Consider the following 57,671-nt stretch of genomic DNA (forward strand, 5'->3'; position numbering starts at 1 on the left):
CAACGATACCCGTGTCCAGTGCCGCGGGGCGCAGCGACGCGATGACGCCCCGAACGACCTGCATGGTTTCGTCCACGAGTGTCGTCAGTGCGTCCGACTGTTCAACCAGTTCAAGGTTGTCCTTGCCAAGCCGCATGCGCAGCACGGATGCCTTCAGGCGAAGCGCAGTGAGATGTTGACCGAGTTCGTCATGCATTTCCCGAGCGATGTGTTTGCGTTCCTCCTCGCGGGCCGTCTCACGACGGGAAGTCAGTTCCCTGAGCATTTCATAGGACTCGCGCAGGCGAAGCTCCGCTTCCTTGCGCTCGGTCAGATCGACCACGAAGGCGACCCCTTCCTCGCCACTGACGTCGAACGCGGCCCGACCCACCAGAACAGGCACCCGGGTGCCGTCCTTCCTGACGTACTCTTTCTCAGCGGGCTGTGCGCGTCCGCTTTGCGCGATCTGTGCCAGCGCACGTTCGGCGTCTTCGCGCCATTCGGGTGGCGTCAGATCACGCCACCGTACGCGACCAGAAACAAGATCCTCGCGCTCGTAGCCTACCATTCGCAGAAATGCATCATTGGCCTCGAGAATATCGCCATCCGCATTCCACACGATGATGCCGATGATGTTCGCATCAACGAGACGCCGGATCCTGGCTTCACGCTTGGCCAGGTCGCGGTAGAGGCGGGTATTCTCCAGTGAAGTCGCAGCCTGTGAAGCGAGCAGCCGGAGCACCGCGATCCGGGACGGCGCGAATGCGCGGGTAGTCAGGTTGTTTTCGAGGTAGAGCGCACCAATGAGCTTGGCCTGGTTCATCAATGGCAGGCAAAGCATCGAGCGGATACGGTGCCGGTGGATGTAAGGATCCACGGCAAATGCGGGTGCCGCCAAAGCATCGTCGAGGATGACACTCTCGCCCGTGCGCAGTACATGGTAGAGCACCGACTCAGGCAGTAATGTCGCACTCACCGGCACGTCGCCCAACTTCACCTCGAGCGTTTCACCGCTCGTAGTGGCCTCTGCTGCGATTCTCAGTTCAACGCCTTCGGGAAGAATCAGCAAGCCGCGCTCGGCGCCCGCCTGCGCGATTGCCGTGCGCATGACCATGTCGATCAGCCTGTCCAGCACGATCTCGCCCGAGATCGACTGCGACACCTTGATCACGGTCGCCAGGTCGAGGTGTTCAACAGGCGCCCCGATCGTACTCGTTGGCGTGGGAGCGCGCTGTTCTTCCCTTAGATACGGATGCGTTTCCTGGAGTTGCCGCACCTTGCCGTCGGCGCCCCAACGTCGGTAGCCTTGTCGCGCGTCGTGCAGGTACACACGTGCAATCTTTTCAAAACCACGTGCCGTGTAAAAACGGTACGCAAGTTCGTTTGCGAGCGCCTCGTTTTGTACGAAGCCGCTTGTGCGTGCCGAATGAACAGCTTCGTCATAGAGGCGCATTGCTTCGATGTCGCGGCCCTTGAGGCGCGCTATCTCGGCGGCAACCAGTGCGGCGCAGTTCCCGAAATTCTCGGGGGAGGCCTGGCTTCGTAGTTGCAGGTACCGGTGGTGGGCTTCCACCGCTTCGAGAGACTTCTCCCGCTTGCGGTTGGAGACTGGACCGTCGCAGGCGGCTAACGACAGGGCGCTGTAGAAGTGATATTCCGTTTCCTCCAGATAAGACGCGGACGTCCACAGCAAGCCTTGTGCTCTCAACGCGGCGTCTACGGCGCCCGCGTAATCGCCGCAAAAGAAGCGCGCCTGCAGTTTGCGAATCCAGTACCAGCAATGGGCAATGACGAGGTCCGGATTCTCGAGGAAATGACGCTCGATCTGCTTCTCATCGAACTGCTCTTCGTCGAATGAGCCGAATGTGGGCGTCAGACCGCGCAGCGTTCGCACCAGGGCGAGCTGGGTCGCGCTGACGTCGACGGCGAACCCGAAACATGTCTTTTGCGCGAACATGAGGCTGGCCTCCGCCTCGCGTTGCACATCGGCAAGCGGATCGCCACCGATTAGCAGATTCGTCGTCATATGCGTATGGCAGTAGGCTTCGCAGACCAGGTCGCCAGTATCCGTGGCCGCATCGCGCGCGCGGCGCATCAGTTCCCGGCCTTCCCGCAGATGTCTGGCCATCGGCAAGATAACGTTGCCGAAATGCATATAGGCTCTTGCCCGGAACCGGATCAACCCGCGACGTTCGACAAGGTCGAAACCCAGTTTCCCGAACTGGAATGCGACGTCGTAGTGGCCGAAACGTGCGCCGGCCATCATGCCGAGGCGGATATAGGCCGACGCGGAACCATCGCAATTGCCGCGCTCCAGGCTGAGATTGACGGCTCTCGAGACCACCAGGGACCACAGATTGCCATCGGTAAACAACGCCGCCGGCATGACCTTGGTCAGGACGTCCATGGTTGCCAGCGATTGCGAATCGGTCATCAGCGGCAGGTCGATGAGCGAGTCGATGGTGCGGTTTCCAAGCTGGGCCCAGATTCGCCCGTATTCTTCCTGCGCTTTGTATTCGGCAGGATGGGGCGACCAGTCGAGGCCCACATGCCGGAGATAGTCGAGTGTGACCGCGACCGCGCGACTCGCCTGATCGAGCGTCATGTAGAGATCGACGCGCAGCGATGTGACATTCGCGCGTTCAGGCATGTTCGCGGCGTGACGCGAAAGCAGGTTCAATCGTTCTTCAGATGCCGATACCCTGCCGGTCAGGAATTCGCATTCGGCACGGTTCAGCTCCAAGGGGAAGAGCAGGTCCTGCCTGCGGGCCCAGCCTTCGTGCCCGACGAGCTCTGCGCCGATCGAAAGGTAGCTGAGCGCCGACTCATAGGCGGTCGCCGCTTTCGCGCGCAGGCCAGCGAGGAGATTGAAACCTGCCAGTTGTTCCCGTTCCTCCTGGGAACTCATCAGAGCTGAGCCACGGTTAAGCTGATTGACGATCTCGAAGATCGCCTCGTCCAGTTGCCCCGCCGGCGTCTGCGCTGCAAGCGTTCGCCCGATACGCAGATGAGCCTTGACTCGCGAGGATTCCGGAATCAGGGAATATGCAGCTTCCTGTACCCGGTCATGTGCGAATCGGTACGTGCCGCTCAAGTCCTGAACGAGTTCTCGACGGATTGCCGGCCGCATGACTGCGCGAACCTGCTGCTCCGGTAACTCCAGCACCTTCGAGAGCATCTCGATCCCCGCCGTATTGCCGAGGCAGGCGAACAGTTGCAGCGCACGCTGCGTCTCAGCGGGCAGGCGAGTGAGCTTTGCGATCATCAGGTCCGCCACATTGTCGGTGTAACCCTTGCCGTGAATGCGGTGAAGGTCCCACGTCCAGCGAACCGTCCTGTGATCGAAGGTGAGCAGGTTCTCGTCTGCGAGCGTGTGTAGAAACTGGATGACGAAGAAGGGGTTGCCACCCGTCTTCTCATGCACGAGTTGCGCGAGTGGATAGACAAATTCGGGCTCAACGTGAAGGGCATCTGCAGCCAGTTGCTTCACGTTTTCGCAGTCGAGCGGCCCAAGCGCGATTTCGTTGATCGCTACGCCCGCTCGCCTGATTGCCTGAAGCTTGCGCATGAGCGGATGGCATGGATCTACCTCGTTGCTGCGATAGGCGCCGACGAGCAACAGATGTTGCGGGTTCGGGTGGGTGAGGAGATCCTCGAGCAGGTCAAGCGTTGCGGCATCGAGCCATTGCAGATCATCGAGAAACAGCGCAAGCGGATGGTCGCTTTGGGCAAAGACACCCATGAAGCGCCGGAAGACCAGCTGGAATCGGCGCTGCGCCTGGTTCGGCTCGAGTTCCGGGACGGGCGGCTGATCGCCGATGATGAGTATGAGTTCGGGGATCAGGTCAGTCAGGAGGCGCGCGTTCGGCGCCAGCGCCTCCCTCAGAGCGTCGCGCCAGATCGCCAGTTCTGTTTCACGCTTGCCGAGAAGCGACCGGACCAGGCACTGAAACGCTTGCACCAGCGTTGAGTAGGGTATGTCGCGCTTATACTGGTCGAACTTGCCCGAAGCGAAAAGACCCCTGGGCGCAACAAGCACCTTGTGCAATTCGTTGACGACGGCGGACTTGCCAATACCGGAATACCCGGAAACCAGCACTAGCTCCGCCGTGGCGTTGCTGGCGACACGGCTGAATGCCGCGACCAGGGTTCCGACCTCGCGCTCCCGCCCATAGAGCGTCTCGGGAATCAGCAGTCGATCGGGCGTGTCGTGTCTGCCTGGCGGGAAGTCATCGATGCGGTGCTGGCGCCGCCATTCGGCAAGACAGTGACGCAGATCCCACTCGACGCCGGCTGCCGTCTGGTAGCGCTCCTCGGGTGTCTTGGCAAGCAGCATCATCACGAGTTCCGAGAGTGCTCGCGGAACCGTCTGTACCCGCGCGTTGGGCGGTACCGCCTTTCGGGCGACGTGACAGTGCACCCACTCCATGGGATCGGCGGCGGTGAACGGCAGCACGCCGGTCAGCATCTGATAGAGCACGACGCCGAATCCGTAGAGGTCACTGCGTGAATCGATCGACCGATTCATCCGTCCGGTCTGCTCGGGCGACATGTAGGCGAGGGTACCGGCGATGGTTTCGGGCGGCTCGGGCAGCTGACGCTCGCGCGGCAGCTGCGAGGCGATGCCGAAGCCGGTGAGCCGCACCTGGCCATCCATGCAGTTCACGAGGATATGCGCCGGCTTGAGATCCTTGTGGACCAGGCCGCACTGGTGGAGCTTTCCCAATGCTGCCGCGATGGCCACGGCGATGGCCAGGACGCTTCCCGTTTCCATCGGGGTGCCGATCTGCCGCTCGAGCAACTCGCCGCCAGGATCGTCGAACACGAGGACTGCGCGCCCGTCAGCGCGCACCAGTTCCGTTGGCACCACTGCCCAGGCACGGTCGAGTTGGTCCTTCAGCGCGAATTCGTGGGCGAGGCGATCGAGGGTGGCGGACGCAGGATATTCCTCAGCGCATTTCGCCATTAGAACAGTTTGACTGCCGCCCGGTGGCCGTGCGCGACAGAACATGCGCTCGCCGTCCTCCCACAACGTCTGGAGGCTACTATCCGAGCCGGAACCGTGCACAGCATTCATCTGCCTTGCTCCGCCCATCTGGCGGCTGTTTGTATTCTGCGGGAAGCGCTCCCCGCTTTTGCGTGTTGCAACTTTTCCCGGGGCGTTGCCGGTAACGGGCGGCATCTGCGCAGTCGATGCTGTAGCGGGCACCTGTCACGATACACCTTGCACGCTGCGATGAGACAGAGGCGTCTTTGAAGTTGGCGAGGTGAACCGGTGCGCCGTTCACAAGTTGACAGATCGCCGGCCAGGGGACGTGGATCTGCGTAGCGCTCGCGAATCGGCACTAACGTCCGTCCCGCCGGACATCTCTAATGAGCCAGAACCGGACATTTCAAAAAAGCCACTACAAAAAAATTTCGCTAATTTGTCTTATGTTAAATATGAAAAACGCAGCATCGGCACCACATATGGCCCATCCGATCTGCGGGACGCCAGCCTTCCCGCCGCCGCATACGTCACTTCGCCCGCACCACCGAATCGCGCATCGTGACGCTCACGGGAAAGGTGCGCTCGATCGGCCACTGCGTGCCGTAGCACTGGTTGATGAGCCAGCGCACGGCGTTACGGGTGAGCTCGGCGGTAGGAATGTGCACCGACGTCAGCGCGGGCGCCATGTAGGCCGCTGAATAATCGTCGTCGTAGCCGATCACAGAGACGTCCTCGGGCACGCGCAACCCGGCTTGTTGCAGGCGCGCAAGTGCGCTCATGGCCATCGTGTCGTTCGCGCAAAAGAGCCCGGTGAAGCGGTGCTTGCGCGCGAGGAGCGTACCGGCCGCCAGATAGCCGCCTTCCGGCGAAAAGTCCGAGACGATATGCGGCACCGTCTTGCGTTCGATGCCGTGGCGCGCGAGCTCCGCGAAAAAGCCGTGCAGGCGCGCCGCATTGTCCGATGACGTGGACGGCCCGCCGATTACCGCAAGCGCGCGATGACCATGCTCGATGAGCGTTCGGGCGGCCAGCTCGCCGCCGTGAAAATGGTCGGCGCAAAAGGATGCTTCGGGTAACTGATCGAACGAGCGGTTCAGGAAAGCCATCCGCGGGTGCATGGCGTGCAGCATCTGCAAATCGTCGTCATAGAGATCATGGCTGATGACCACCACGCCGTCGCAATCGCGGCCGATCAGAAAGCGCACCGCCTCGATGGCCTGCTCGCGCGGCGAAGCCTCCCCGCAACCCGTCGCGACCACCACGTGACGCCGCACGGCGCGCAACTGCGTATCGGTTTCCTTCAGGATCGTGCCGTAGTACGAGCCGAAAAAGGTGGGCACGAAAATGCCAATGATGCCGAGCTGTTTCGTGGCCATTGCCCGGCCGATCGACGATGGCCGGAAATTGAGTTGCTCAATTGCGGCCTGCACACGCGCGGCCGCATCCGCCGATACCGGACCGTTGCCCGATATCGCGCGCGAAGCTGTCGAAAGGCCCACGCCGGCTAGCGCTGCTACGTCTTTCAGGGTCGCCACGTTCCTGGTCTCTCTTTTGGTGCTGGTTGTGTCCATCAAATGCGTGCGCCCGTCTCTTCGTCAAACAGCGAAACATGCGCGCCGTCGAAGGAAAACGGCACGCCGGCTTCCCTCGCAAGCGGCGTTTTGCCCTGATCGATCGACGCGATCTGCGCGCCATGGTATTCGACCCACACCACACGATGATTGCCCATGGGTTCCACCAGCGTCAAGCGCCCTTCCCACGCCGCTTCGTCCGGGCGTACCGCGCCCACGTGCACGTCCTCCGGGCGCACACCCAGCACGCAGGCACGTGTCGGATCGGGCGTGCCCTTGAACGCGTACGCCGAGACATCGACGTCGACACCCTGCCCGCGAAAACGCAGGCGGCCTTCGGCGGCTTCGAGCCTTCCCTGCAGCAGGTTCATCGGCGGCGCGCCAAGAAAGGTCGCGACAAAGAGGTTCTCGGGGCGCGCGTACACTTCTGCCGGCGTGCCGAATTGCTGGATCGCCCCGCCCTTCATCACCGCCATGCGCGTGGCGAGCGTCATCGCTTCGACCTGGTCGTGCGTCACATAGATCATTGTCGCGCCCAACTGCTGGTGCAATTGCTTCAGCTCGCGGCGCAACTCGGTGCGCAGCTTGGCGTCGAGATTCGAAAGCGGTTCGTCGAACAGGAACACATCTGCCTCGCGCACGAGCGCACGCCCGATCGCGACGCGCTGGCGCTGCCCACCGGATAGCTGCGCCGGTTTGCGCGAGAGCAGCGGCCCGAGCTGCAGCATTTCGGCGGCGCGCTTCACGCGGCGGTCGATCTCCGCTTTCGGCGTGCCATTGATACGGAGTGCGAACGAGAGATTGCGCTCCACGTTCATCGTCGGATACAGCGCATACGACTGGAATACGAGCGCCACGCCGCGGTCTTTCGGGTCGGCCCATGTCATGTCCTCGCCGCCGATCTCGATGCTGCCGTCGGTCACGTCGACGAGGCCCGCTATGCTGTGAAGCAACGTCGATTTTCCGCATCCCGAAGGCCCGAGCAGCACGACGAATTCGCCCGCGCGCACATCGAGATCGAGTTCATCGATGACAGTGTTCGCGCCGAGTTCGATCCGCAGGTTGCGTACGCAAACATTCGTGAGATTGCCCATGCCCTGCTCCTAGCCCTTCACCGCGCCCGACGCGATGCCGCGCACGAACCAGCGTCCCGAGATGAAATAGATCGCGAGCGGCACGGCCGACGTGAGAATCGTCGCGGCCATGTTGACGTTGTAGATGCGCTCGCCCGTCGTGGTGTTGATGATGTTGTTGAGCTGCACCGTCATCGGCAGATTTTTCGTGCCCGCGAACACGAGGCCGAGGATGTAGTCGTTCCAGATGCCGGTGACCTGCATGATGATGGCCACGACGATGATGGGCACCGACATCGGCAGCATGAGCTGCGTGAAGATGCGCCAGAAGCCGCCGCCGTCGATGCGCGCCGCCTTGAAGAGCTCCTGCGGCAATGACGCGTAGTAGTTGCGAAACAGCAGCGTCATGACCGGCATGCCGAAGATCGTATGGATCACGACGATGCCGGCGAGCGAACTGAAGAGATGCACGAAAGCCAGTACGCGCACGAGCGGGTACACCATGACCTGCACGGGAATGAACGCGCCTGCGAGCAGGATGCCGAACAGCACCCCCGCGCCCCGCGGCCGCCAGAACGACAGCGCATAGCCGTTCACCGCACCCACGGCGATAGAAAAGAACGTGCTTGGCACGACGATGCGCACCGAATTCCAGAAGCCTACGCGAATGCCGCCGCAATCGAGGCCCGTGCACGCGGAGGACCACGCATCGCGCCACGGGGCAAGTGTGAAGTGCACCGGCAGCGCGAGCAGATGGCCGAGACGGATTTCGTCCATCGGCTTTACCGAGGTCACGAGCATCACATAGAGCGGCAGCAGGAAAAACAGCGCTGCCGTGAAGAGAAACGCGTAGACGCCGAGTCGCGCCGGCGTGACGCGGCTGCGGGGCTTGCGCCCTCTCCGCGCGCGCACCGCCGCTGCAGGCGCGGTGCCCCGGGGATCGGCCAGCGGTGTGCTCATGCGCGGTCTCCTTTGAGCGCCGTGCGGCTGCGCGCGTAGAAGAACGGCGCAAGGATCGCGAGCACGGTGGCGAGCAGTACGATTGACGCCGCCGAAGCGAGCCCGATGTTCGCGCGATTGAACAGATAGTCCATGATGAACTTGGCAGGCACCTCGCTCGCCGTGCCCGGGCCGCCCTGCGTCATCGCGACCACGGCGTCGTAGAGTTTCACCACCATCACGAACAGCAGCACGAACGCGGTGGAAAGCGAGGTCTTGAGCATCGGCACGACGATGCTCGCGTAGACACGCCAGCGCGGGATGCCGTCGAGGCGCGCCGCTTTCCAGATCTCGTCGTCGATGCCGCGCAAGCCCGCGAGCATCAGCGCCATGACGAGACCCGATGCCTGCCACACCGTGGCGATCACGAGCGTATAGATCGCAAAACGCTGCGTGACGATCCAGTCGAACCTCGCGTGCTCGAATCCCAGCTGCCGCAGCACGGCCTGGACGCCGAGTTCGGGATTGAGGATCCACTGCCAGACGAGCCCCGTTGCGACGAACGACATCGCATACGGATAAAGAAACACGGTGCGCAGCGCGCCCTCCGCCGCCACGCGCTGGTCGATGAAGATCGCGAGCAGAAGCCCGATCACGAGGCACGCCGCGATGAAGCATGCGCCGTAGATGGCGAGATTCTGCAGCGACAGGATCCAGCGGTCGTTCTGGAAGAGCCGCACGTACTGCGTCACACCCGCGAAGGTGTTGGACGGCAGCGAGCGAGAGAGGCTGAGCGACACGCGCGCCGTCCACAGCATGGTCCCGAGATACGCGAAGAGCACGGTCGCCGCCATCGGCGCGAGCGCGACCCAGGCGGCGAGCGAAAGGCGCCGGCGCGCGGGGCGCCCGCTACGCGTTTGCCCCGCCTGGCGCCTGGCCGGATGCACCCTGGCGGCGTACATAATCGGGCTCAGCTCTTGATTGCAGTGGCAAAGGCCTTCTGCGCGTCGTCGGCAGACTGGCTCTTGTTCCAGAAGTTCGTGATCACATCCTGGAGCGCGCCCTGGACATCGGGCGGAATCAGCATTTCCGGATTCGGCAGTTGCCGCGACTTGTCCTTCATGAGCGCCATGCCCTCCTTCGCACAAATGTCGAAGCCCGACGTGTCCACGTCCGGACGGATCGGGATCGAGCCCTTGCGCTGGTTGAACGCGACCTGCGCGGGGGGCGACGTCATCACCGTGGCGAGCAGTTGCTGCGCCTTCACCTGCTCCGCGTTGTCGGTCTTCGGGAACACGAACACGTCGCCGGCGATCATGTAGGGAGACTTCGGAAAACCGGGGAAGCATCCGAAGTCCTTGCCGGCTACCTGGTTCGCAGCCGAAAACTCGCCCTTGGCCCAGTCGCCCATGATCTGCATACCCGCCTTGCCCGAAATCACGAGCGCCGTGGCATCGTTCCAGTTGCGGCCGGGCGAACCCGCATCCACGTAATTATGCAACCGCTTGAAGGTCGTGAGGACGTTGCGGAACGCGGGCGAATTCACGGCGTTCGCGTCGCGGTCGCGGTAGACCTTCATGTAGAGATCGCGATCCATGTCGGCGAAGATCGCGTCGAAAGTGATTTTCTCCTGCCATGCCTGGCCGCCCAGCGCGAGCGGAATCAGGCCGGCCGCCTTGAGCCTGTCGAGATCCGCGAACAGTTCGTCGAAATTCTGCGGTTCGCCCTTGATCCCGGCCTTCGCGAATGCCGGCTTCGAATAGAAGAACCAGTCCTGCATGTGAATATTCACGGGCGCCGCATAGTAATGCCCTTTGACCTTGATCGCCGTGAGAATCGATTCGGGAAACGTGCCGCTCCAGTTCTCCTTCGTTGCGACCGCATCGACATTGTTCAGGAGTCCCTGGTCGATGAGATCGTGAAACTGCTTCGACGTGTTGAACTGCGCAGCGGTGGGCGGATCGCCGCCCACGATGCGGTTGATCGCCGTTGCGCGCGCCTGGTCCGCACCGGCGATCGCGTTGTCCACCCATTTGCCACCCGCCTGATCGTAGGCGAGCGCGAACTGCTTGATCGCGGCCGACTCGCCGCCCGACGTCCACCAGTGAATCACGTTGGCCTTCAGCGGCTCCGCGGCCTCTGCCGCGAGTGCGCCGGCCAGCGCGAGAGCGGCCACGATGCCGCGCAGAACGGGTGCATTGTGCTTCATTGCGTCTCCTGTCGGTCCGGAGCGGGTGCTTCAGCACGTACGCCTGCCCCATGCAGGGCTGCGGTTGCTCCGGGTTGGGCTGCAAAGCTCCTGGTCTGGATGTTCCGCGGCCACGGCACGTCAGGCGGCATGCCCACGAGCGTCGCATGCCGTGCAGTGGTTGTCACGCTAGTTGTTGCCCTTCCCTCGTCAAACGTCCTGCAATCCCTTCACGCACCATCGAGCGCGCGCCGCTGCGCGATGAATTGGGCGATGAGTTCCGCGCTGCGCTTGGGCGTGCGAACCTGCGTGTCGTAATCGACGTGCACGACGCCAAAGCGTCGTTCATAGCCGAAGGCCCATTCGAAATTGTCGAGCAGCGACCAGACGAAGTATCCGCGCACGTCGATGCCGGCCTTGATCGCCGTATCCACCGCCGCGAGATGGCGCTTGAGGAACGAGATGCGCTGCGTATCGTTCACGTGGCCGTCAATCACGCGGTCGTCCGAAGCCATGCCGTTCTCCGTGATGTAGATGGGCGGCAGGTTGTCATACGTGCGGCCAAAGCCGGTCAGCAGGTCGCTCAGTCCGTCGGGATAGACCTCCCACCCCATCTGCGTGCGCTCGACATTCTTCAGCGGCACCTCGACGAAGCCGTGCGCACCGTCGCTCTTCACGTTGGTGCGGAAGTAGTAGTTGATGCCGAGGAAATCGAGCGGGGCCGCGATCGTCTCCATATCGCCTTCGAGCACGAGCGGCTCGGTGCCCGGCCACAGCTCGAATAGTTCTGCCGGATACGCGCCCTTGAGCAGCGGATCGAGAATCCATGCGTTGTGCTGCACCTCGAAACGGCGCGCGGCGCGCACATCTTCCGGCGATGACGAGTCGGGCGTGCCACGCCCCACGTTCGCCACGATGCCCTTGGTCGAGCCCGGATCGTTCGCGCGCAGCACAGCGGTCGCGAGGCCGTGCCCGAGCAGGAGATGGTGCATGGCCTGAGTGGCATAACGGGCGTTGGCGAGCCCCGGCGCATGATGGCCGTTGCCATAACCGAGGTAAGCCGAGCACCACGGCTCGTTGAGCGTCATCCACGCGTCGACGAGGCCGGACAGCTCACGGCTCATGAGGTCGGCGTAGTCGGCGAAGCGATACGCAGTGTCGCGGTTGAGCCAGCCACCGCGGTCCTCCAGGTGCTGCGGCAAGTCCCAGTGGTAGAGCGTGGCAAAGGTGCGCACGCCCTTTTCCCTCAGGCGCTCCAGGAGACGCTTGTAGAACGCGACGCCTTTCGCATTGGGCCGCCCCGCTTCGTCCATCACGCGCGGCCACGCGATCGAAAAGCGGTACGCCTCGAAGTTCAGGCTCTCGAGCAGATCGAGATCGGCCTCCCATCGGTGGTAGTGATCACATGCCACGGCGCCGGTGTCGCCCGCGAGCACCTTGCCCGGAGTGGCGCTGAAGGTGTCCCAGATCGACGGCAGGCGCCCGTCTTCGTGGATGGCGCCCTCGATCTGATACGAGGCTGTAGCCGCGCCGAGGAGGAAGTCGCTGCGCCACAACGCCGAACTGGCAGATGGAGTGAATGGATCGTCGGCGGTTGCAGCGGTCGTATGCGGCACAGCAGCGGTATCCTGGATCACGGAGCCTCCTGCGCATGAAACACCGGCTGCACTTCCTCAGCGCTGCCGGATCGGGTTCGAGTGGAAGCGCTTCCACAGCGCTTGAACGCACGATAGCAGCGCCGAATTCCAACGGACAATCGGGGTTTTTATGGACGCTGGTATGTAGTTTCTTCACGTCACGCGCCGACTACGGCGCGTATTGATCCCTAGCTTTGCGCATGTCTTTCAGACATCCGAGCGTGATCCGAGATCTGGGCGCACTGCCGCGAGCGCTTCGTGCAGGGTCGGGAAGATATTTGCGCGACCGATGACGGGCGTGATGCCGTGCCGGTCCATGTCCGAGAGCAGGTAGCGATTCACGCGCCCGAAAATCACCTTCACGCCCCGCTCCGTGAGGTCCGCGCAAAGGTCGATTACGGCGCGTCCCGCGGAATAATCGAGATCGGTAATCGCCGCCGCGTCCACGAGCAAGCAATGGACGGGGGACGGCGCGCGCTCGATCAACATGCGCAGCTCGTCGACGAACAGATGGTCGTTCGCATAAAACAGGTCCGCGCCGAAGCGATAGACGATCAGCCCCGGCGCCGTGAGCTGCCCTGCTCGTGCGGGCTCGGGCAGCCAGTGGCCCTCCTCGTTCGGCACGAGCACCATGGTGTGCGGCCGGTAGCTGTGGCGCACGTGACGCAGCAGCGAAAGCGCAATCGCGATCAGGATGCCGTTCTCGACGCCGATCACGACAACGGCAATCGCCGTTGTCACCGCGAGCCAGAATTCACCGGGGCTTTCGCGTCGAATGTCGATCAACTGCCGGATGTTCACGAGCCCCACGGCAATCGTGAAGACGATCGCGGCCAGCACGCAGTGCGGCAGATATTGCAGCAGTCGGCCGAAGAAGAGCAGCACGACCACCACCACTGCCGCGAACACGAGTTGTGCGAACTGGCTGCGCGCGCCGGCCTGGTCGGCCATCGCGGTTTGCGTGAGGCTGCCGTTCACGACGAAGGCGCCGCTGATCGACGCCGCCGCGTTCGCCGCGGCAAGGCCGAGGAGATTGGCGTCCTCGTCGGTGCGCTCGCCGTAGCGCTCGGCGAACGCGCGGCTCGTTGCGGCGCTCTGCGCAACGATGATGACGAAGCATGCCGCTGCCACCTGCAACAGGTCGATCATCTGAAACCAGTCCACGGCGGGAAAGCTCACGCGAGGCAAGCCGCCTTCCACCGGGCCGATTACTGCAATGCCATGACCCGCGAAGTTCAGCGCGGCGCTCGCGGCGATGCTGCCCGCCACCGCGACGAGCGGCACCGGCCAGCGCGGCCGAACCTTCTTGAAGATCAGAATGATGGCGACGACGGCTGCGGCGATGGCGAGCGTCGGCCAGTGGATGGCGGGCAACTGCGTGACGATCTGCTTGATCTGCAAGACAGTGCGGCGCGAATTGACGGTGATGCCGAGCATGTCGCCGAACATCGCCACGCCCACCTGTACGCCCACGCCTGTGAGGAAACCCGCGAGCACGGTGCGCGAGAGAAAGTCTGCGAGAAAGCCCAGCCGAAAGGCGCGGGCGATCACCAGCATCACGGCGGTGAGCAAGGCGGTCATGCCGGCGAGCGCAACATACTCTGCGCTCGAAGGCACCGCCATGGTCGAGAGACGGCTCGCGAAAATGGTGGCCGTAGCCGAGTCGGCGGCGACCACGAGATGGCGCGACGCGCCGAAGAGTGCAAACGCAACGAGTGGCAGGAAGCCCGTGTAAAGGCCTGTGACAGCAGGCATCCCCGCGATACGTGCGTAGCCAAGCAGTTGCGGGACATTCATCGATGCGAGTTGCACACCTGCCAACGCATCGCGCAACGCCGAGGCGCGCGTGAGCGGCCGCACCCCGCGAAAGAATTCAAATGCCATACCCCATCCTTTTGAGATCCGCCTCTGCGTGAGGTTCTTGGTCAAAGGTTCACAGGCGCAGTATCTTAGCGCGCGGGGGCGTTCCGGCACACGGTCGATTGCAACGTCGATGGACGTGCATTAAAGAAAGAGGCCAGCCCGCAGGCTGGCCTCGTGTTTGCCAGGCTCGATCGTACGGCAATGGGACAACAACGCTAGCCGTTATAACCGCACCGGCGGCGGCATATAGCGGCATTCATAGCGCTTCCTCACAGTGCCGTTCTCATCCACGCTTTCGAGGAACACGTCGAACTGCCACAGGCGCGCCATGTGGCGCAGCACTTCGTCAGTGTCGCCCGACAGGTGGCGGTTGTCGCTCATGAAGTGGCGCAATGTGAGGCTGCGATCGCCGCGCGTGTTCACCGACCACACCTGGATGTTCGGTTCGCGGTGATGCATGTCGTACTGCCTCGAAAGCGCCTGCCGCACGTACTGGTAGCCGCTTTCGTCGTGGATGGCAGACACTTCGAGCGCGTCGCGCATGTCGTCGTCGAGCACGGAGAAGAGCCGCATTTCGCGGATCAGATGCGGCGACAAATATTGCGCGATAAAGCTCTCGTCCTTGAAGTTGCGCATCGCGTAGTGCAGTGCCTTGAGCCACGGACTGCCGGCCAGTTCGGGGAACCACTTGCGGTCCTCTTCCGTGGGGTTCTCGCAAATGCGACGGATGTCGCTCATCATCGAGAACCCGAGCGCATAAGGATTGATGCCGCTGTAATACGGCTTCGTCACTGGCGGCTGGTAGATCACGTTGCTGTGCGAATGCAGGAACTCCATCATGAAGCCGTCTTCGAGTTTGCCCTGCGTATAGAGCGTGTTGAGCAGCGTGTAATGCCAGAACGTCGCCCAGCCTTCGTTCATGACCTGGGTTTGCCGCTGCGGGTAGAAGTACTGCCCGATCTTGCGCACGATGCGAATCACCTCGCGCTCCCAGGGCTCCAGCAGCGGCGAGTTCTTTTCGGCGAAATACAACAGGTTTTCCTGCGGCTCGGGGGGGAAGCGCTCGTCCACTTCCTCGGTAATGGGCATCTGCTGCTTGGGCAGCGTGCGCCACAGTTCATTGACCTGGGACTGCAGATAAGCCTCGCGTTCGCGGCGCAGCGCCGCCTCGCGTTCGAGCGAGAGCTTTTGCGGCCGCTTGTAGCGGTCCACGCCGTAGTTCATGAGCGCGTGGCACGAGTCGAGCAACTCTTCCACGCGGTCGAGACCATAACGCTCCTCGCATTCGGCGATGTAGTTCTTGGCGTAGACGAGGTAATCGATGATGGCGTGCGCATCCGTCCATAAACGGAACAGATAGTTGCCCTTGAAGAACGAGTTGTGCCCGTACGCGGCGTGCGCAATCACGAGCGCCTGCATCGTCATGGTGTTCTCTTCCATGAGGTAGGCAATGCAGGGATTCGAGTTGATGACGATTTCGTAGGCGAGACCCATCTGGCCGCGGCGGTAGCTCTTCTCGGTCGAGAGAAAATGCTTCCCGAACGACCAGTGCCGATAGTTCACAGGCATGCCGACGGACGCGTAGGCGTCCATCATCTGCTCGGCGCTGATCAGTTCGAGCTGAATGGGGTACACATCAAGTTCATATTGCTCTGCAACATGGGAGATGTGTGTGTCGTACTCCTCGATGAGTTCGAAGGTCCAGTCGGATGGGCACGGCAACGGCCGTCGGTCGGCTACGTTCATTTGCACTTCCCTTTGCTGGGCGAGCCCATGCTCCTTGTGGCGAGCAGCCTCGGCGGCTAGGTCGGGCGCTTCGGCGTCTTCGCGAGGGTCGAGCTTGCGCTCCTCGTCGCGTTCGCCATGATGCCCTTTTGCGTGGCCGCTCGTCTTCCGGCGCTCTGGCTGGTAGCCGCGCGCCTCATTGTGCAGGTGGCGTGTCGTCATGAATGCTCCACCTGTTTTTCAAACAGCTCCCGGAATACCGGATAGATGTCGGCCGCGGTGTCGACTTTCTTCATCGCCAGATGCGGTTCGGTCAGTGCGAGCTGCGCATATTCGAGCCAGAGGTTCTGCTCCTCCGGCGTCACCTGAATATACGCAAAATAGCGCACCTGCGGCAGGATGTCATCCGCGAGGATCTTGCGGCACTTGGGTGAATCGTCAGTCCAATTGTCGCCGTCCGAAGCCTGAGCGCCGTAGATGTTCCAGTCGCTTGGCGAATAACGGTCCTCGATCACTTTTTTCATCAGCTCCAGTGCACTCGACACGACCGTGCCGCCGCTTTCGGTGGAATGAAAGAAAGTGTCCTCGTCCACTTCCTCGGCGCGCGTATGGTGGCGAATGAACACCACCTCGATCTTTTCGTAATTGCGCTTGAGGAACAGGTAAAGGAGGATGAAGAAGCGCTTGGAAAGATCCTTGCGTTGCTCGTCCATTGAGCCCGACACGTCCATCAGGCAGAACATCACGGCCTGGCTGGACGGTTGCGGCTGCTTCACCCGATTCACGTAACGCAGATCGAACGGATCGATGAACGGAATGCGCCAGATGCGCCCGCGCAGGTGATGAATCTGCTCTTCGAGCCGCGCGATTTCTTCGCGCCTGTCCGCCGGGTCGGTCTTGAGCGCTTCGAGCTGCTCTTCCAGTTCGTGCAGTTCGTTGACGAGCGGGGCACCGAGCGCGATGCGCCGACCCAGCGCGCTGCGCAAAGACCGTACGACGTCGATGTTGTTGGGCGTGCCCTCGGCCGCCCATCCCGCGCGGATGTTCTTCCACGTGGGCACGGCCATGAGATGGGTTTTGACGAGGCGCGGCAGTTCGAGGTCGTCGAAGAAGTACTGCATGAATTCTTCGCGCGAAAGTTCGAACACGAAGTCGTCCTGACCTTCGCCCTCGTTGCTCGCCTGGCTGCCGCCACCGCCCCCGCCGCCCTGCGGCCGGGGAATGCGGTCGCCGCGTATGTAGTCCTCGTTGCCGGGATGAACCATCTCGCGCCTGCCGCCGGGACCGTGCCGGAACGAGGGCTCGGCGATGTCCTTGCGTGGAATGGTGATGCTCTGGTTGTTCTGTATGTCCTTGATGCTGCGGTCACGCACGGCTTCCGAGACGGCGTGACGAATATAGTTCTTCACACGGCGCAAAAAGCGCTCGCGATTCGCAATGCTCTTGTTCTTGCCGGCCAGCCTGCGGTCGATGATTTGATGAAGCACATCCAGTCTCCCGCTCGAGTTTCGAATGGGCGAGGTGCGCAGTGTTCATTGCCGCGTCTGCCATCGTGCGTGCCGCGTTCATCCGCTCATGGCCACGCAGCCTGCGCCCCGCCGGAGGTCCTGGTGCGCCGCCGCAACTGCATGGCGGCGGCGCGTTCGGACGGTAAAGCCACTTCGTTCATGACGACTTGCGCACGCGCAGATACCAGTCACACAGCAACCGGACCTGCTTCGGCGTATAGCCCTTCGCCACCATGCGGTTGACGAAGTCTTCGTGCTTGCGCTGCTCTTCCGCCGATCCTTTGGCATTGAACGAGATAACAGGCAAAAGTTCTTCCGTGTTAGAGAACATTTTCTTCTCGATCACCACGCGCAGCTTCTCGTAGCTGATCCACGCCGGATTCTTGCCGGCATTCGCCGCGCGCGCGCGCAGCACGAAGTTCACGATCTCGTTGCGGAAGTCCTTCGGGTTGCTGATGCCCGCTGGTTTCTCGATCTTCTCCAGTTCGGCGTTCAACGCCGCGCGGTCGAAGCTTTCGCCCGTGTCGTGATCGCGGAACTCCTGGTCCTGGATCCAGAAGTCGGCGTAGGTGACATAGCGGTCGAAGATGTTCTGCCCGTATTCCGAATACGATTCGAGGTAAGCGGTCTGGATCTCCTTGCCGATGAACTCGGCATAGCGCGACGCCAATACGTCCTTCACGAACGACAGATACTTCTGCTCGGTTTCCGGCGGGAACTGTTCGCGCTCGATCTGCTGTTCGAGCACGTACATGAGGTGCACCGGATTCGCGGCCACTTCCGTCGAGTCGAAGTTGAACACGCGCGACAGGATCTTGAACGCGAAACGCGTGGAGACCCCGTTCATGCCTTCGTCCACACCGGCGAAGTCGCGGTATTCCTGGTAGGACTTCGCTTTTGGATCGGTGTCCTTGAGATTTTCGCCGTCGTACACCTGCATCTTCGAGAAGAGGCTGGAATTCTCGGGCTCCTGCAAGCGCGTGAGCACCGACATCTGCGCCATCATCTTGAGCGTGCCAGGCGCGCATACGGCCTCGGCAAGCGACGAATTGCGCAACAGCTTCTCGTAGATCTTCATCTCTTCCGAATAGCGCAGGCAGTACGGCACCTTCACCACGAAGATACGGTCGAGCAGGGCTTCATTGTTGCGGTTGTTGCGGAACGCCTTCCACTCCGACTCGTTCGAGTGCGCGAGGATGATGCCGTTGAACGGAATCGCGCCGAATCCTTCGGTGCCCTTGAAGTTGCCTTCCTGGGTGGCCGTGAGCAGTGGGTGCAGAACCTTGATCGGCGCCTTGAACATTTCGACGAATTCGAGCAGGCCCTGATTCGCGAGGCACAGGCCGCCCGAGTAGCTGTAGGCGTCCGCGTCGTCCTGCGCGTATTGCTCGAGCTTGCGGATGTCCACCTTGCCGACGAGCGACGAGATGTCCTGATTGTTCTCGTCGCCAGGCTCGGTTTTCGCGATGCCGATCTGACGCAGGATGGAAGGGAAGCGGCGCACCACGCGGAACTTGCGGATGTCTCCGTTGTACTCGTGCAGGCGCTTCACCGCCCACGGGCTCAGAATGCTCCTCAGATAGCGGCGCGGAATGCCGTACTGCTCTTCGAGTATGGGACCGTCTTCGTCGTAGTCGAAAAGCCCTAGCGGAGATTCGTTCACGGGCGAGCCCTTGATCGCGTAGAACGGCACGCGCTCCATGAGCTGCTTCAGACGCTCGGCGATGGAAGACTTGCCGCCGCCCACCGGGCCGAGCAGATAGAGGATCTGCTTCTTCTCTTCGAGTCCTTGCGCCGCATGGCGGAAGTACGCGACGACCTGCTCGATCACGTCCTCCATGCCATAGAACTCGCGGAATGCTGGATATACCTTGATGACCTTATTCGCAAAGATGCGCGACAGGCGCGGATCGTTGCGTGTGTCGATCTGTTCGGGTTCGCCGATTGCCGTCAGCATGCGTTCGCCAGCGGTGGCGTACGCATTGGGATCTTCCTTGCAGAGCGCGAGATACTCCTCGAGCGAGAACTCCTCCTCTCGCGTTTTTTCGAAGCGGGTCGCGAAGCTGCTGTAGATATCCATGCTACCTCCTCGCCTAGATCTGCGACCGATGTCGTGCGCGGCGCGCTATTCGGAAACGACATCGCTCAAATTCATCCTAAACCCTTTTGAAATTTTTCGCACCGTCAAATCGCGCCTGATGTGCCTTCGAAGCTAAGCATTATTGAGCGCTTGGAGCACGCCCGGCAACGACTTACAATCATCTTCCCGCTGGTGCAAATTTCAGACCGGAATTGCGCTCCCTCTCACATCTCGTGCCCACCTGTCGCCATGTTTCGTCGGGCAGCGCGTTCGCTGCAATACAGGGTGCAGTACGTCGTTGCGCCAGTTTATCGACTGGTTTTCGCCGCGTCATGTGCACTGCGCGGAGTTCGGCGGAGTTCGGTATACGCAGCGCTACCTCATCAAACGCATCAGCACGGCGTCGGTGCACACCCGCTTGTTACGAACCGTTAGCCCGCAACCACCGAAGCATGACTCCGCAGACGTTGTGCGCGCGCATCAAGGCCATTTTTTTCCCGTTTTACGCGTCGATCTCGCCAGCGTCGGTGACCTGCCGCGCATTCGACGGCAGCCTGAACCGGCGCCGACAGCCTTGGCCGGCGTAATGGTTTTCCCGCGCCAAAAAACACACGATGTGCGACCCACTCTGAACATGACGCACGTGACAGGTTCCCGGGTCTGCGCCCGGCCGCCGCATGAGGCGCATAAAAAAGGCCGCCACGCAAAGCGCGGCGGCCCTTCGTCGGGTAAATGTGACAAGCTGGTGTGACTGCGGAAAACGTGGCGCACTTCTGTTACATCTCGCGCCCCTCAGGCGCAGCAAAGAGAACTAGACGAACTCGACCTCGACTTCGCCCAATCCGTCGATGTGACCGTGCAGGAGCCCGGGACTATCGATGCGGTGCGCACCCACATAGGTGCCGGTCGTAATCGTCCACTCGGGCTCGATCATGATGCCCATCGCGGCGCAATGATTGACGAACCAGACGAGCAGTTCGCGCGGGTCGCCGGCAGGGTTACCAGGCGCCTCGGGCACGAGGGAGACGCCGTCGAACGTCAGTTCGAGCTCCGGTGCGACGAAATCGAGTGCGCGGGCCAGCGTCGGGTACGCCAGCGCGTGACCTGTCACGAGTGCGCCGTTGTTCTGCGCGTCGGCGAGCTGCGCGAGCGGTGCGACATTGGGCCATTGCGCGAAACGGCTGTCGACGATTTCGATTGCCGGCAGCACCTGGGCAACACGAGCGAGCACCTCGTCGCGTGCATAAGCTTCGGCACGCGGTGCGATCGGCTCCGAGAAACGAAACGCGATTTCCAGCTCCACCAGCACGCGGAAGAACAGACGGCGCTCCAGCCGCGCCGGCGAGGCGTGCACGTGGGGCGCCGGGATCGGCGCGCCCGATGCGGGACCGCCCGGCGTGCGAGCGCCGACCTTCCAGCCGCCCGTGGTCGTTTCGAGCCCGGCGAGCACCTTCTGCTGAATCGCGTAAGCCGTGGCTGCGTCCGGCGGCACGCGTTCCGGCTCCAGGGTTTCGATCAGATGATGATGCCGGCGCGCAGTCACGAGGCGTTGCGCGAGATCGTCATGCGTCATGTCGGGTTCCTTTTTGTGCTGTCGAGCGGCGCCGGCGCTGAAGGCCGGCGCAATCAGTCCTGCATGGCGCAGTGCGCCCCCTCCGTTGCGCAGCGGCGCGGGCCCTTGGATACCATCGCTTTCCCGGAACCACCTCGTGAGGCCCGGGCTCGGGCGAGCGCCCCGCTCCAGGCGACGTCGCTGGCAAGCGCCGCTGGGCGCCGCAGTGTAGCGCACCAACCCGGCCGCGAAGGTGACACGGCTGACAATGTACCGTAACGGCGCGCGCATGGCGCATCGGGGGGCCGTTCAGCGTGGTCGAAGGCACAAAAAAGCCGCTGCGTCGCAGCGGCTGGCTGGCAGGCGCGGCAGCCTCAAGTGCCGCGCATGACGGGCTGGAAAGGAGCCCGGAAGGCGTTCAGAACGTCTCCCAGTCGCCATTCGAGGCGGCGCCGGCCGGCACCCCGCTTGCGGAGGCGACGGCGGCCGGCCGGGCAACCGCCTGGGCGCCCGCAGACGTCCGGCGCGGTGCGCGCTTTGCCATGGCGGGCATGGCGGCCGCGACGGCGCCAGCGGAAGCCGGACGAGAAACTGGACGCGAAGCCGCCGTGTGCGGCGCTCGCCCCAGCGCAGGCTGATCCGACGCTGGGGCGAGCGCGCCGTCATCGAGGCTGAACACAGCGACGGCCGCGCGCAGCCGGCCCGCCTGGTCCTCGAGCGACTGCGCCGCGGCCGCCGCCTCCTCGACAAGCGCCGCATTCTGTTGGGTCACTTCATCCATCTGCGTGACGGCGCGCGCGACCTGGTCGATCCCGCCCGACTGCTCCTGCGAAGCCGCGGCAATCTCGCCCATGATGTCGGTCACGCGCTGCACGGCGCCGATGATTTCGGACATTGTGCGGCCCGCCTCGTCGACGAGCGCCGAGCCGGCCTGGACACGCTCGACCGACGTGTCGATCAGCCCCTTGATCTCCTTGGCCGCCGCCGACGATCGCTGGGCCAGGCTGCGCACCTCTCCCGCCACCACGGCGAAACCGCGCCCTTCCTCGCCCGCGCGCGCCGCCTCGACGGCTGCATTGAGCGCAAGGATATTGGTCTGGAACGCAATGCCTTCAATGATGGTGATGATGTCGGCGATTTTGGCCGAGCTCTCGTTGATCTCGCCCATGGTGCCGACCACCTGCGTGACGACGGAGCTGCCCTTGTTGGCAATCTCCGAGGCATTGGCTGCGAGGGTGCTGGCCTGGCGTGCATTGTCGGCGTTCTGCTTCACGGTGCCCGTGAGCTGCTCCATGCTGGAAGCGGTCTGCTGCAGCGCCGTAGCCTGCTCTTCGGTGCGCGACGACAGGTCGATATTGCCCGCGGCGATCTCACGCGTGGCCGTGGCGATCGAGTCCGTGCCGGCGCGCACCGAGCGCACCGTTTCCGTCAGGCTGCGCTGCATTCGCGCGACACCGCCAAGCAGTTCGCCCATTTCATCGTTGCGCCGCACGACCACGGGCCGGCGGAGGTCGCCGGCCGCGATGGCCTGAAACGCGCCGAGCGCGTCGCGAAGCGGCTCGGCAATGGCGCGGCGCAATGAAAAGAACGAGTACACCGCCGCGCCGATGCCTACCAGAAGCGCAGCGATGGCCGCGATGCGCAGTTGCGAGAATGCCGCCTCAGCCTCGTCGAAGCCCTTTTGCGCTTGCGTCATCTGAAACTTGTCGAGGACGGCGTCCGCTTTGGAGAGCGCGTCGTAGGCCTCCTTGAGCGCCTTGGCGCCTGCCACCACCTTAGCCTGGTCGCCCGACTGGACGTTCGCGCCGAACTGGTCCGCGACATGATGCAGGGCTTCGCGCCGGGCCGCGACGTCCTGAGCGAGGCGCTGTTCCTCCCCGTTGTGCGGCAGCGCCGTGTATTTTTTCCAGAAGTCGTCCGAAACGCCACGCAGCATGTGCGCACGCTCGATCGTCGCGGCGGCGTCGGGCGTGCCGGCCTCGAAGACGGCGCGGTCGAGTGCAAGGCGCTCGCGCGCCGCGTAGATTTCGGCCAGGTTGACCGCGTGCGAACTGGGCATCTGGTCCGTGAACGTCTCGCGGTACGCTTCGTTCGAACGCGTGAGGCCGAGCAGACCCACGCTGCTAATGACGACGATCAACGTCGCCAGGAAACCCATTGTGATACCGATGCGCGCCTTGATGCTGATGCCCTTGCCCATGTCGCCCCCAATGCTTGTGTTGTGACCGGGCTCGATGCCCGATATTGAGTTGGCACTCTAAGCGGCGTTAACGGCAAAGGGCTTCAGGGCCTTGAAATCTGTATATGGTATGAAGTATTAGGGATTTACACCGAGGGCACTGTGCGACCAAAAATGTAAAGAGCCGCTCAGCCCGCCACTTCGGCAAACGTGGGGATGGACGGCTGCGCGCCCGCGCGCGTAACCGATATCGACGCCGCACGCAGCGCAAACGCGATGGCATCGAGCGCCGCCGCGCCCGTGGCCAGACGCGCCGCCAGTGCGCCAATGAAGGTGTCGCCGGCCGCCGTGGTGTCAACGGCCCTCACCCGCGGCGCGGGCAAATGCACGGGCGCCGCGCCGTCGAGCAGCGCGCACACGCCCCGTGCGCCGAGCGTCACGAGCACGTTGTGCGCGCCCGCCTCGCGCAGCGCAAGCGCGGCGCGCGCGGCCTCGTCCGGCGTGCCCGCCGCCAAGCCGGTCAGCATCGCCGCCTCGAGTTCGTTTGGCACGACATAATCGACGAGCGCGAGCCACGCCGCCGGCAGCGGTCCGGTGGCAGGCGCCGGATTGAGGATGGTGATCTTGCCGAGACGCCGCGCGGCGGCAAGCGCGGCCGCCACGGCATCGGTGGGCGTTTCGAGCTGGCAGACCACCACATCGGCCTGCGCGAGCACGGCCTCGTGGCGCGCGATCGTCTCAGGCGTGAGTTCGCCATTGCTCCCGGCAACGATGACGATGGCGTTCTGGCTCGCGTCGTCCACGATGATGAGTGCCACGCCGGTCGGCGCGCTCGCGGACGTTTCGAGCGCGCCGCAGTCGATGCCTTCGGCCACGAGCCCCGCGCGCAGCACGTCGCCGTTGCTGTCCGCGCCCACTCGGCCAATCATCGCCACGTGGGCGCCGAGGCGTGCCGCAGCCACGGCCTGGTTGCCGCCTTTGCCGCCCGCCACCTGCGCGAATGCGCTGCCCGCTAGCGTCTCGCCGGGGTTCGGCAGCCGCGGCGCGCGCGCAACGAGATCCATGTTCAGGCTACCCACCACGGCCACGCGCCCGCGCGCGCCCGCTGGCTTTGATGCATCAGTCGTCACGACGCCTCCTCGATGGCTGCTGGTGTCGGGCACCGCGTCGGGCGCGGTTTGGGTTATGGGCCAATGGCCCGGGCCGTCCCTGGCTCAGGCCGCAAGCGGCGCAACATCCTCCGCCCCGCTCCACGGCCCTGTCGATTCGCGGGCGAAGAGTGTGGGCGGCATCACGCGGCGGCGCACCTTCGCGTCATCCGCGCGGGCGCTCGCAATGCGCTCGATCAGTGTGAGCGCCGCCATGTCGCCGAGCGCGCGCGCCGGTTGGCCGACTGTGGAGAGCGTGGGCCAGGTGAAGTGGCCGAGCTCGATGTCGTCGAAACCGATGATCGAGCAGTCACGCGGCACGTGCAACCCGCGCTCGGCCGCCGCGCGCAACGCCCCGATGCCCATCATGTCGTTGCCGGCGAAGATCGCCGTCGGCCGCACGGTGTCGAACAGTTGCGCCGCCGCGCGGTAGCCGCCCGCACCGGAAAAATCGCTTTCGACGATCGCGTCCGGCGCGATCTCCACGCCGCGCTCGGACATGGCGCGCAGGAAGCCATGCATGCGCATCGCGCTCACCGCGGCGGTGACCGGCCCGGTGATGCAGCCGATGCGCGAGTGTCCGAGCTCGAGAAGGTGCCGCGTGGCGAGCCAGGCGCCCCGCTCGTGGTCGATCTGCACGAGATCGGCGTCGAGCCCTTCGATGTTGCGGTCGATGACGACGAGCGGCTCGCGGGCATCGGCGAGCGTCGAGGCCAGCACGGCGTCGTCCCCGGCCGAGGCGACGATGAGGCCGTCGATGCGCTTTTCCTGCAGCACGCGCAGGTAGTTGCGCTGCTTGGCCGGATCGTCGTCGGAGTTGCAGAAGAACACGCAGTAGCCCTTGCGCGCGCACGCATCTTCCACGCCGCGCGCCAGCTCCGCGAAATACGGATTGGTGCCGTTCGGCACGAGCAGCCCCACTGTCGCCGTGGCGCGCGCCTTGAGCGAGCGCGCGACCGCCGACGGCACGTAGTTCAGGTCGCGGATCGCGCGCTCGACCTTGGCCCGCACGTCCGCCGACACCGGACGCGAGTTGTTCACCACATGCGACACCGTCGTGAAAGATACCCCCGCCACGGCGGCCACATCCTTGATCGTCGCCATCTGTATGTTGCTCCTGCTTTTCTGCAGCCCTGTTGCTGCCGGCTCTATGCGCGCCCGTTGTTGGTATGGTCAGGCGTCGCTTTCCCGGTCATTTCCGCCGGCCCGCGTTGCACTGCGGGCCGCGCCCTCGTAAACGTTGTTATGTCCTGCTACCGCTTGCTGCCTCGCCGGCTGCGATACGTATCGAGCACGACCGCGACGACGATCACCGCGCCAGTGATGATGCGCTTGGTGGGTTCGTTCGCGCCGATCTGGGCGAGCCCGGCGGCCAGCACCGAGATGATCAACACGCCGAAGAACGTGCTGATCACCGAGCCGCGCCCGCCCATCAAGCTCGTGCCGCCGATCACCACCGCCGCGATCACCTGCAGTTCCAGACCCACGCCCGCGTTGGGATCGGCGGCTTCGAGGCGCGAGATCTGGAAGAGTGCCGCGAGCCCCGCAAGCGCGCCCATCAACGCGAAGACGATCACCTTGTAGGGTCTCGGATCGACGCCCGCCAGACGCACCGCTTCCTCATTGGTGCCGATGCCGACCAGATAGCGGCCGAAGACCGTGCGCGTAAGCGTCAGCTGCGCGATCACCATCACGGCCACCGCGATCAGGAACGCCGGCGAGATGCCGAAGGCGATCGGGTTCGAGAGGAAGTCGAACGCGTCGCCGATATACGCGGTGCGCGAATTCGTCATCTGATACGCAAGGCCGCGCGCCGCTTCGAGCACGCCCAGCGAGACGATGAACGAAGGAATGCGCCATCCCACCGTGACCGCCCCCGTGAGCGTACCCGTGGCCGCCGCGGCGAGCAGACCGAGCAGCGCCGCCGGCAGCGCGCCCCAGCCCCACTTGAGCGCCGCCACGCTCACCACCGAGGCCCCCAGCGCGAGCACGGAGCCCACCGAGAGATCGATTCCCGCGATGATCAGCACGAAGGTCATGCCCACGGCCATCACCACGAGATCGGGTATCTGATTGGCGATCGTACTGAACGTATCGTACGTGAGGAAGTGCGAACTCAGCAGCGAGAACAGCACGATCATCGCCACCAGCGCGAGCGCGAGGCCCAGGTAGTTCGACAGGCCAAAGCGCGTGCCCACTGGCTTGCCGCTCGCCGCTGCAGCATGTGCGGCCGAATCGGGCACGCTGGCGGACAGACTTTGGGACGAACCGGTTCGTCCACCGCTTTTGTCGCCCTGGGGCGACGGTTGCCCGCGCAATGGCTCGTTCGTCATCAAGCGCTCCCTCGTGGGTCGTTTTCCTGCTGCGCGTTTCGCGTTTGCACGCTGGCTCGCATGCCGGCCACGCCAGGCGTCCCGGGCAAATCCGCGGCGTCGGCCAGCAGCGCATCCTCGGCGCGCAGACCGGCGAAAGCGGCGGCCAGCAGCTTGTCCTGGCTCCATTCGTCGCGACCGTAGATGGCCGTCATCTTCCCCGCCGACATTACGCCGATCCGGTCGCAGATCAGCATCAACTCGCGCAGGTCGCTCGACACCACCACGAGCGCGCGTCCCTCGCGTGCGAGCGCGCCCAGCAGCGCGTAGATGTCGAACTTCGCGCCGACGTCGATGCCGCGCGTGGGCTCGTCGAACAGCACGACGCGCATCGACTGTGTGATGTCGCGCGCGAGCCAGCGGCCGATCACGACCTTCTGCTGGTTGCCGCCCGAGAGTTCGCCCACCGGCTGCGCGGGCCCGGCCGTGCGGATGCGCAGCGCGTCGATCTGCGTGCGCGCGAGGGTATTCTCGCGGGCGGCGTCCACCACGCCGTAGCGCGACACGGCGCGCACGTTGCCTAACGTCACGTTGGCAGCGACCGGCTGCGGCAGCAGCAGCCCTTCGCCCTTGCGGTCCTCGGTGATGAGCGCGATGCCTAGACGCACGGCGTCGACGGGCGAAGCGATCTGCACCGGCTCCGGCGCCGCGCCGGGCCGCGGCGCCAGCGCCACGGTGCCGCGCTCCATGCGGTCGGCCCCGTAGATGAGCCGCATCAGCTCCGTTCGGCCCGCCCCGATCAACCCCGAAATGCCGAAAATCTCCCCCGCGCGCACTTCGAACGACACCTCGCGCACGGCCTTCGCCCGCGTGAGCCCTTCCACCTTCAGGAGCGGTGCGCCGATGCGCCGCTGGCCCAGATCGATGCGCTCGCCAAGCTCCCGCCCCACCATCAGCGCCACGATGCGCTCGGGCGTGAGGTTGCACATGGCATCGACGCGCACGAGCTTGCCGTCGCGCAACACCGCGACGCGCTGGGCGATGCGCTCGAGTTCTTCGAGCCGGTGCGAAATGTAGACGATCGCCACGCCGCGCGCCTTCAGCCGCGCAATCTGCTCGAACAGCAGCTCGACCTCGCGAGCCGTGAGCATGGCCGTGGGCTCGTCGAGGATCAGCACGCGCATGGCATCCGCGCTGCCCGGACCATCGGCGGCGCCGATCAGGTTGCGCGCGATCTCCACGAGCTGCTGATGCCCGATGCCAAGCTCGCCCACCAGCGTATCGGGGTCGATCGCCTCCAGCCCGACCTGCGCCATCGCCGTCCGCGCGTTCTCGCGCAGCCGCTTGCGATCGATCCAGCCGAAGCGCAGCGGCCCCGACTGCGGCAGGCGATCCAGAAAAAGGTTCTCCGCGACGGTGAGCGTGGGCAGCAGGTTCAGCTCCTGCATGACCATGCGCACGCCGAGCGCCTCGGCTTCGCGGCGGCTCGCCGGCGCGTACGGGCGTCCCATCAGCGTCATGCTGCCGGTGCTCGGCGCCGTGAGGCCGCTCACGATCTTCGAGAGCGTGCTCTTGCCGGCGCCGTTTTCCCCCGTGAGCGCAAGCACTTCGCCGGCGTGCAGCGCGAGGCTGACGTCGGCGAGCACCGGCTGCTCGTAGGTCTTGCCGACGCCCGAAACCGCAAGCACGGCGGGCGAAGGTGACCCTACATCGGGGGCATTTGCATCCATCACGATCCTGTAGTCGCGAGCGGCGCCGCCGGGTCGAACCGGCGCATGCGCAGCCCGGATGCTGCGGGTTGCGCCGCCGCACGCTCCGGTAGAGCGGCCTCAAACGGCGCGCCGGGCAGCGATTCGCCGCTCGGCGACAGACGGCCGCCCATGCGGCCATCCCGGTACAAATAACGGCCGCGCGGCGGGATTCTTGAGCGTTTATTGATTTGCACGCGTAAGAGCCCCTCGCGCCGCCATGTATCGGGGCGGCGCGGGGGCGGCGCTCGGGCCGCGCGGCCGCGCCGGCTTACTTCGTGACGAGCACCACGGGCGTTTCGACGATACCCGAAAGCTCCGACTGCTTCTTGTGCTCCTTGAGCGCCTTCAAGGCCGTATCGATGCCGAACACGGCCTGCTTGGCCGCGAACTGGTCTGCGGTGGCGAGCACGCGGCCGTCCTTGAGCATCGGCTTGATGGCGCCGATGTTGTCATAGCCGACCACGTACACCTTGCCCTGCTTGCCCGCGGCGCGCACGGCCGACACGGCGCCGATGGCCATGTTGTCGTTGCCGCACAGGAGCGCCTTGATGTCCGGATACTCGTTGAGCATGGCGGCGGCCACCGCGTTGCCCTTGTCGATCTCCCACTCTCCGGACTGCGTCGACACGATCTTCGCGCCGACGGCCTGCATCGCGTCCTTGAAGCCCGCGGTGCGCTGCTGCGCGTTGGTCGTGGTGGAGACGCCTTCCACGATGGCCACCGGGTCGCCCGCCTTCAGCCGCTTGGCGAGATAGTCGCCGACGAGGCGCGCGCCCTTGCGGTTGTCGGGGCCGACGAATGGCACGTTGAGGTCCTTGGACTTGAGCACGTCGGAATCGAGCTTGTTGTCGATGTTCACGACGATGATGCCGGCGTCCACGGCCTTCTTCACGACCGGCACGAGCGCCTTCGAATCGGCTGGCGCGAGCACGATGGCGTCGACCTTCGAGACGATCATCTGCTCGACGATCTGGATCTGCGCGGCCGTGTCGGTTTCGTTCTTGATGCCGTTGGTGATGAGATCGAAGTCGGCGGAGTTGTGCTTCTGGTATTCCTTCGCGCCGTTCTCCATGGTGAGGAAGAACTCGTTGGCGAGCGACTTCATGACGAGCGCGACCTTCGGCTTGCGTGCCTGCGCACGGGCGGCGAGCGGCCATGTGCCGGTGACGGCCGTGGTGGCGAGCGCGGTGCTGGCAAGAAGGATGCGGCGGCGAATGCGGGAGTTCATTTTCGAAAGGCTCCGGTTTGTCGGGCCCGGATGGGCCCTGCTTTCTGGTTATGCGCAAACGTTCTCTGCCGGCCCATTCTCGGTGCAGGCGCTTCGTGGTGTCAACTTCGCGATGTCGATGGCAACAGCGGCGGCCATGCGGCGCCGCAGCAGCGCGAGCCGAGGGACGCCCGGCCCCTTCAGAGCCAGTTGATCCGGCGAAAGAGGAAAAACAGGAATACGTCGATCAGGAGCATGACGGCGAGGCAGATCTGGTAGCCGAATCTGAAATGAAGCTCCGGTATGTGCTCGAAGTTCATGCCGTAGATACCCGCGATCATCGTCGGCACGGCGAACAGCGCGGCGAACGAGCCGAGCCGCTTGGTGACCTCGTTTTCCGCAAGCGAGATCATGCCGAGATTCACCTGGATGGCCGTGACGATCATCTCGCGGCGCCCGTCGATCATGTTGGACACCCGCACGAGGTGGTCGTAGACATCGCGGTAATAAGCCTGCATGCCCACGCAGATCTGCGGGATACGACCGCCCACGAGCTTGCCCACGGCGTCGACGAGCGGCGTGACATGGTGCGCCAGGATCACGAGGCGGCGCTTGAGCGAATAGAGATCCTCGATGATCGCCCGCGAGCCCGCGAGGTCGTGCTTCTCGAAGATGCGGTCCTCCAGTTCCTCGATCTCGGCCGAAAGCGTTTCGATGACGGGCGCGTAGCGGTCGACCACGCTATCCATGAGCGCATAGAGCACGAAACCCGAGCCTTCGCGCAGCAGCTCGGGCTCGCGCTCACAGCGCGCGCGGACATCGGCGAAGCCCTGCTGCGCGCGGTGGCGTACGGAGAGCACGAAATTGGGGCCGGCGAAGACATTCACCTGGCCCGTGATGACCTCGCCGTCGTCGTCGAGTTCGAGCGTGTGGAGCACACAAAATAGCGTGTTGCCGTATTCCTCGATCTTCGGCCGCTGGTTGCCGTTCATCACGTCTTCGATGGCGAGCGCGTGCAGGCCGAACTCCTCCTTCATCGCCGCCATTTCGCCGGCGTCGGGGTCCTTGAGCGCCACCCAGACGAAACATTCCGGCTTGACCAGATAGTCGCTGATGGCCTCGACCGGGACGTCGGCCAGTTTCTTGCCGCCTTGATACGCGACGCAGTTGATGAGCATGTCGTTTATTCCGGACGGCGGGGCGCGCCCGCGCCGCTTCGAGTTGCACCGGTTGACCAGTGTAAGGTGTTCAGTGGACCGGCGGCGCCCACGCGCGGTTCCCCCTCATCTCCACACAACCTACTGCGCGACGCGCCGGATGCCGATGCGATGATCCTTGTCGAATGTGACGCTCGCACGGTTCGAATAGCGCGGATCCACGAGGAAACGCAGTTCGAGCACGGGATCGAACTGCGTCGTCACGCCGATGCGGTGAATACCGGGCTTGAGGTAGAACGTGACGTGCTCGCCGTCCATCAGATCGGTGACGGGCTCGCCGTCGATGTAGACCGGCGCGTCGCGGAACTTCACGATGACGTTGCGCGTGCGCTCGCGGCGCACGTCCACGGCGACGAGGCCCTCGCCCGCCTCCGTATAGCCTGGCCGCAAGATACGCTCGGCCGGCACGGCCTTGAATGGCTGCGCCGGCGCAGGTTCTTCGGCACAGCCGCCGAGCCCGAGCACCGTCACAGTGGTTAGCGCCGCTACGGCGGCGATGCATGCAAGCAACCTGCGCGATGGCATGGGCGCTTTCCCCTTGTCTTGCCTGGCCTTCGGTGGCTTCGTTGGCTTCGTTGCCCGGTTCGGGCCCATGATATCCGCACGGGCGCGTCGTGCCGATGATCGATGTTATATGCTTCGGAGATCGCGCGACAGCGCGCAACATGAGCGTAGGGGAGGCAAAAGCGATGTGGTACTTCTCGTGGATCCTCGGCATCGGCGTGGCGCTCGGCTTCGGCATCATCAACGTGATGTGGCTCGACGCCAACGGCAAGTTCCTCGACGGGCACGGCCCGGGCGGCGCGGAAAAAGCCGGCTCCCAGCAGGCCGACACGCAGCGGGGCGAGGCACCGCGCCCGTGACGCGACTGGTTTTCCTCTGCGGCCACGCCGGAACCGGCAAGACGTCGCTCGCCAAACGCCTGTTCGGCCCGCTCGCGCGCGAGACCGGCGAGCCGTTCTGCCTGCTGGACAAGGACACGCTTTACGGCCGCTATAGCGCGGCCGCGATGGGTGCGCTCACGCAGGACCCGAACGACCGCGACAGCCCGCTCTTTCTGCAGCATCTACGCGACCCCGAGTACCAGGGGCTCATCGACACCGCTCGCGAGAACCTCGAACTGGGGGTGAGCGTGCTCGTGGTGGGGCCGCTCTCGCGGGAAGTGCGCGATCGCAAGCTGTTCGATCGCGCGTGGCTGAATGTCGGACCGCAGGTTGCGATCACCGTGGTGTGGATCCATACGAGCGAGGAAACGGCGCACGAGCGCATCATCGCGCGGGCGCATCCGATCGACGCCTACAAGCTCGCTCACTGGGACGAATACCGGAAGCGGCGCTTCATGCCGTCGGGGGCGCAGCTCGACGGTCTCATCCTGTTCGACAACACCGCGCCCGCCGAAGCCGACTACGATGCGTTGCTGCAGCGCATCGTATCGGCTGGCAGGCCAGGCACAGGACAGTCAGCGCCGTAAGCCGTCAGGCCGGCACCTTTGCGCGAGCCTCGAGCGTCGAGCCTTCGTACACCTGGCCGAAGCGGTTCGCGAGGAACTGCTGGAGCGAGACCTGCTCCTGACGCACGAATCCGGCTTGCGGCAGGCGCTTTTCGCGGAACAGGTCGAGCACGGCGCACATCGCGCCGGCCGTGGTGATCTGGATCGCGCTCATCGGCACGCCGCACACCGTCTTCGCGAAGATCTTGCGCGTGAACACTTCCTGGACGAGCTTGCCATCGCGCATGCCGGTGACGGTCATGAAGATGAGCACGACATCCTGCTCGGTGGCGGGCACCGAGCGGCGCATGATGGCCTTGAGCGTGTCGCGGTCGCTCGAAAGGCGCAGGTCTTCGAGCAGGAACTGCATGAGCGCGCGATGGCCCGGATACCGCACCGACTTGTAGTCGAGCGACTCGACTTTGCCCGAAAGCGTCTCGCAGAGCGTGCCGAGGCCACCCGACGTATTGAATGCTTCGTACTCCACGCCGTCGAGCGAGAAATGCTCGAGACCCTCCAGCGGCTGCACCCACTGCGTGCGCCCGTCGCGAATCGCTTCGCATGGCTGACAATATTCGTTGATCAGGCCGTCCACGCTCCACGTGAGGTTGTACTTGAGCGCGTTGGTGGGGAACTGCGGCAACGCACCCACGCGCATCTTGACGTCGCGGATTTCGGTGAAGCGGCTCGCGAGCGCGTGGGCCGCAATGCCGATGAAGCCGGGCGCCAGGCCGCATTGCGGCATGAAGACATGATCGGCGCCATCGGCCAGCGCGCGGATTGCGTGGGTGGCGCGCACGTCCTCGGTCAGATCGAAGTAATGGACACCCGCGCCCTTCGCCGCCGAAGCGACGTTCACCGCCAGGTAATACGGCAGCGCGTTGATGAGCACGTCATAGCCTTCGAGCGCGCCGCGCAGCGCGGCGGCGTCGCCGGAATCGACTCGCGCGGTCGGGATGCCCTGCGCCGCGAGCGGCTCGAGCGCCTTCGCATCGCGGTCGAAGGCCGCCACTTCGTAATCGCCGCTTTCGCGCAGCATATGGGCAATGGTGTGGCCGATCAAACCGGCGCCTGCAATTGCGACTTTCATGTCCTCTCCTTTGGTTTTCTATGCTTGGGGATGGGCAGCGCCCGCTCAAACACAGTCTAGGGAGAGTCAAAAACGGTTCCTAGATGCAAAACGATGCGCTACGACCGCAGTTTTCGTCATTCTGACCATGAACTTCGTCGGAATGTCGAAAAGCGCGGATTTCGATGCGCAACGCGCCGCTTTTCAGCCGCGACGGCATCCCACTTCAGCCCGTCACGGAACCGCGATCGATCTTGCGCGCGAGCACGATGGACGTGGTCGTTCGCTCCACGCCCGGGATGCCGCCGATCTGGTCGAGCAGGTCGTTGAGCCGGTCGGGCGAATCGGCGCGCAGCCATGCAACGTAGTCGTACTCTCCGCTCACCGCGCAGAGCAACTGCACTTCGGGCATCTTGCCGAGCCGCTTTTGCACGTCCGGCCCGTGGCGCGGCGCGATGATGAGCCCCACCCACGCCTGCAGGCTCGCATCGAGCACGTCCTGGCCGAGCCGCACGCCATAACCGGCAATCACCTGCGTGCGCTCGAGGCGCGCGATCCGCGCGAGCACGGTGGTGCGCGCGACGCCGAGGCGCCGCGCGAGATTCGCAACGCTCTCACGGGCGTTTTCCTGCAGCAGCGCAACGAGGCTGCGGTCGAGGTCGTCGAGTTGATCGAGGCGCGGGGGTCTCATCGGGAGGCGGTCGGTATCGGTAGTCGGAAGGCGGACATTATCGCGCGAGGCCAGGCGCGTCGTGTCCCATGCACGACGGGTATTTCCACGCGTTTCGTTTGTAAGCAAGTGTCGCAGCCGGGGCGGAGCGAAGCGATAACGTGATACTAATAGCGGCTGCAGCCGTTCTGGCCGTGCTATCGCTACGAAACACCCGCTACGAAACACCCGCTATGAAACGATTCGAGGAGTCACAATGAAAAAAGCGCTTGTCATCCTTGCCGCCTCGCTCTCGATGAGCGGCGCGTTTGCGCAAAGCGCCGCGCCTGCCGCTTCGGCCACCGTCGCGGCCACCGCCGCGGCCGCATCGAGCGCCGATGTGCGCGCCGCGCAGCATCAGCAGCGTGTCGAGGAGCGCATCACGTGGCTGCACACGCAGCTCAAGATCACGCCCGAGCAAGAGCCGCAGTGGAAGACGTTCGCCGACGTCATGCGCAGCAACGGCCAAACCATGGGCGCGCTCTACAAGCAGCGCATGGAAACCGAAAACACGCGCAACGCGCTCGACGACATGAAGCAGTACGCGCAGATCGCCCAGGCGCACGCCGAAGACATGCAGAAGCTCGTCACCGCATTCGAGCCGCTCTACACGAGCCTTTCGCCCGAGCAAAAGAAGCTCGCCGACCAGACCTTCCGCCACGGCCACGAGCATGAGCATGGCCAGTCGGGCAAAGCGACGAAGCCGAAGCACAAGAGCAAGTCTTCGCCAGGCGCCGCGGCAAGCGACGCCGAGCCGGCCAGCACGCCGGCTGCGCAGTAAAGCCCCGCAGTAAAGCCCGGCAGTTAAGCCTCGCAGTTAAGCCCCGCTGTTAAGCCCGGCATTCGGTCCGAGGCGGGCGCAGCGCCCCGTCGATCGGCCCGGCGCCCGTGCTGCCATTCGTGCGCGGCAGTCCAATCCAGGTTACCCTTGCGGGCCACGCGACGGACCGGCGCACTCGCCCGTCCGTCGCTTCCCTGGAACACGACTTTTGGGAAGCAGGTCCGCTGCTGCCACCATGATTGAACTGACCCAACTCGACCTGCGCGGCGACGCCGCCGCCCAGCGCGTCGTCAAGGACGAAACCGTGAGCGTCGAGTTCGCGGCGCTTGCCGGCGAACTGATGAGCCTCGAAGGCCCGAACCGCTATGCGCCTGGCGACGCGATCATCACCGGGTCGACCGGCGACCGCTGGGTCGTCTCGCGCGAACGCTTCGACGCGAAATACCTGCCGGCCAGCGATGCGCTCTCCCACGGCGAAGCAGGCGCGTATCGCAATCGCCAGGTCGTGGTGCTCGCAAAGCGCATGGACGAACCCTTCACGCTCGTGCGCTCGGCCGGCGGCGACCGCCTGAGCGGCGTGGCCGGCGACTGGGTCATGCAATACGCGCCTGGCGACTACGGCGTCGTGCAGGCCGCCCGTTTCGCCAAGGTCTACCGCCTCGCCGACTGAGCCTCTGGCGATCACGGAGCGGGCGCGCCGCGCCCCTTCCTTCGTCGCTTCAAGCAACCTCAGGCAAATTCTTCGTCCAGCGCGATCGTCACTTCGCGCGGCACGTCCTCGCCCTTCGCGTGCTGTTCCTCGAGTGATTCGATCGTCGCCTCCACGTAGGCGCGCAGCACGGCGAAGCTGCGGCCGCGCAGCCGCGGCGGCAACGCACGATAGCGGGCGAGCGCGGCGGGCGCGAGCGCGATGGTCAGCACCATGCGGCGCGCCTTCGAGCCGAAGCGCATGGCAACCCAATGCACGGCCAGTTGCGGCACGCCTTCTTCACTTCGTTCTTCGGCAAAGCGCGTCTGCTCGGGGAAGATGTCGGCGATCACACGTGCGAGCTCATCGAATTCGGGGCTCGCGCATTCAAACAGATAGGCTTCCATTGACGCCAGAAAAGTGAGTGATGGAACACGCGCGCTCACGCGGCGCGCGCAACGCGCCGCTCGCGGCGGCACGTCCTGAAAAGCACGACGGCGACCACGGCAGCCGCCACCGCATAAAAGCCGTCCACGGCCGCGAGCGGCGCGAGACGCGCCTGGTACATCGCGGCGGGCACGTCGATGAGCGCGTGCACCAGAATCGCGAGCGGCAGAATCCCCTTCCATCCCGCCCGCACGCCGCGCCACATCAGCACCGACAATGCGATCTGGAACACGAATGCCGCCGTGCGCTCGATCGCGAACACGCCCGCGAAAAGCGGCGAAAGGCTCGAAAGAATCAGATGCACGCGCAGGACAGAGTCCAGCGTGAGGTTGGAAAGGTGCTCGTCTAGATTGCCGCGATTGGCGAGCACCGCGAACACGATCCATTGCAGTTGCACGAGCACGCCGACGAACCACGCCTCCGCACCGGCATGGCCAATACCGTAGGCGAACGCGGCGCTGTCTGCGGGGATGTTGGGCTTGCGCGCAGCGCGGCGCTCGATGAGGCGCATGGCGATATAACGCCCGACTTCCTCGCACACGCCCGCGGCGAACGCGCCGTACAGGACGAAGAAGACGGGATTCGCCGTCAGTTGCGCGGTGGCGGCGTTCCCGTGCAGCACGTAGTCGTTGAGGGCACGCTCGATCACAGCCGCGAAGAACGCGAAGACGGCGACGCCCGCGATCGTATCGCGCCAGTCGAGCGCGAGCGGCTGGCGCAACCGGCGATAGAGCGATACGGGCAAGGCGGCGACGAACAGCGTCGCGAGCGAGAGGCAAACGAGCGTGATCGGGGCTACGGACATGGGCTTCCTTATGACGTTCGGCACGCATCGACGCGCACCGCAGCCCGAATGATCGCAGATATCGGCCACGGCGCGCAGCCCTGGCGGCGCGGCGACGTGCGTCTAGTGTCCATTGCGCGGTTTCCTGCCGCGCGGTCCATGCACAAAAGGCGTTCTGGCTGCCGCTGCAATCACCCTAATGTCGACGCCCTCACCACGAGTTCGCCCTCGAACGCCGCCGAGCGGGCCGCGAGGGCGGCACCCTCGATGCGTTCGTGCAAGAACTCCACCGCGCGGTAGCCTATCTCGCGCGTCGGCTGGCGTATCGTGGTGATGCCGGCAAGCTCGGCCCAGTCGGGATCGTCGATGGCGATGAGCGCCACGCGCTGCTGCCAGTGCGCGCCGAGCGCCGCCTTCAGATGGAGCGCAAGGCGCAGCGCCACTGGCGCGTTCGCCGCGAATAGCGCGCAGCGCGCCCCGCTTGCGGCGGCGCGGGCCAGACGGGCATCGAGCGCCGCGAGCGAGATTTGCACAGCCGCTTCGTCCTGCAGATCGAGCACGTGCGTGAGGCCGCGTGCCGCTCCCCCGGAGGCCTGCATCGATTCGCGAAACGCCGCTTCGCGTTCGCGCCGCGAGCTGACCTGCGCGAACGGCTGCACGACGAACACGATGTCGTGGTAGCCGCGCGACAGGAGATGCTTCGTGCCAAGATGCACGGCCGCCGCGTTGTCGAGACCGACCATATCGGCATCGAGACCGTCTACGGTCCGGTCGATCAGCACGGCGGGAATGCCGCCGCCGCCCACGGGTTTGAGCATCGACTCGCGCACGCCGAGCGCGTTGACGATCACGCCTTCCACGCGATACGTCGTGAGCAACTGGAGATAGCGCCGCTCCATTTCAATCTCGTTCGCCGCGTGGCAGATGAGCGGCATGTAGCCGAGCGCATGACATGCGGCCTCGACGCCCTGGAGCACCTCCACCGAATAGGGATTGGCGAGATCCGCGAGCAACAGGCCGAGCAACCGGTTGCGCCCACGCTTGAGGCCGCGCGCCATCTGGTTGGGGCGATAGTCGAGGCGCTCGATCGCCGCTTCGATGCGTGCGCGCAAATCGGGCGATAGCACGCCCAGCTCGCCGTTCAGATAGCGCGAGATGCTGGTCTTGCCGGTGCCGGCCTCACGCGCCACATCGCTGATGGTGGCGCGGCGCGCAGGCGCGGCCCCAGCGCGCTTTTCCGCACCATCCACGCCATCGGGGCGCCCCGGTCCCGCGCTCATCGCGCGAGCACCTCGCGGTTGACGATGTTCACGTCGAGCGTGCCTGCGAGCGCCGCGACGAGGTTCCGGGCCGCGCAGCGCGCCATGGCGTGGCGTGTCTCGTGCGTGGCGGAACCGATGTGCGGCAGCGCCACCACGTTGGGCATGCGCAAAAGCGGTGAAGCGGGATCGACCGGCTCGTGCTCGAACACGTCGAGGCCCGCGCCGTGGATCGTGCCCGCTTCGAGCGCCGCGATCAACGCCGGCTCGTCGACGGTCGCGCCGCGCGAGGCGTTGATGAGAATCGCGCTCCTTTTCATCTTCCTGAGCTCTTCGGCACCGATCAGGTGACGCGTGGCCGCGGTGAGCGGCACCTGGAGGCAGACGAAATCGGCGCTCGCGAGCAGTTCGTCGAGCTCGACGCGGCGCGCGCCATAGTTGCGCTCGGCGGCTTCGTTCGGACTGCGGTTCGTGTAGAGCACCCTCATGTCGAAGCCGAGCGCCGCGCGCCGCGCGACGGCGCCGCCGATGCGTCCGAGCCCCACGATGCCGAGCGTTTTACCCTGCACCTCCACGCCGTATTGCGCGGGCCCGATACTGCCCTTCCAGTGCCCCGCCTTGACCCAGTCGGCCAGCTCGACCACGCGGCGAGCGCTCGCGAGGATGAGCGAGAACACGGTGTCGGCCGTCGATTCGGTCAGCACGTCGGGCGTGTGTGCGAGCACGATCCCGCGCTTCGTGAGATCGGGCACGTCGAACTGGTCGTAGCCCACCGAAATCGTGGAGAGCGCCCTCACGCGCGAGCCCTCCAGCATGTCGGGCGTGATCTTCACGCTCGCACCGATCGCACCGTCGGCGTCCTTGAGCGCGGCGGCCAGCGCGCCGGGCGCGTCGGCGTCGACAGTTACGACTTCGGCGTGCTCGCGCAGGTAGTCGGCCACATCGGCGGGCACGGCTTTGTAGACAACGATTTTCTGCTTCATGGGTCAGCCAGGTGATGTGCGTTATTTGCCGTGAACCGCCGTGGCGTAGCCACGCGCGGCCTCGCGCTGCGGCTTGACGGCGAGCGTGAGGCCGACCGAAACGAGCAGCGCCGCGCTCATGAACGCATAGGATGCCGCAGGCGAGCCCGTCGCGCCATTCAGATAGCCGACCACATAAGAACCGACGAACGAGCCGAGCGCGCCCATGCTGTTGATGAGCGCCATCGCGCCGCCTGCCACGTTCTTCGGCAGCAGCTCGGGCACGATCGCGAAGAACGGGCCATACGGCGCGTACATCGCCGCGCCCGCCACCACGAGCAGCGCGTACGAGACCCAGAAGTGCGTCGAGCCGAGCGCGTACGAACCCGCGAAGGCGAGCGCGCCGACCAGCAGGAACGGCCACACGAAGGCGCGGCGGTTGTCGAGCTTGTCCGAGGCCCACGAGGCGGCGAGCATGGCGATGGTCGCCGCGAGATACGGCATGGCGGAAAGCCAGCCGGTCTCGACCATGCCGAGCGCCGAGCCGTTCTTCACGATCGAGGGCAGCCACAGCACGAAGCCGTATACGCCGATGCTCCAGCAGAAGTACTGCGCCGAGAGCAGCATCACGGCCGGTGTGCGAAACGCTTCGGCGTAATTGCGCACCGGCTTGATGGCGGCCTGCTCGGCGCGCATCGCGGCGTCGAGCACGCGCTTTTCATCGTCGGAGAGCCAGCTCACCTGCGCGGGCTTGTCGCGCACGAGGAACCACCAGCACACGGCCCACAGGATGGCGGGCGCGCCTTCGGCGATGAACATGTGGCGCCAGCCGAACGAGTGCACGAGATAGCCGGAGACGACCGACATCCACAGCACCGTGACCGGGTTGCCGAGGATGAGGAACGTATTGGCACGCGAGCGTTCGGACTTCGAGAACCAGTTGCTGATGAAGATGAGCATGGCTGGCATCACGGCGGCCTCGACCACGCCAAGCACGAAGCGGATCGCCATGAGCGACGGAATGTTCGTGACGACGCCCGTGAGCGCGGCGCAGCCGCCCCAGAGCACGAGGCTCACGAACACGAGCGTGCGCACGCTGCGGCGTTCGGCGTACACGGCGCCCGGCAGCTGAAAGAAGAAATAACCGAGGAAGAACAGCGCGCCGATCAGCGAGGAGAGCCCCGGGCTGATGCCGAGATCCTTGTTGATGCCGGCCGCCGAGGCGAAACCGTAGTTGGCGCGGTCGAGGTAGGCAAGGCTGTACGTGATGAACACGATCGGCATGATTGCCCACCAGCGGCGCGGTGCGAGCGAGGTTGAGGTCATCGGTGTCTCCAGTTGAACGGGGCCTGGCACCGGCAGTGCTGCCCTCTTGTTTCATGTCGGTTGGCGCACGCCTAGCGAATTCGCTCCGCGTTGCGCCGCTTTTTACCGCTCTGCTACGCTGCGGCCACGGCGGCAGTGCCCGCACGCGGCTGCGCGCCTTCGAGCGCATCGAGCTGCGCACGCGTCGGCAAGCCTTCCGAGTCGCCGATCACCTGCACGGCCAGCGCGCCAAGCCGATTGCCGCGCGCGACCGCTTCGGCCAGCGCGCGCCCTTCGAGCAGCGCGCTCACCACGCCCACGGCGAAGCCGTCGCCGGCGCCCACCGTATCGACCACGCGCTCGACGCGCTGCGCCGCCACGCGGCCCTGCTCGCCGTCTGCGCTCGCGTAATACGCGCCCTGGGCGCCAAGCTTCACGATCACCGCGCGCGCGCCGCGCGAAAGATAAAACCGCGCGATCGCTTCGGGATCGTCCGAGCCCGTCAGCACGCGGCCTTCGCCCACGCCCGGCAACACCCAGTCGGCGAAACTCGCGAGTTCGTTGAGCGTGGCGACCATCTCGGCCTGCGAGCTCCACAGCGTCGGGCGCAGGTTCGGGTCGAACGAGATCGTGCGGCCCGCGGCGCGCATTTCGCGCGCGAGCTTGAACGCGAGTTCGCGCGACGACACGGAGATCGCGGGCGCCACGCCGCTCAGGTGCAAATGGCGTGCGCCGAGCACGTAATCGGCCTGGTAGTCGCTGGTCGAGAGCTGGCTTGCCGCGGAGCCTCGGCGGAAATATTCGATGGCCGGATCGCTGCCGTCGTCGTTCTTCGACTTGAGCTGGAAGCCGGTCGGAAAGCGGGAATCGGTAGTCACGCAGCGCGCGTCGACGCCTTCGTGCGCGAGCACGTCGCGCACGAACTGGCCGAACGAGTCGGCGCCCACGCGGCTCATCCAGCCCACCTTGAAGCCAAGGCGCGCGAGGCCGGTCGCGACGTTGAGCTCCGCGCCCGCCGCGCGCTTCGTGAAGTGCCCGACCTGGGCGAGCGGCCCCGGCTCGGTGGCGACGAACATCGCCATCGCTTCGCCGTAGGTGATGACATCGAGTGTGGTCATGAGGCGATCCTGAATCGTATGCGTGGTCTGGGGACGTTGGCGGTGCGCTTCGCTCAAGCGGCGGCGAGCCACTCGACGTAATGCGCGGCGGCGTCGGCAACGCGCGCAGGGTCGAACGGGAATTCGATGCCGCGCGGCACGTGGCCGGGCAGCAACGCCAGCGCGGCGCGGCACAGGGGGTCGTCGTCGGCTGGTGCGGTGACGAAACGGCGCGCGCCCTCGCCCGCCACGGCCTTGCAGTGGATGTACTCGACGTGCGGCGCGAGCGCCGCGGCCGCGAGCAGCGGCGGCTCGCCCGGCCATTGCCAGTTGCCGATATCGAACGTCATCGCGATCACGCCGCCCGCGCCGCCGTCGCGCAACGCGTTGAAGAGATCGATGAACTGTGCGAGCTTGCCGCCCTGCTCGAGCTGGCCGTTCTCGACGACGACACGCGGGCCGTCGCCCGCTTCACCCGTACGCGCGCCGAGCTGTTCGAGCAGAGCCGCGAGGCGCGCCGCGTGAGCATCGCCGGAGAAACCACCCAGTTGCAGCTTGACGAAACGCGCCCCGAGCGCGCGGCCCGCAGCGACCGCCGCGCTGAGCGCCGCTTCGTCGAGCGCACCGTCCTCGCCATAGAGCGAGTCCGGCGTGGACCAGACGCGCCACAAACCCTCGCCCGCAAGCGCGAGACCGAGCGCGCGCAGCGCTTCGGGCTGCACTTGCGCATCGTCCATCAACTCGCGGCGCACCTCGAAGGCCTGCGCGCCCGCGCGCCGCGCCGTCCGGCTCCACGCCGCATGCCCGTCGCGCCAGATTGCCTGCGCGCCGAACGCGCTCGCCACGATTGCCACTTCCGCCATTGCCCTGTTCCTCTGCCTGCTTTCGGCGCGCCGCTTTCTTGGAACCGGTTCCAAACCCAGTCCGAAAAAAAGCGCCTGCGCGCCGGGTAATTTCGTCGGATAGTGCGCGCTGGCCGTTGAGCGCGCCATTCTGGATTGCCCTGGGTCAGGCGGACGGCACCCCGGGGATATCGGCGAGACACAGCTCGAGAAAGCGCTGCGCGACGCGCGAAGCCGCGCCCGCATGCGGCACGAGGATCGAGAACCGCCGTGCGAGCGGTTCGGGGCCAAGACGGATTTGCCGCAAGGCGCCGTCCTCATGGCGCATCGACATCGCGGAGACGAAGCCGATGCCCATGCCCGCCCGCACGGCCTCCTTCACGCCCTCCACGCCAGCGATCTCCAGCGCCACGCGCATGGGCACCCCCACTCGCGCGAACGCGCGCTCGACCACCTGGCGCACGCCCGAGCCGTCTTCACGCAAGACCAGCGGCCACTCGGCGAGCGCTTCCACGGTGATCGACGGCATCGGTACGCCGGGCTCGCCTTGCGCGTCCGCCTGCTGCGACGCCAGCGCGTGCGAGCGGGGCACGATAGCGACGATCTCGTCTTCGAGCCACGGATGCACAGCCGTGTCGGGCGGCAACTGCTCGCCCACCGGCCCTTCGATCAGCGCGATATCGACTGCGCCGAGCATGCTCACCACGTCGCTCGTGTTGCCGCTCGACGTTTCGAGCTTGACGTGCGGATAGTGCGCGTGGAATTGCGCGACGAGGTAGGGGAGCCGGTAGCTCGCGGGCGTGGTGGTCGCGCCGATGCGCAGCGTGCCGCGCTCGAGGCCCCGCAGCGCGTCGCGGTAAGCAAGCGCGTCGCGCCACGTGTCGCGCAAGCGGGCCGCATAGCCCGCGAGTTGCGCCCCCGTGGGTGTCAGGCGCACGCCGCGGCCGTCGCGCTGGTAGAGCGGCTCGCCGATCTCCTCCTGCAAGAGCCGCAACTGGCCTGATACGGCCGGCTGCGACAAATGCAGCGCCAGCGCCGCGCGACTGATGTTGAGGTGCTCGGCGACAGCAGCGAAAGTTATCAGTTGTTCCGGGGTCATCGCGGTGAATCATCGTGTTGACCTATATATTACTTCACAAATGACGATTTTTCATATCGATATACCTAAATTAGGATTAGGCCATTCGATAGCGACCGGTTCGCTACCCCATTTGTCGAGGCCGCCATGTCTTCCCCCACTTTTGCGCATTCGTTGCCGTCCACACGCGGGCAACTCAACGGCGTGCTGTTCGTCGCGCTCTTCGCGGCGGCCGTCACCAGCATTGCATCGCTCCCCGCCATCGCCGGGCTCGGCATGAGCCCACTGATCGTCGGCATCGTCGCGGGCGCGATCTACGGCAACGCGCTGCGCGATGGCCTGCCAGAAAGCTGGGCCGCCGGCGTGAACTTCTCCGCACGCAAGCTGCTGCGCATCGCGGTGGCGTTCTTCGGCCTGCGCGTGAGCCTTCAGGAAATCGCCCAGGTGGGCGTGCCGGGGCTCGTCGAATCGGCGGTGATCGTCGTGAGCACGCTCGTCATCGGCACCTGGGTCGGCATGAAGCTTCTGAAACTCGACCGCGACACCGCCATCCTCACGGCGGCGGGCAGCGCGATCTGCGGCGCGGCGGCCGTGCTTGCGTTCGAATCCACGCTCCAGTCCAAGCCGCACAAGAGCGCCGTGGCCGTGGGCACCGTCGTGCTGTTCGGCACGCTTTCGATGTTCCTCTACCCGTTGCTGTTCCGCGCGGGTTGGCTCCATCTGGATACGCTCGGCGCCGGGCTCTTCTTCGGCGGCACGATTCACGAAGTCGCCCAGGTCGTCGGCGCGGCGAGCAACGTGAGCCCGGAAGCCACCCACATCGCCACCATCGTCAAGATGACGCGCGTGATGCTGCTCGTGCCGGTGCTGCTCGTGCTCGGCGTGTGGCTCAACCGCGCGGCGCGCAGCAAGGCGCAAGCCGGCGACCACGCCGCCCACGGCGGCGCGCGCAAGCTCGCGGTGCCCTGGTTCGCGCTCGGCTTCCTCGCGCTCGTGATCGTGAATTCGCTCCACGTGCTGCCCGAATCGGCCACCCACGCGATCAATACGCTCGACACCTTCGCGCTCACCATGGCGATGACGGCCCTCGGCATCGAGACGCGCGTCTCGCAGATCCGCCAGGCCGGCCCGCGGGCGCTGACCGCCGGTTTCATCATCTACCTCTGGCTGGTCGGCGGTGGTCTCGCGATCACCTGGGGCGTGCAACGCCTGTTCGGATGACCGCGCGCCGATGGGCGGCGCAGCGCCCTCCGCCGCCCCGCCCGAACCCCTATGCGCCGGTGCTTCCGGCCGCTCGCCCCGTCTGCCACGGGGCATTTTGCGTTTCTACGTACGTCCGCATTGGGCCAGGTGCCGAACGCGCGTCACGCGCAAACCAGGCGCAACGGTTGCGAGCGATACTGTGCGCGGCTGTGCGCCCGGCGTGCAACCGCTGCGCAGCCCGTGAAAAGCACGGCAATCGAAGCAAGGGGACGACCGATGGCATACGAGCTCTATTACTGGGACGGCCTGCAGGGCCGGGGCGAATTCGTGCGGCTCGCGCTGGAAGAGGCACAAGCGCCGTATGTGGACGTCGCGCGCGGCGAGAAGGAGGACGGCCTGGGTATCGGCGCGATGATGAGCGAGCTGGAGAGCAGCGGGCCATACCCGCCCTACGCGCCGCCCTTTCTCAAGGACGGCGACCTCATCGTCCCGCAAACGGCCAACATCCTTTTCTACCTCGGCCCGAAGCTCAAGCTCGCGCCGCGCGACGAGGGCTTGCGCATCGTCGCCAATGGCCTGCAGCTCACGATCGCCGACCTCGTGACCGAGGTGCACGACACGCATCACCCGATCGCGAGCGGCCTCTACTACGAGGACCAGAAGGACGCCGCGAAGGCGCGAGCGGCGGATTTCATCGCGCATCGCATGCCGAAATTCATGCGCTATTTCGAGCGCGTGCTCGCGCAGAATCCGGATGGCCCGCGCCACATGGTGGGCAACGCGCTCAGCTACGTCGATCTCTCGATGTTTCAGATCGTCGAGGGGCTGCGCTACGCGTTCCCGAAAGCGACGAAGCATTTCGCGGACCACTATCCGCATGTCGTCGCGCTGCGCGACGCCGTGGCCGAACGCCCGCATATCGCCGCCTATCTCGCCTCGGAGCGGCGGCTGCCGTTCAACGAAACCGGCATCTTCCGGCACTACCCCGAACTCGACCGCGCCGCGCGCTGAATGCGCGCGCACCGTGGGATACGAGCGCAGCCGCTCGTGCTCGTAATAGCGCACGCGCCGCGCCGTTGTCGCGGCGCGCCTGTTATTCTTGCCGCCGCGCGCGCTGCATCACGAGCCCTGCGCACGCGCGGCTTTCTTTCACCTGTTACCTGGCCCGCCCGCCGTGCTGTCATTCCTCCTGAAACTGCGCACCCGCGCCCGCGATCTTTTTCGCCTGTCCGACGCCCACACGATGCTCATCTGGTCGGTCATCGTCGGCATGGCGGGCGCGTTTGCGACCGTGATCTTTCGCGAAGGCATCGCGTATGTGCAGAGGCTCTTCACGGGCATGGAAGGCGGCCTCGTCGAAATGGCGCGGCAGCTGCCGTGGCACCATCGCATCTGGATGCCCGCCGTGGGCGGTTTCATCGCCGGCTGCCTGCTGGTCGTCGCAAGACGCGAGTCGCCCGGCAACGGCCAAAAGCCGCTGCACACCGACTACATCGAGGCCGTGGCGATCGGCGAGGGTGTGATGCCGGTCGGCAAGAGCATCTGGCGCAGCCTCTCGTCGCTCTTCACGATCGCGAGCGGCGGCTCGATCGGCCGTGAAGGCCCGATGGTGCAGCTCGCCGCGCTCGCCGCCTCGCTGGTCGGCCGCTGGGTCCACTTCGATCCGTCGCGGCTGCGCCTGCTCGTCGCGTGCGGCGCGGCGGCCGGTATCACATCGGCGTACAACGCGCCCATCGCGGGTGCCTTCTTCGTGACCGAGATCGTGCTCGGCGCCATCGTCATGGAGAGCTTCGGGCCGATCGTGGTCGCCTCCGTGGTCGCCAACATCACGATGCGCGAGTTCGCGGGCTACAAGCCGCCGTATGAAATGCCGGTGTTTCCGGCGGTGACCGGTGTCGAGGTGCTGCTCTTCGTGGCGCTCGGCCTGCTCTGCGGGGCGCTCGCCCCGCAGTTCCTCGTGATGCTGGACACGGCGAAGAAAGGCTTCGGCCGCATCCACGCGCCGCTGCCCGTGAGGCTCGCGCTCGGCGGCCTCGTGGTCGGCATTCTCTCCGTATGGACGCCCGAGGTGTGGGGCAACGGCTATAGCGTCGTGAACTCCATCCTGCACTCGCCCTGGACCTGGACCGCGCTCGCCACGGTACTCGTTTTCAAGCTCGTCGCCACGGCCGCGACGGTCGGCTCCGGCGCCGTGGGCGGCGTGTTCACGCCTACGCTCTTCGTGGGCGCCGTGCTCGGCTGCCTGTTCGGCCAGGGCATGCACGCGCTCTGGCCCGACGGCACCTCCGCTTCGTACGCCTATGCGATGGTGGGCATGGGCGCGTTCCTCGCCGGCGCCACCCAGGCGCCGCTCATGGCGATCCTGATGATCTTCGAGATGACGTTGAGCTATCAGGTGGTGCTGCCGCTCATGCTCTCGTGCGTGGTGGCGTATTTCGTGGCGCGCGCGACCGGCAAGGCGTCGATGTACGAGATCACGCTCCATCGCAATCGCGAGGAAGCCGAGCGCATGCGCTTGCGCATGACGCAGATGCGCGAGCTCGTGCGCCCCGCGCAAACGGTCGTGCGCGCAGACGCGACGGTGCAGGACATGACGCGCGTGTTCCTCGAATACCCGGTGAAGTACCTGTACGTGACCGATGAGACGGGGCGCTTTCTCGGCGCGGTCGCGCTGGCCGACATCACCTCGGACCTGCTGCAAAAGCGCGACACCACGGACAAGCGCGCCCGCGACTACGTGAAGGCGACGTTCGACGTGCTCACGCCCGACATGCCGCTCGCCGTCGGCCTGCAGCACTTCATGTCCTTCCAGGGCGAACGCCTGCCCGTGGTCGAGAGCACGCGCGACCCGACGCTCGCGGGCGTGGTGTACAAGACCTCGCTGCTCGACGCCTATCAGCGCATGAACGCCGAGCGCTAGCCACGCGAGTGGCGTGGCAAAGCGCGGCGGATTTTCTAGAATTCAGAGGGAAACGCGCGGCGCGGCGCGCGCCGTGCGTGCGCGTACGGACACGTGCGCCAGAGGCCGTGAAAATCGACGCGGGGATGACCGGAGCGAAGATGAGCGAACCCTCACTCGAAGCCGTACGCCGCGACCATGCGGGCTGGATATTCGTGCACCTGCAGGGCGAGCCCTACGACCGGGGCGAGCAGCACGGCAAATTGCTCGCGAACGAGATCCGCAATGCGATCCGCACGGCGCGCTACCTCGCGAAGTGGGACACCGGCGAGGACTTCGACACGTTCATCAACGCAGCGGTCGTGCAGTTCGCGCCGCGCCTCGACACCGAATTCGCCGACGAAATACAGGGCATCGCCGATGGCGCCGGACTCAAGTTCGCCGAAGTGCTCGCCTGGAACGGCTACATGGATCTGCTGCAGAGCTGGTGGCCGGTCCATTCTGCAGCGCAGCATGGACAGCCCGGCGTGCGTCCGTGGCGCGGGCGGCGCGGCCACCACTGCAGTGCGTTCATCGCCACGGGCAGCGCGACGCGCGACGGCCGCATCGTGATGGCGCACAACTCGTGGGACCGCTACGCGGCCGGCGACGCCTTCAACATCGTGTTCGATATCGTGCCCGACACGGGGCACCGCATCCTCATGCAGGGCCTGCCCGGCTGCATATCGAGCCTCACCGACTTCTGGATCAACAGCGCCGGCCTGATGGTGACGGAGACGACCATCTCGAACTTCGTCGGCTATCGCGCGAACGGCGCCCCCGAGTTCTACCGCTCGCGGCGGGCGACACAGTATGCGTCGAGCATTGGCGAGTGGTGCGAGATGTTCGCGCAGGCGAACAACGCGGGCTATGTGAACAGCTGGCTGATCGGCGACACCAAGACGGGCGAGATTGCGCGTTATGAACTGGGCTTGCAGCACGCCGGATTCGAAAGCACGAAAGACGGCTTCTATAGCGGCTTCAATGCGGCGACGGACCTCAAGATCCGCAACCAGGAATGCACCGGCGAGGCCGACGACTACATCGACGTGCGCCGTAACGGCGCGCGCCGCCTGCGCTTCATGCAGCTCGCGCAGGAGCACCACGGCGCGATCGACGCCGAACTCGCCAAGGCCATGATCGCCGATCACCACGACGTCTACCTCGAGCGCAGCGACAACCCGTGCTCGCGCACGATCTGCGGTCACCTCGAACTCGACGACGCGCGCTTTGGCGGCGCGGACCACGGACCGTTCAACCCGTGGGGCGCCAACGACGGCAAGGTGGTCGACAGCGAAATGGCGCGCGATCTCGCGTTCTGGGCACGCTGGGGCCATCCGTGCGGCCGCCCGTTCGACGCCCAGGCATTCATGCAGCGCCATCCGCAATGGAACTGGCTCAACGGCTATATGCGCGATCGCCCGTCGTGGCCCTGGACGCGCTTCGAAGCGCTGCGCCCGCCGCTTCTTTGAGCTTGCCTCGACCCGCCGCCGGCCACAAAAAGCACACGCGTTCGAGACGCGCCGGCGCATTTCCTGCCATTATGGTATTTCCGTATGCGCCTCGCGCAGATGAGCCGTCCAGGCGGCTACTTGCGCCGGGCGTCGCGGCGCGCCGGCCGTCCCGGTCGGCGCGGCTGCCTGCGCCGCCGCCACGGCTGGCGGACGCGGTACGGCGCTTGCTGCGACCTGTGGGCCGCATGAGAAAGGAGGTCGAGCGATGAAAACCTCGACACTGATGACCACCGTGCTGTTGTCGGCGTCGTGTTTCGCCGCTCCGGTACGCACCGCGCAGGAGTCCCCGGTCGGCCAGGTCAGCGCGCACATACCGCTACCGACTGGACAGTCCCACGCCTACGACGCCCCTGTGGCGCCCCCCGCCCCCGACGTACCCGTTACCGCAAACGGTCGACAGCACTGGGAATACCTCACGCTGCCCAAATCACGCCGTCTCGACAAGACGCTGAGCCCGGACCTGCATGAACACACCTGAGCCTCTCCGGCGCGCGGCTGGCGCACCGGTTGCCAGCGAGCGCGGCGCAGCGGCAAACGAGCGGCGCGTGCGCGCGTCGCGACGGCGTGTGAGGTAGAGTGTGTATGCTTGACCCGGAGCGCGAGCGCCGCGCGCTGCCAATCCCGCAGAGGTTCCGGACACGCTCCGGACGAGCGACGAACAAGCCGAATAAGCCAAACAATCCGAACAACGAACGAGACAACGACGCGGACCGCGCAAGCCGGAGCCCGCGCAAAGGATGCCACGCATGCCAGCCTCCCGCATTCCCGACGAACCGATCGATCTTCAATTCGCCGACGTGCTGCGCGAAGTGCGCTGGCCCGCCAACAAGGACGAACTCGTCGATGCCGCGCGCACGGCCGGCGCGAGCAACGAAGTGCTCGCCATCCTCGACGGCATGCCCGAGCAGGATTACCAGGACGTCGCGTCCGTCACGCGGCTGATCGGCAGCAACTACGGCCCTGGCCTCGGCGTCTGAGTCGTGCACGTAGAGCAGGTTCTTTGCTCACGCATCGCGACCGAATACCACCCGCGCGAAAAACTTCGCCAGTACAGCTTCGGCTACGGGCGGCGTGACGTGCTGCGGATCAGCTGTCGCAAGGAATTGCACCCCGTCGCAGAGGCCGATCAGCCCCACCGCGAGCAACTCCGGATCGAGGGGCACGGGCGTGCCCGCGCGCGCCGAAAACTCCTCGATGTACGCGGCAAGACTCTCGCGCTTTTCCTTCATGAAGGCGTTGAAGCGCACGCGAAAGCGCGGGTCGCGAGCGGCCAGCAGCTTGGCTTCCACCCACAGCAGGAAGGCCTTGTTGTCCTGTGGCATGCGGCTGTAATAGGTGAGCACGCGCGCCTCCATCTGCTCGCGGGAGGCCTCGGACTCGAAGATGCCCCGCAGGTCCGTCTGCATGGCATCGTGATCGCGCCGCAGCAATTCCACGAGCAGATCGGCCTTGCCGGAAAAGTTCGAATAAAACGCGCCGCGCGTGTACCCCGCCGCGAGCGCGATGTCCTCCACGCTCGTTCCCACGAATCCTTTTTTCATGAACAGGCCCTGCGCGGCATCTAGCAGGCGCTCGCGCGTCTGGTCGCGGCTTTGTTCACGGGTGAGTCGGATGCGCGTCATGGCGAGGGCTTCGTGATGTGTCGTGGGGGAGTCTAGCACCGAAACCTTCCTCGGATTCAGTTACGCATTCAGATACAAGGTTGTATTAGAATTCGGCTTGTCATCCCAGGTCCGGGTGCGGCGCGAGCGCGCCGTACCCCCGGCTCAACGGCGGCGCAATCGGCAGGCTGGTTTTGCTGTCTGCGTGCGCGCAAGGCGTATCGAGGTCCAAGTGAATCGTTGCGGTTGTGGCGCATCGAGCAGAATGCGCAGTCATCCCGGTAAATCCAGCAAGGTGTCCGCTTCGCCGCTGTTGGGCTCGCCACGGCATGCGCCGTGGCGGCACGCCGCCAACGCGCTGCTCGTGCTCGGCGTTGCGGCGCTTGGCGCGTGCGGCAAGCGCAACGAAGCGCCGCCACCGCCGCGCCCGGTCGTCACGATGATCGTGCATCCCGACGGCGGCGGTGTGAGCCCCGTCTACCCCGGCGATATCCAGGCGCGCTACGCCACACCGCTTTCGTTTCGCGTGAACGGCAAGATCATCGAGCGCAGCGTGCGCCTCGGTGACAGCGTCAAGCCAGGGCAGACGCTCGCGCGGCTCGACCCGGCCGACTTCGAGAAAAACGCGGCCAGCGCGCAGGCCCAGCTCGACGCTGCGCAGCACCGCCTCGTGTTCGCGAAGCAACAGCTCGATCGCGATATCGCGCAGTCCGCGGCGAACCTCGTCGCCCGCGCGCAACTCGAACAAACGCAGGACGCTTACGCCTCGGCTGCCGCCCAGCGCGAAGCGGCGCAACAGCAGCTCGCGCTGTCCAGCAACCAGCTGCGCTACACGAGGATCGTCGCCGATCACGCCGGCGTCATCACGGCCGAAAACGCCGACACCGGCCAGAACGTGCAGGCCGGCCAGCCCGTCTATCAGCTCGCGTGGACAGGTGATGTCGACGTGGTGTGCGATCTGCCCGAGCGCGCCGTGGCGGCGCTGCACACGGGCGACGCCGCGCAGGTCACGCTCGGCGCGCTGCCCGGCCGCCACTACACGGCGCGCCTGCGCGAACTCGCGGCCGCGGCCGACCCGCAAAGCCGCACGTGGCGCGCGAGACTCACGCTAGAGCATCCCGATGCCGACGTTCGACTGGGCATGACCGCCAACGTCGCTTTCGCGGCGCCGAGCGAGGCCAACGGGCCGCCCGCGTTTACCGTGCCGTCCACCGCCCTCTTTCACGACGGCGCGGCGCCGGCCGTCTGGGTCGTGCACGCGCCCGACAACGTGCTGCAATTGCGGCGCGTGAGCGTCACGCGCTATGACGCGCGCACCATCACCGTTGCGCAAGGACTGCGGGACGGCGAGACTATCGTGCTGCAAGGCGTTCACACGGTTCACGCCGGCGAGCAGGTGCACCCGATCGCGCCGCTGCATCCCGAGGACTTCGCGTCATGAGCGCGGCGCAAGGCTCCGCACCTGGCTCCGCCGCTGGTTCCACCACCGGTTCCACCGCGCATACCGAACCCGGCGGCGCTCACGAAGAGGGGCGCTTCAATCTCTCGGCGTGGGCGCTCCGGCATCGGGCGCTCGTCACCTTCATCGTTGCGCTCGCTACGATCTTCGGCGCGCTCGCCTATACGCGGCTCGGGCAGTCGGAGGATCCTCCCTTCACATTCCGCGTGATGGTGATCCAGACCTTCTGGCCGGGCGCCACGTCGCGCCAGGTCGAGGATCAGGTGACGACCCGTATCGGCCGCAAGCTTCAGGAAACGCCGTATATCGACTTCCTGCGCAGCTATTCGCGGCCCGGCGAGTCGCTGGTGTTCTTCACGATGAAGGACTCCGCACCCGTGAGCGAAGTGCGCGAGACCTGGTACCAGGTGCGCAAGAAGGTAGGCGACGTCGCCCATACGCTGCCCCAAGGCGTGCAAGGCCCCTTCTTCAACGACGAGTTCGGCGACGTCTACACCAACATCTACGCGCTCGAGGGCGACGGCTTCTCGCCCGCCCAACTGCACGACTACGCAGACAAGTTGCGCGAGCAACTGCTGCGCGTGCCCGACGTCGGCAAGGTCGACTACTTCGGCGATCCGCAGCAGCGCATCTACATCGAGATACCGAACACGCAACTCACGCGCCTTGGCATCTCGCCCACGCAGCTGGGCCAGGTGATCGGCGCGCAGAACAGCGTCTCGCCCGCGGGCACGCTCACGACCGCCGACGACCGCGTGTACGTGCGCCCGAGCGGCCAGTACGAGGATCTCCATGGGCTTGCCGATACGCTGATCCGCGTGAACGACCGCACGTTTCGCCTCGGCGACATCGCCACGATCCGGCGCGGCTACGACGAGCCGCTCGCCACGCAGATGCGCTTCCAGAACCAGCCGGTGCTCGGCATTGGCCTCACGATGCAGCCGGGGGGCGACGTCGTCCGCCTCGGCAAGGCGCTCGATGTGCGCGTCGAGCAGTTGCGCGCGCAACTTCCTGTAGGGTTGAAGCTCGTCGAGGTATCGAGCATGCCCGACGCGGTCTCGCGCTCGGTGGACGACTTCGTCCAGGCCGTGGCCGAGGCCGTGGGCATCGTGCTGCTCGTGAGCCTCGTTTCACTGGGCGTGCGCACGGGCATGGTCGTCGTGATCACGATTCCCGTCGTGCTCGCCGTCACCGCGCTCACGATGTACCTCTTCGGCATCGGCCTGCACAAGGTTTCGCTCGGCACGCTCGTGCTCGCGCTCGGCCTGCTCGTGGACGACGCCATCATCTCCGTCGAGATGATGGCCGTTAAGCTTGCGCAGGGCTGGAACCGCACCCGCGCCGCCGCGTTCGCGTACACCAGCACGGCGTTCCCGATGCTCACAGGCACCCTCGTCACGGTTTCGGGCTTCTTGCCGATCGTGCTCGCGAGGTCGAGCACGGGCGAGTACACGCGCTCGATCTTCCAGGTGTCCGCCATCGCGCTGATCGCTTCGTGGTTCGCGGCCGTGGTGCTGATTCCGCTGCTCGGCTACCGGCTGCTGCCGGAGCGCAAGCGCGATCCGAACGCCATGGACACGGCAAACGCCGCCCACGGCGAGGATCACGAGCACGATATCTACGACACGCGCTTTTACCGGCGCCTGCGCGGCTGGATCGGCTGGTGCATCGAGCGTCATCTCGTCGTGCTCGCGCTCACCGTCGCGCTCTTCGTGGCGGCGCTCGCTGCGTTCACGCTCGTGCCGCAGCAGTTCTTCCCGAGCTCCGACCGGCCCGAGCTGCTCGTGGATGTCCGCCTGCCCGAGAGCGCCTCGATCGATGCGACGCTGCGCCAGACAAAGCGCCTCGAAGCGGCGCTCGACGGCCGCCCCGAGATCGACCATTTCATCGATTTCGTCGGCACGGGCGCGCCGCGCTTCTATCTGCCGCTCGACCAGCAGTTGGAGCAGCCCAATTTCGCGCAGTTCGTGATTACAGCGAAATCGGTGAAAGACCGCGAGAAGCTCGCGAGCTGGCTCGAACCCATGCTGCGCGAGCGCTTCCCGGCCATCCGCACGCGCCTCTCGCGGCTCGAGAACGGGCCGCCGGTCGGCTACCCGGTGCAGTTCCGCGTGAGCGGCGACGACATCCCCACCGTGCGCGAGATCGCCAACAAGGTGGCGGCGACGCTGCGCGACGACCCGCGCACCGACAACGTGAGCTTCGACTGGGACGAGCCCGCGGGGCGCTCGCTGCACTTCCAGATCGATCAGCAAAGGGCGCGCGCGCTCAATGTCTCGTCGCAGGACATCGCCAGCTTCCTGCAGATGACCCACTCGGGCTATACGGTCACGCAGTTTCGGGAGCGCGACAAGCTCATCAGCGTCGATCTGCGCTCGCCCGCCGACGAGCGCGTCGATCCCGCCCGCCTGCTTTCGCTCGCCATGCCCACGCCCAACGGAGCGGTGCCGCTCGGCGCGCTCGGGCACCTCGCCAACGATCTGGAGTACGGCGTGATCTGGTCGCGCGACCGGCAGCCCACCCTTACCGTGCAGTCCGACGTGCGCGCGGGGGCGCAAGGCATCGACGTCACGCATGCGGTCGAGCGGCAACTGGCGTCGCTCAGGCGCGCGCTGCCGCCCGGCTACCACATCGAGGTGGGCGGCTCCGTCGAGGAAAGCGTGAAGGGCCAGGCGTCGATCTTCGCGCAGTTGCCGGTGCTCGCCGTTGCCGTCCTCATGCTGCTCATGATCCAGCTGCAGAGCCTCACGCGCGTGCTGATGGTCGTGCTGACCGCGCCGCTCGGGCTGATCGGCGTCGTGATCGCGCTGCTCGCGTTCGGGCAGCCTTTCGGCTTCGTCGCCATGCTGGGCGTGATCGCGATGTTCGGGATCATCATGCGCAACTCGGTGATCCTCGTCGATCAGATCGAAACCGATATCCGCGCGGGGCACAAGCGCTTCGACGCCGTGGTGGGTGCGACCGTGCGCCGTTTCCGGCCGATCATGCTGACCGCGGCGGCCGCCGTGCTTGCGCTGATTCCGCTGCTGCGCTCGAACTTCTTCGGGCCGATGGCGACCGCGCTGATGGGCGGCATCACGATTGCGACCGTGCTCACGCTGTTCTTTTTGCCCGCGGCCTACGCTGCGGCGTTCCGGGTGCGCAGCAGCGAAACTGACGAGACCGGCAACGCGCCGGACGAGGCATCATGAAGATGGTTTCTTCGACTTCGGCGTCGGGCGCATGCGCAACAGCGCGCCCGCATGCATTGTTTTTCAGACGGAAGCGCGGCTCGCTGGCCGCGTGCCTCGCGTTCGCGCTGGCCGCATGCGCGATGGGTCCAACCGGCGAACCGCCTGCCATGCCGCAGCCCCAGCGCTATGGCGTAGAGGCGCAACCCGCGCAGACGGTTGTGGCCGAGGGCCTCTCGCAGCAGTTCATGACGGGTGCCGAACCGGTGCCGCAATGGTGGACGCTTTTCGGCTCCCCCGCGCTCGACTCGCTCGTGAACGAAGGCCTCGCCAACAGCCCGAATCTGGCGGCCGCCGATCACAACCTGCAGGCCGCGCGCGAACAATTGCGCGGCCAGATCGGCGGCTCGCTGCTGCCCACGGTCGACGCCATCGGCATCGCCCAGCGGCAGCAGCAACCCGCGATCCCGCAGTTCGGCATCGACCAGTTGCAATACGCGATTTTCGCTGGCTTGATCGACGTTCGATATACGTTCGACGTGTTCGGCGCGACGCGCCTGAACAACGCGGCGCTCGCCTCGCGCGTGAACGTGCAGGCGTTCCAGTTCGAGGCGGCGCGCCGCGCGCTCGCGGCGAACATCGTCGCCAGCGCGCTCGGGGCGGCTACACTGCACGAGCAGGTCGATACGACCGTGCAGTTGATCGCGCTCGCAAATGCTCAGGCTGACGACATGCAAAAGCGCTACGCGCTCGGCTCCGCCTCGCGCGCCGATGTGCTCAACGCGCAGCAGAGCGCTGCTTCGCTCGCGGCGAACCTGCCGGGGCTGCGCCAGCAATGGATCGCGCAGCGGCACGCCCTCGCCGTGCTGATCGGCCGGTCGCCCGACCAGGCGCCGCCCGACCTCGATCTCGCGAGCCTGAGCTTGCCCGCACAGGTTCCTGTAGTCGTGCCCTCGGAACTCCTGAGAAGCCGGCCCGATATCGAAGCCGCCGAAGCCGCGCTCAAGGCGGCCGCGGCCGACGTCGGCGCGGCGACCGCGCAGATGTACCCGAGCATCACGCTTTCGGCGGCGCTCGGCCAGGGCGGTTTCAGCTGGCCCGTCGTCACCTCGGGCGCGGGCGCGCTGTGGGCAATCGGCGCTTCGCTCTCGCAGCCGATCTTCCACGGCGGCGCGCTCGTCGCTCAGCGGCGAGCGGCGCTGCAATCTTATGAGGCGGCCAACGACACCTACAAGCAAACCGTGCTGACGGCGTTCCAGGATGTCGCCGACCGGCTCGCCGCGCTCGATCACGACGCCCAGGCCCTCGAGGCGGCCAGCACGTCTGCGCGCACCGCGCAGGCCCTGTACGACGATACGAACGCGCGCTACCAGTTCGGCGCAGTGCCCTGGTACGCGGTGCGCCAAAGCGAGCAGCAATGGCGCAACGCGCGACTCGACGAAATCCGCTATCGCGGCGCACGGCTTTCCGATACGGCGGCGCTCTTCCAGGCGATGGGCAATCCGCCGGTCAATCCGGCGACGCTTGGCGGCGCTCGCGCGGCCGACGCCGAAACCGCCGCGAAAAGCCAGTAACGCTCGCGGTTTGCGCTGCGACCAACGCGGCGAGCGCGTCGCGATACCATGGTCGGCAACGCGCCAAATGGGCCGGCAACCCACGATGGAGACGACACCATGCCCACGCCTTCGCTCGACTTCTGGTTCGACCTCGCCAGCAATTACAGCTATTTGAGCGTCATGCGCATCGAAGCGCTCGCCGGGCGCGCCGGCGTGGAGGTTCGCTGGCGGCCCTTCCTGCTCGGCCCGATTCTCGAGGCGCTCGGCTGGAAAGGACCGCCCTTTGTCGTGCAGAAGGAGAAAGGCGCGTACGTGTGGCAGGACATGCGGCGCCAATGCCGCAAGTACGCGCTGCCGTGGCGACAACCCAGCGAATTCCCCCGCCGCAGCGTGCTGGCCACGCGCATCGCGGTACTCGCCGATGGCGAATCCTGGCTACCGGCCTGGTGCCGTACCGTGATGACGCGCAATTATGGCGACGACCGTGAAGTCGATCCGCCGGAAGCCGTCACGCAGATGCTGACGGCGCTGGGCCTGAACGCACAGCGGCTCATCGCGGAAGCCGGCAGTGATGCGAACCGGCAACGTCTGCGCGAGCGCACGCAGAGGGCCCGCGATCTTGGCATCTTCGGCGCACCGACCTTCTTCGTCGGCGATGAAATGTTCTGGGGCAACGACAGACTGGAAGACGCGATCGACGCAGCACGCTCCGCTCGCCAGGTCTCGTTCGACGGATAGCCCTCTTCTCGCGCGGGCGTCTCTCTGTTTATCTGTCAGGAATTTCTGATTCTTATTATTAAG

The 57,671-nt window shown here is 65.5% G+C and carries 46 protein-coding genes (1 of these 46 only partly in view); 15 read left to right on the forward strand and 31 right to left on the reverse strand.

Translation table 11 applies throughout. The features are described from left to right. The 11 genes from BMI01S_RS08150 to BMI01S_RS08200 form a co-directional block, all read right to left on the reverse strand. A protein-coding gene (locus tag BMI01S_RS08150) for an AAA family ATPase (protein ID WP_028231287.1) crosses the window boundary here: on the reverse strand, nucleotides 1-5,056 show its 5' portion. 383 nt of this gene lie to the left of the window's left edge; only the first 5,056 of its 5,439 coding nucleotides appear in the window; the start codon lies at nucleotides 5,054-5,056; its stop codon lies off the left edge, out of view. A gap of 440 nt (nucleotides 5,057-5,496) precedes the next feature. After that, on the reverse strand, nucleotides 5,497-6,504 hold the full coding sequence (locus BMI01S_RS08155; RefSeq protein ID WP_028231286.1) for a LacI family DNA-binding transcriptional regulator: 1,008 nt from the start codon (nucleotides 6,502-6,504) through the stop codon (nucleotides 5,497-5,499). Between the two features lie 35 nt (nucleotides 6,505-6,539). Continuing rightward, a complete protein-coding gene (locus BMI01S_RS08160) occupies nucleotides 6,540-7,634 on the reverse strand; it encodes an ABC transporter ATP-binding protein (protein ID WP_028211528.1) in 1,095 nt (364 codons plus the stop codon). A 9-nt stretch (nucleotides 7,635-7,643) separates the two neighbouring features. Then, nucleotides 7,644-8,573 (reverse strand): carbohydrate ABC transporter permease, encoded by a 930-nt coding sequence (locus tag BMI01S_RS08165; RefSeq protein ID WP_028211527.1) that lies wholly within the window; start codon nucleotides 8,571-8,573, stop codon nucleotides 7,644-7,646. Further along, nucleotides 8,570-9,514, reverse strand: coding sequence for a carbohydrate ABC transporter permease (locus BMI01S_RS08170; protein ID WP_028211526.1), 945 nt, complete (start codon nucleotides 9,512-9,514; stop codon nucleotides 8,570-8,572). Before BMI01S_RS08170 ends, BMI01S_RS08165 begins: the two co-directional genes overlap by 4 nt. Nucleotides 9,515-9,522: 8 nt before the next feature. Beyond that, nucleotides 9,523-10,761 carry an ABC transporter substrate-binding protein gene (locus tag BMI01S_RS08175; RefSeq protein ID WP_028211525.1) on the reverse strand — a complete coding sequence of 413 codons (1,239 nt, stop codon included), beginning with the start codon at nucleotides 10,759-10,761 and terminating at the stop codon, nucleotides 9,523-9,525. Between the two features lie 209 nt (nucleotides 10,762-10,970). Continuing rightward, entirely contained in the window at nucleotides 10,971-12,374 is a 1,404-nt protein-coding gene (locus tag BMI01S_RS08180) for a GH1 family beta-glucosidase (RefSeq protein ID WP_174480075.1), read from the reverse strand. A 210-nt stretch (nucleotides 12,375-12,584) separates the two neighbouring features. Next, the gene (locus BMI01S_RS08185) at nucleotides 12,585-14,261 is read right to left on the reverse strand and encodes a SulP family inorganic anion transporter (protein ID WP_028231285.1); all 1,677 of its coding nucleotides are present in this window, start codon (nucleotides 14,259-14,261) and stop codon (nucleotides 12,585-12,587) included. A 201-nt stretch (nucleotides 14,262-14,462) separates the two neighbouring features. Beyond that, entirely contained in the window at nucleotides 14,463-16,187 is a 1,725-nt protein-coding gene (locus BMI01S_RS08190; protein WP_028211522.1) for a SpoVR family protein, read from the reverse strand. Then, nucleotides 16,184-17,452, reverse strand: coding sequence for a YeaH/YhbH family protein (locus tag BMI01S_RS08195; protein ID WP_028211521.1), 1,269 nt, complete (start codon nucleotides 17,450-17,452; stop codon nucleotides 16,184-16,186). Before BMI01S_RS08195 ends, BMI01S_RS08190 begins: the two co-directional genes overlap by 4 nt. Nucleotides 17,453-17,630: 178 nt before the next feature. After that, a complete protein-coding gene (locus tag BMI01S_RS08200; RefSeq protein WP_028211520.1) occupies nucleotides 17,631-19,553 on the reverse strand; it encodes a PrkA family serine protein kinase in 1,923 nt (640 codons plus the stop codon). Nucleotides 19,554-19,851: 298 nt separating this feature from the next. Here BMI01S_RS08200 and BMI01S_RS40710 point away from each other — a divergent pair, with 298 nt between their 5' ends. Continuing rightward, nucleotides 19,852-20,304 (forward strand): hypothetical protein, encoded by a 453-nt coding sequence (locus tag BMI01S_RS40710; RefSeq protein WP_154671276.1) that lies wholly within the window; start codon nucleotides 19,852-19,854, stop codon nucleotides 20,302-20,304. Between the two features lie 60 nt (nucleotides 20,305-20,364). On the opposite strand, the gene BMI01S_RS08205 is transcribed toward BMI01S_RS40710, so the two are convergent. From BMI01S_RS08205 to BMI01S_RS08245, 9 genes are all read right to left on the reverse strand, one after another. Then, a complete protein-coding gene (locus tag BMI01S_RS08205; RefSeq protein WP_028231284.1) occupies nucleotides 20,365-21,126 on the reverse strand; it encodes a 2-keto-4-pentenoate hydratase in 762 nt (253 codons plus the stop codon). Nucleotides 21,127-21,523: 397 nt separating this feature from the next. Beyond that, complete coding sequence (locus BMI01S_RS08210; RefSeq protein WP_028231283.1) at nucleotides 21,524-23,305, reverse strand: methyl-accepting chemotaxis protein; 1,782 nt, start codon at nucleotides 23,303-23,305, stop codon at nucleotides 21,524-21,526. Nucleotides 23,306-23,472: 167 nt separating this feature from the next. Further along, nucleotides 23,473-24,414 carry a ribokinase gene (gene rbsK, locus BMI01S_RS08215; RefSeq protein ID WP_036018720.1) on the reverse strand — a complete coding sequence of 314 codons (942 nt, stop codon included), beginning with the start codon at nucleotides 24,412-24,414 and terminating at the stop codon, nucleotides 23,473-23,475. An 84-nt stretch (nucleotides 24,415-24,498) separates the two neighbouring features. Further along, on the reverse strand, nucleotides 24,499-25,536 hold the full coding sequence (locus BMI01S_RS08220; protein WP_028211516.1) for a LacI family DNA-binding transcriptional regulator: 1,038 nt from the start codon (nucleotides 25,534-25,536) through the stop codon (nucleotides 24,499-24,501). A gap of 149 nt (nucleotides 25,537-25,685) precedes the next feature. Further along, nucleotides 25,686-26,765: an ABC transporter permease gene (locus tag BMI01S_RS08225; RefSeq protein ID WP_028211515.1), complete on the reverse strand. Its 1,080-nt coding sequence runs from the start codon at nucleotides 26,763-26,765 to the stop codon at nucleotides 25,686-25,688. Further along, on the reverse strand, nucleotides 26,765-28,474 hold the full coding sequence (locus BMI01S_RS08230; protein ID WP_081723438.1) for a sugar ABC transporter ATP-binding protein: 1,710 nt from the start codon (nucleotides 28,472-28,474) through the stop codon (nucleotides 26,765-26,767). Before BMI01S_RS08230 ends, BMI01S_RS08225 begins: the two co-directional genes overlap by 1 nt. 289 nt (nucleotides 28,475-28,763) lie before the next feature. Next, a complete protein-coding gene (locus BMI01S_RS08235) occupies nucleotides 28,764-29,723 on the reverse strand; it encodes a sugar ABC transporter substrate-binding protein (RefSeq protein ID WP_028211514.1) in 960 nt (319 codons plus the stop codon). A 179-nt stretch (nucleotides 29,724-29,902) separates the two neighbouring features. Further along, nucleotides 29,903-30,880 carry a magnesium/cobalt transporter CorA gene (gene corA, locus BMI01S_RS08240; protein WP_028211513.1) on the reverse strand — a complete coding sequence of 326 codons (978 nt, stop codon included), beginning with the start codon at nucleotides 30,878-30,880 and terminating at the stop codon, nucleotides 29,903-29,905. 120 nt (nucleotides 30,881-31,000) lie between these two features. Beyond that, entirely contained in the window at nucleotides 31,001-31,444 is a 444-nt protein-coding gene (locus tag BMI01S_RS08245; RefSeq protein WP_028211512.1) for a hypothetical protein, read from the reverse strand. Between the two features lie 164 nt (nucleotides 31,445-31,608). Here BMI01S_RS08245 and cydX point away from each other — a divergent pair, with 164 nt between their 5' ends. Together cydX and BMI01S_RS08250 are read left to right on the forward strand one after the other, a co-directional pair. Next, nucleotides 31,609-31,782, forward strand: a complete 174-nt coding sequence (cydX, locus tag BMI01S_RS42910; RefSeq protein ID WP_051381430.1) for a cytochrome bd-I oxidase subunit CydX — start codon at nucleotides 31,609-31,611, stop codon at nucleotides 31,780-31,782. Next, nucleotides 31,779-32,390 (forward strand): AAA family ATPase, encoded by a 612-nt coding sequence (locus BMI01S_RS08250; RefSeq protein ID WP_028211511.1) that lies wholly within the window; start codon nucleotides 31,779-31,781, stop codon nucleotides 32,388-32,390. Before cydX ends, BMI01S_RS08250 begins: the two co-directional genes overlap by 4 nt. A 4-nt stretch (nucleotides 32,391-32,394) precedes the next feature. Here the strand turns inward: BMI01S_RS08250 and BMI01S_RS08255 are convergent, their stop codons facing one another. Both BMI01S_RS08255 and BMI01S_RS08260 read right to left on the reverse strand, forming a co-directional pair. Further along, nucleotides 32,395-33,498 carry a saccharopine dehydrogenase family protein gene (locus BMI01S_RS08255; protein WP_028211510.1) on the reverse strand — a complete coding sequence of 368 codons (1,104 nt, stop codon included), beginning with the start codon at nucleotides 33,496-33,498 and terminating at the stop codon, nucleotides 32,395-32,397. Nucleotides 33,499-33,703: 205 nt separating this feature from the next. Beyond that, the gene (locus BMI01S_RS08260) at nucleotides 33,704-34,168 is read right to left on the reverse strand and encodes an Lrp/AsnC family transcriptional regulator (RefSeq protein WP_028211509.1); all 465 of its coding nucleotides are present in this window, start codon (nucleotides 34,166-34,168) and stop codon (nucleotides 33,704-33,706) included. 235 nt (nucleotides 34,169-34,403) lie between these two features. Between BMI01S_RS08260 and BMI01S_RS08265 the strand changes: the two genes are divergently transcribed. Then, a complete protein-coding gene (locus BMI01S_RS08265; protein WP_028231282.1) occupies nucleotides 34,404-34,967 on the forward strand; it encodes a Spy/CpxP family protein refolding chaperone in 564 nt (187 codons plus the stop codon). Between the two features lie 235 nt (nucleotides 34,968-35,202). Next, nucleotides 35,203-35,637, forward strand: a complete 435-nt coding sequence (locus BMI01S_RS08270; RefSeq protein WP_028211507.1) for a PGDYG domain-containing protein — start codon at nucleotides 35,203-35,205, stop codon at nucleotides 35,635-35,637. Between the two features lie 59 nt (nucleotides 35,638-35,696). On the opposite strand, the gene BMI01S_RS08275 is transcribed toward BMI01S_RS08270, so the two are convergent. From BMI01S_RS08275 to BMI01S_RS08310, 8 genes are all read right to left on the reverse strand, one after another. After that, a complete protein-coding gene (locus BMI01S_RS08275; protein WP_028211506.1) occupies nucleotides 35,697-36,062 on the reverse strand; it encodes a DUF3022 domain-containing protein in 366 nt (121 codons plus the stop codon). A gap of 35 nt (nucleotides 36,063-36,097) precedes the next feature. Continuing rightward, nucleotides 36,098-36,907, reverse strand: a complete 810-nt coding sequence (locus tag BMI01S_RS08280) for a YhfC family intramembrane metalloprotease (RefSeq protein WP_028231281.1) — start codon at nucleotides 36,905-36,907, stop codon at nucleotides 36,098-36,100. Between the two features lie 170 nt (nucleotides 36,908-37,077). Next, nucleotides 37,078-38,166 carry a substrate-binding domain-containing protein gene (locus BMI01S_RS08285; RefSeq protein WP_042288869.1) on the reverse strand — a complete coding sequence of 363 codons (1,089 nt, stop codon included), beginning with the start codon at nucleotides 38,164-38,166 and terminating at the stop codon, nucleotides 37,078-37,080. After that, entirely contained in the window at nucleotides 38,163-39,128 is a 966-nt protein-coding gene (locus tag BMI01S_RS08290; protein WP_028231279.1) for a 2-hydroxyacid dehydrogenase, read from the reverse strand. Before BMI01S_RS08290 ends, BMI01S_RS08285 begins: the two co-directional genes overlap by 4 nt. A gap of 21 nt (nucleotides 39,129-39,149) precedes the next feature. Further along, nucleotides 39,150-40,433 (reverse strand): MFS transporter, encoded by a 1,284-nt coding sequence (locus BMI01S_RS08295; RefSeq protein ID WP_028211502.1) that lies wholly within the window; start codon nucleotides 40,431-40,433, stop codon nucleotides 39,150-39,152. Between the two features lie 113 nt (nucleotides 40,434-40,546). Beyond that, on the reverse strand, nucleotides 40,547-41,530 hold the full coding sequence (locus BMI01S_RS08300; protein ID WP_028211501.1) for a sugar kinase: 984 nt from the start codon (nucleotides 41,528-41,530) through the stop codon (nucleotides 40,547-40,549). Between the two features lie 53 nt (nucleotides 41,531-41,583). Continuing rightward, on the reverse strand, nucleotides 41,584-42,372 hold the full coding sequence (locus BMI01S_RS08305) for a TIM barrel protein (protein ID WP_028211500.1): 789 nt from the start codon (nucleotides 42,370-42,372) through the stop codon (nucleotides 41,584-41,586). A 145-nt stretch (nucleotides 42,373-42,517) separates the two neighbouring features. Continuing rightward, nucleotides 42,518-43,450: a LysR substrate-binding domain-containing protein gene (locus BMI01S_RS08310; RefSeq protein WP_028231278.1), complete on the reverse strand. Its 933-nt coding sequence runs from the start codon at nucleotides 43,448-43,450 to the stop codon at nucleotides 42,518-42,520. A gap of 126 nt (nucleotides 43,451-43,576) precedes the next feature. Between BMI01S_RS08310 and BMI01S_RS08315 the strand changes: the two genes are divergently transcribed. The 6 genes from BMI01S_RS08315 to BMI01S_RS08340 all read left to right on the forward strand — a co-directional run bounded on the left by BMI01S_RS08315 (nucleotide 43,577) and on the right by BMI01S_RS08340 (nucleotide 50,061). Then, nucleotides 43,577-44,650, forward strand: a complete 1,074-nt coding sequence (locus BMI01S_RS08315; protein ID WP_028211498.1) for a YeiH family protein — start codon at nucleotides 43,577-43,579, stop codon at nucleotides 44,648-44,650. 258 nt (nucleotides 44,651-44,908) lie between these two features. After that, nucleotides 44,909-45,643 (forward strand): glutathione S-transferase, encoded by a 735-nt coding sequence (locus tag BMI01S_RS08320; RefSeq protein ID WP_028231277.1) that lies wholly within the window; start codon nucleotides 44,909-44,911, stop codon nucleotides 45,641-45,643. A 163-nt stretch (nucleotides 45,644-45,806) separates the two neighbouring features. Further along, on the forward strand, nucleotides 45,807-47,552 hold the full coding sequence (locus BMI01S_RS08325; RefSeq protein WP_028231276.1) for a ClcB-like voltage-gated chloride channel protein: 1,746 nt from the start codon (nucleotides 45,807-45,809) through the stop codon (nucleotides 47,550-47,552). A 140-nt stretch (nucleotides 47,553-47,692) separates the two neighbouring features. Then, a complete protein-coding gene (locus BMI01S_RS08330) occupies nucleotides 47,693-49,042 on the forward strand; it encodes a C45 family autoproteolytic acyltransferase/hydolase (protein WP_028211495.1) in 1,350 nt (449 codons plus the stop codon). 247 nt (nucleotides 49,043-49,289) lie between these two features. After that, complete coding sequence (locus BMI01S_RS08335; RefSeq protein WP_028211494.1) at nucleotides 49,290-49,562, forward strand: hypothetical protein; 273 nt, start codon at nucleotides 49,290-49,292, stop codon at nucleotides 49,560-49,562. Nucleotides 49,563-49,830: 268 nt separating this feature from the next. Beyond that, entirely contained in the window at nucleotides 49,831-50,061 is a 231-nt protein-coding gene (locus tag BMI01S_RS08340; RefSeq protein ID WP_028211493.1) for a DUF2795 domain-containing protein, read from the forward strand. A 27-nt stretch (nucleotides 50,062-50,088) separates the two neighbouring features. Here BMI01S_RS08340 and BMI01S_RS08345 read toward each other — a convergent pair whose 3' ends face one another. Beyond that, the gene (locus BMI01S_RS08345; protein WP_028211492.1) at nucleotides 50,089-50,706 is read right to left on the reverse strand and encodes a TetR/AcrR family transcriptional regulator; all 618 of its coding nucleotides are present in this window, start codon (nucleotides 50,704-50,706) and stop codon (nucleotides 50,089-50,091) included. Between the two features lie 244 nt (nucleotides 50,707-50,950). On the opposite strand from BMI01S_RS08345, the gene BMI01S_RS08350 reads away from it, so the two are divergent. The 4 genes from BMI01S_RS08350 to BMI01S_RS08370 all read left to right on the forward strand — a co-directional run bounded on the left by BMI01S_RS08350 (nucleotide 50,951) and on the right by BMI01S_RS08370 (nucleotide 57,608). Further along, nucleotides 50,951-52,126 (forward strand): efflux RND transporter periplasmic adaptor subunit, encoded by a 1,176-nt coding sequence (locus tag BMI01S_RS08350; RefSeq protein WP_081723437.1) that lies wholly within the window; start codon nucleotides 50,951-50,953, stop codon nucleotides 52,124-52,126. Next, the gene (locus BMI01S_RS08355; RefSeq protein ID WP_042288874.1) at nucleotides 52,123-55,335 is read left to right on the forward strand and encodes an efflux RND transporter permease subunit; all 3,213 of its coding nucleotides are present in this window, start codon (nucleotides 52,123-52,125) and stop codon (nucleotides 55,333-55,335) included. Before BMI01S_RS08350 ends, BMI01S_RS08355 begins: the two co-directional genes overlap by 4 nt. Nucleotides 55,336-55,337: 2 nt before the next feature. Then, complete coding sequence (locus BMI01S_RS08360) at nucleotides 55,338-56,888, forward strand: efflux transporter outer membrane subunit (RefSeq protein ID WP_154671280.1); 1,551 nt, start codon at nucleotides 55,338-55,340, stop codon at nucleotides 56,886-56,888. 99 nt (nucleotides 56,889-56,987) lie between these two features. Then, entirely contained in the window at nucleotides 56,988-57,608 is a 621-nt protein-coding gene (locus BMI01S_RS08370; protein WP_028231274.1) for a 2-hydroxychromene-2-carboxylate isomerase, read from the forward strand. Nucleotides 57,609-57,671: the final 63 nt, after the last annotated feature.

Source organism: Paraburkholderia mimosarum LMG 23256 = NBRC 106338, from assembly GCF_000739815.1.
Taxonomy (GTDB): Bacteria; Pseudomonadota; Gammaproteobacteria; order Burkholderiales; family Burkholderiaceae; genus Paraburkholderia; species Paraburkholderia mimosarum.

Coding starts and splice junctions, on each gene's coding strand:
- BMI01S_RS08160 (WP_028211528.1), bottom strand. CDS start 7,634: ATGGGCAATCTCACGAATGTTTGCGTACGCAACCTGCGGATCGAACTC.
- BMI01S_RS08165 (WP_028211527.1), bottom strand. CDS start 8,573: ATGAGCACACCGCTGGCCGATCCCCGGGGCACCGCGCCTGCAGCGGCG.
- BMI01S_RS08170 (WP_028211526.1), bottom strand. CDS start 9,514: ATGTACGCCGCCAGGGTGCATCCGGCCAGGCGCCAGGCGGGGCAAACG.
- BMI01S_RS08175 (WP_028211525.1), bottom strand. CDS start 10,761: ATGAAGCACAATGCACCCGTTCTGCGCGGCATCGTGGCCGCTCTCGCG.
- BMI01S_RS08185 (WP_028231285.1), bottom strand. CDS start 14,261: ATGGCATTTGAATTCTTTCGCGGGGTGCGGCCGCTCACGCGCGCCTCG.
- BMI01S_RS08190 (WP_028211522.1), bottom strand. CDS start 16,187: ATGACGACACGCCACCTGCACAATGAGGCGCGCGGCTACCAGCCAGAG.
- BMI01S_RS08200 (WP_028211520.1), bottom strand. CDS start 19,553: ATGGATATCTACAGCAGCTTCGCGACCCGCTTCGAAAAAACGCGAGAG.
- BMI01S_RS08205 (WP_028231284.1), bottom strand. CDS start 21,126: ATGACGCATGACGATCTCGCGCAACGCCTCGTGACTGCGCGCCGGCAT.
- BMI01S_RS08210 (WP_028231283.1), bottom strand. CDS start 23,305: ATGGGCAAGGGCATCAGCATCAAGGCGCGCATCGGTATCACAATGGGT.
- BMI01S_RS08220 (WP_028211516.1), bottom strand. CDS start 25,536: ATGGCGACGATCAAGGATGTGGCCGCCGTGGCGGGGGTATCTTTCACG.
- BMI01S_RS08225 (WP_028211515.1), bottom strand. CDS start 26,765: ATGACGAACGAGCCATTGCGCGGGCAACCGTCGCCCCAGGGCGACAAA.
- BMI01S_RS08230 (WP_081723438.1), bottom strand. CDS start 28,474: ATGGATGCAAATGCCCCCGATGTAGGGTCACCTTCGCCCGCCGTGCTT.
- BMI01S_RS08235 (WP_028211514.1), bottom strand. CDS start 29,723: ATGAACTCCCGCATTCGCCGCCGCATCCTTCTTGCCAGCACCGCGCTC.
- corA (WP_028211513.1), bottom strand. CDS start 30,880: ATGCTCATCAACTGCGTCGCGTATCAAGGCGGCAAGAAACTGGCCGAC.
- BMI01S_RS08245 (WP_028211512.1), bottom strand. CDS start 31,444: ATGCCATCGCGCAGGTTGCTTGCATGCATCGCCGCCGTAGCGGCGCTA.
- cydX (WP_051381430.1), top strand. CDS start 31,609: ATGTGGTACTTCTCGTGGATCCTCGGCATCGGCGTGGCGCTCGGCTTC.
- BMI01S_RS08255 (WP_028211510.1), bottom strand. CDS start 33,498: ATGAAAGTCGCAATTGCAGGCGCCGGTTTGATCGGCCACACCATTGCC.
- BMI01S_RS08260 (WP_028211509.1), bottom strand. CDS start 34,168: ATGAGACCCCCGCGCCTCGATCAACTCGACGACCTCGACCGCAGCCTC.
- BMI01S_RS08265 (WP_028231282.1), top strand. CDS start 34,404: ATGAAAAAAGCGCTTGTCATCCTTGCCGCCTCGCTCTCGATGAGCGGC.
- BMI01S_RS08270 (WP_028211507.1), top strand. CDS start 35,203: ATGATTGAACTGACCCAACTCGACCTGCGCGGCGACGCCGCCGCCCAG.
- BMI01S_RS08275 (WP_028211506.1), bottom strand. CDS start 36,062: ATGGAAGCCTATCTGTTTGAATGCGCGAGCCCCGAATTCGATGAGCTC.
- BMI01S_RS08280 (WP_028231281.1), bottom strand. CDS start 36,907: ATGTCCGTAGCCCCGATCACGCTCGTTTGCCTCTCGCTCGCGACGCTG.
- BMI01S_RS08285 (WP_042288869.1), bottom strand. CDS start 38,166: ATGAGCGCGGGACCGGGGCGCCCCGATGGCGTGGATGGTGCGGAAAAG.
- BMI01S_RS08290 (WP_028231279.1), bottom strand. CDS start 39,128: ATGAAGCAGAAAATCGTTGTCTACAAAGCCGTGCCCGCCGATGTGGCC.
- BMI01S_RS08295 (WP_028211502.1), bottom strand. CDS start 40,433: ATGACCTCAACCTCGCTCGCACCGCGCCGCTGGTGGGCAATCATGCCG.
- BMI01S_RS08300 (WP_028211501.1), bottom strand. CDS start 41,530: ATGACCACACTCGATGTCATCACCTACGGCGAAGCGATGGCGATGTTC.
- BMI01S_RS08305 (WP_028211500.1), bottom strand. CDS start 42,372: ATGGCGGAAGTGGCAATCGTGGCGAGCGCGTTCGGCGCGCAGGCAATC.
- BMI01S_RS08310 (WP_028231278.1), bottom strand. CDS start 43,450: ATGACCCCGGAACAACTGATAACTTTCGCTGCTGTCGCCGAGCACCTC.
- BMI01S_RS08315 (WP_028211498.1), top strand. CDS start 43,577: ATGTCTTCCCCCACTTTTGCGCATTCGTTGCCGTCCACACGCGGGCAA.
- BMI01S_RS08320 (WP_028231277.1), top strand. CDS start 44,909: ATGGCATACGAGCTCTATTACTGGGACGGCCTGCAGGGCCGGGGCGAA.
- BMI01S_RS08330 (WP_028211495.1), top strand. CDS start 47,693: ATGAGCGAACCCTCACTCGAAGCCGTACGCCGCGACCATGCGGGCTGG.
- BMI01S_RS08335 (WP_028211494.1), top strand. CDS start 49,290: ATGAAAACCTCGACACTGATGACCACCGTGCTGTTGTCGGCGTCGTGT.
- BMI01S_RS08340 (WP_028211493.1), top strand. CDS start 49,831: ATGCCAGCCTCCCGCATTCCCGACGAACCGATCGATCTTCAATTCGCC.
- BMI01S_RS08345 (WP_028211492.1), bottom strand. CDS start 50,706: ATGACGCGCATCCGACTCACCCGTGAACAAAGCCGCGACCAGACGCGC.
- BMI01S_RS08350 (WP_081723437.1), top strand. CDS start 50,951: ATGCGCAGTCATCCCGGTAAATCCAGCAAGGTGTCCGCTTCGCCGCTG.
- BMI01S_RS08355 (WP_042288874.1), top strand. CDS start 52,123: ATGAGCGCGGCGCAAGGCTCCGCACCTGGCTCCGCCGCTGGTTCCACC.
- BMI01S_RS08360 (WP_154671280.1), top strand. CDS start 55,338: ATGGTTTCTTCGACTTCGGCGTCGGGCGCATGCGCAACAGCGCGCCCG.
- BMI01S_RS08370 (WP_028231274.1), top strand. CDS start 56,988: ATGCCCACGCCTTCGCTCGACTTCTGGTTCGACCTCGCCAGCAATTAC.